The organism is Clostridium ragsdalei P11 (assembly GCF_001675165.1).
GTDB lineage: Bacteria > Bacillota > Clostridia > Clostridiales > Clostridiaceae > Clostridium_B > Clostridium_B ragsdalei.
This window is the reverse complement of the sequence record NZ_LROS01000002.1, coordinates 1-57,671: the sequence shown is the minus strand read 5'-3', so window position 1 is coordinate 57,671 and position 57,671 is coordinate 1. Positions and strand designations below refer to the sequence as shown.

Here is a 57,671-nt window from a genome sequence, read left to right as displayed (position 1 = left end):
AGCATCACACACCATTTCACTTTTCTTTCTTTTCAGAAGTATGATTGGTTTCTGATGCCCATCTAATACTTCTTTTTGAACTTTTGTAACTTCACATTCACGTTCTACAGTTTCCATATCCCGCATCATAACTGCAAAGGGCTTTGCAGGTCTTGTCTTTAATTTTCTAAGCCTCTTTACAGCTTCCTGATTTGTGGCATCACAACAAAGATGGAAACCTCCAATTCCCTTTATAGCTGCAATCCCTCCATCATGGATTACTTGTCTTGTATAAGTAATTGCAGCCCTGCCCCGCTCGCCTCTTCCAATTAAGTAAACCTCCGGGCCGCATTCATTGCAGCATACCGGCTGTGCATCATATCTTCGAGTTTCTGCATGAGTATATTCATATTCACACTCTGGGCACATTGGAAATTCGCCCATACTAGTACGTACACGGTCATAAGGCATGGAATCTAAAATAGTAAGTCTTGGTCCGCAGCACGTACAGTTTATAAAGGGATGAAGATATCGTCTGTTATTCTTATCAAAAAGTTCTCTTTTACACTCTGGACAGATGGCAATATCAGGAGATACAAAAATCTCACCTTGTACATGTTCACTTTCAATAATTTGAAAGTTCTGAAATTTTTCTGACTCTTCCTCTTTATGCACATCAATTTTTAATATTGATGAACGCTTTGGAGGATTGTGTTCCAAATCGTACAAAAAACCTTCTAATTCACTTTCACTGCCCTGAGCCCATATTTCCACATAAGGTCCTTTATTGCATACACTTCCACATATATGATTTTTATCTGCATGCCGGCTTACTGTAGGTCTAAATCCAACTCCCTGTACAATACCATAGACTCTAATTGACAAAGTTTTATAATCTTTCATATCATACACATCTTTCCTGAAACTGCAAAATGTGGTGTACCCACATACCTTCCCTTGAAGTTAGGTATTGCACGTTTCAATATATTATCACCTACAATTACATCGTAATTTTCTTGTTCTATAAGTTCTACAAACTGATCCTCTTCTGTAAGAGAAATATCCTTTGCTTCTTTAAGCTCGTCCTTTAGCATAAACCAGGAAGCAACTGTTACGTCTGAATTCACATTTTCGTTTATTTTATCTCTGATAGAATTTGCTATAACCTGCTGGTGTATTACTAAAACCTTCTTACCTTCAAAATATTTGAACTGTTCTTTTATATCATCCTTTAATATATCTCCTACCAGCGGATAATAAACTTCATAAGGTGTTCCAAATCTCTCTTTTAAATACTGTGCAGCTTTTAATCCAGCAGGTGATACTACTATATTTTTAAATACACTCCCTGCAGCCTCTACCTTTGACAAATCCGATTCCATACCATAACAGTAAACATTTTTGAAGTCCTCAGACTTTAGTGTCATTTCTATTTTATCTGCTGCCTTTAAATCACTTACATCAAGTGGGATTGTACCAATTACACCAATGCTTTCTTTATCTACTGTGAGGCCATCTTTTGCAAAAGTCTCAAACATTTTAAGATAAGCTTTTTCAGCCCCCACATCATATAATTCCATACCAGTAGTTTCTATGGTAATGACTGGCACATCAAGTTTCTTTTCTGACATTTTCTTTATTGCTTTGTAATCAGTAGCAATAACTGAGGGTACAGGAGTTCCGATAATTGCTGCAAATTTTGCTTCTACTTTTTTAGCAGCATCTGCAAGTTTTGCCACAAGCCTATCATCACGTCCCAGTATAGCATCCATATCACGAAGACCAGCACTGAAAATGGCACTTTTTTCTGCAGCCCATCTAGGCTCATCGAATCCACATACGTTACCAGCACATCCCCCTGCATCACAGATAACTATAATTCCTCCAAGCTTATAAAGAACAGATGCTGCACCAGACTGATCTGGTGCAAAAGGTGGTATATATTTTCTTAATCCTTTCATCTATGCCTCCTTACCAAAACAATCCAACGAATGTTTCAATTCCTCAAATAATTTTTTTACACCAGCATACCCAAAGGGCTGAATGTCCTCATTCCAAGGTACATTTACACAATCAGGATGGTAGTACTCTGCATCCTTGCCAATGGTTATATCAATCTCTTCTTCACTGCAGTCATAATAAATCATGGTAGGTTCAAGATTGGAATAAATCTTAGTCTTAGGACTCAATTTTGCAATTTTTCTGATATAAACAAAGTCTTCAACTGTAAGACTAGCATATATTTCAGCTACTTTAAATCCATATCTTAAAAGTGCCAAGGAAAGCTCAAAAGAATTAGCATTCATTGCTTCACCTACTGCAAAGGTTATATTAGGATAAGCTGCTTTCAATTCATCTATGGCCTTTTTTGCTTCATCATAGTATTTTTGATCATCAAAGCTTGTACCAAGAGCACTGGTAAAAATTTTGTATTGATTCTGTACTTTATCTATCTGGTACAGTCGTATAAGCTCTGCTGATGGAATATTCAGTCGTTTCATAATATCATCTGCTGCAAATCTTGCTTCTGGATTCAATACAAGATTAAAATTTGCCTCTCCCATATGCATATATTCATCAAAATCTTTACAGCGTGAGATCTCATTTATTTTCTTCATGCCAATATGGTGCAGCAAATCATATAGCTCTGAGTTTTCCATAAGTGGAGCAAAATATCCCAGTATATTAACTGTATCCAGCTTTTTTTCCATTGGTTTAAGAAGTGAATAAATGGACTGCCTTACATGTACCATAGGAGGCTTACGACCTTCTCTTGTTAATGCATACATATAACAGGGCAGAACAGGAATATTTACCTTATCCATAGCTTTTCTGCAAACACGCTCCATGTCTGTTCCGAGAAGTGCATCAACACATGTAATACAAATCATAACCACTGATGGCATACTTGGCGTACACTTACAAATTTCTTCAACTGCCTGTGGAATATTCTTCAAATGAGCTCCAGTAACAATATCAGTTTCATCCATTACCAAGTAGGACATTCTCTCACTGTATCCACCCTGTTCACTTAATGTTGTCGTATTCCTTCCGCAGCATCCTGGAGCTACTAAAAGCATAACTGACCCTGGTATTGCTAGTCCTGCACGCTTAACTCCAAACCCCTGCGCACCAGGTGAATTAAAAGAAAGAGTTGCTGGTGAACTGTAAATCAAATGAGTATTTGAAATAAGTTCTGCAGGAATATTATCTTTACCTACTGCGGCTAAGTTTTCTGCTGTAATATAATATGACTCTTTTTTCATTTCATTTCCTCACTTTTAATCAATAATTTGGCTAAATTGAAAAAGCACTTACTTATTGGAAGGTTAGGGTCTCCTTCAATAACTGTTTTACCCATCTCCTCAAAATGATTGATATTATTGTCTCTTGGGATATCACCTACAATAGGAAGATGTTCCTTGCTGGCAAAATCTTTTACTTTTTCTTCTTCATTTTCAATATTTCTATGATTGAATACGATACCAAACACCTTTGCATAACCCCTATCTGCAAAATTTTTAACTGCACTATTTATGTTATTTGCTGCATAGAGGGCCATTTTTTCACCAGAAGTAACAATAAGTACTTTTTCAGCATATCCTTCACGAATAGGTGCTGCAAATCCACCGCAAACTACATCACCTAAAACATCATAAAGTACAACATCTGGCTTGTACTCTTCAAAAAGATTTAAATCCTCTAATAAATTAAATGTAGTAATAATTCCTCTACCTGCACAACCAAGTCCTGGTGTAGGGCCGCCAGTCTCTATACACAGAACGCCGCCAAAACCTACTTTTGAAATATCTTCAATTTTTTCTGGATCTGCATCAAATTCTCTCATATAATTCATTACAGGCATTAATGTTTTTCCTGCAAGCAAATTACTATTGGAATCTGCTTTAGGATCACATCCTATCTGAATAACTTTTTTTCCGAGCTTGGCAAAGGCTGCTGACAAATTACTGGTAATTGTAGATTTCCCAATACCGCCTTTTCCGTATATAGCTATTTTCAGCATTTTTTAACCCCCTATAGTATTTCATTTTTATCTTCTTACGTAAAAAAACTCCTCCCGAGTTTGGGAAGAGCTTAAATGCGGTCATAATATATCAATTAATCTTACTTAGTGAAGTTTGTTTCTCCCACTAAGTTCAGATAAGCAACACATAATATACTAATTTTTTACTGCCCGCTCTTTATCTCAGGACACCTTCGCTTCAGAGTGACAAAAATATTAATTTTTAATTAAAATGTGAAACAAACGTTTTCTAAATTTTTTATATATTCAGTTTATCACCTAAAATTGGTACTGTCAAGAAATTACACCAAATTCTTCATAACAAAGCTATAAAAAATGAATTAAATTATACTATATCTTCATAGGCTTCTTCTTTTTCTTCTCTCTTGTCAACAATACAGCTATTTAAAATCATACCAACAACAATAAGCAGTATTCCAATTAAGTCCACTCCCGTTGGTATTTTATCATGAAACACAAACACTCCCCCTAAAAGAGTAAATATAACTTCACCTGATTGGGTACATTCCACTGCCGCCAACTTACGCGTATCACTGCTAACTATATCCGTTGCCTTAAAGAACAGTATCGTAGCAATAATTCCAGAACAAATAGCAACTACAAGAGACTGCACTGCCTGTCCCCTACTTGGCACTCCCACAGACATAAGACCACATATGGACAATATTATCCAAAAAGGCATACTGCACAAAGTCATACCAAATACTCTTTGAAATGTGGTAAATTTATTTTCACAAACTTCTATCATCTTTCGATTGCCTAAAGGATATGAAAAAGCTGCTATAATTACAGGAATAATTCCTATTAAAGGTTTTATACTGGATATTTCCTGTATCTGCTGAAACTGCATTAAAAATATTCCAAATAAAATTAGCAGCGAAATAGATAACACTTTTTTAGGAATTTTATTTCTTACTTTTAAAACTTTATTATTCTTTTTTACAGTTTTAAAAAATAAAGGAGAAAGAAGACCCCCTGCAATTATAGTTATTTGCCATGTTCCAGCAACTAACCATGAAGGACCATATATTGAAGCAAAACTTAAAGGTGCATAAAATAATCCAAATCCTACTGTACTCCAGACAATCCACTTCATAGGTTTTTTAATTATATCACTTACCACTTCAGATAACTCATTTTTAACAATCATGATAACAAATAAAATTGGAAGCGTGAAAATGTATCTTAATGAAGAACTCCATATCCAACTTCCACCATGAAAATTCATTTGTTGATTAAGTACAAAAGTAAACGCAAAAAAGAATGAAGCTATTATGCCAAGTATAATTGCTCTTTTCACTACTATTACTTCCCATCTATAATTTTTATATAATATATTATACATATGTATGTTATTTTGTACAATATGTTATTGATAATATTTTACTTAATTCAAAAATTATTATAGAATTATAGATGTTATAATGTAAAAATCGTTATATAAGGAGTTAAACTCATGAAAAATTTGAATTTAATTATAGGCACTAAGCTTAAAAATATACGCCTTAGGAGAAATTTGAGTTTAGATGATGTATCAAGGCTAACTGGGGTAAGCAAAGGAATGTTAGGTCAAATAGAAAGAGGTCTATCAAATCCAACCGTATCTACTTTGTGGAAAATCTCAACTGGATTAAAAGTATCTTTTTCATCCTTTATCAATGAAAAAGAAGATGACTTAAAAGTAATACATCAAGATGACATTGTTCCCTTATTAGAAGACAATAATAGAATGAAATTATATTCAATATTTCCATTTGATAATAATAAAGGATTTGAGATATTTACTATAGAATTAGAACCAGGATGTAACCATGCATCTACCCCACATAATGATGATGTGGAAGAATATATTATTGTTACAGAAGGTACAATGGAGTTAATCATAAATGACAATAGTTTTACACTGCAAAAAGGAAATTCTATTAAATTTATGGGAAATAAGCCCCACTCCTATAAAAATACAACTACTAAAAAAGCAGTATTCCAAAATATAATAATGTATTATAAGTAAATACAACCCAATTTTAAACTAAAAGCTATGAAATTTGAAGAAAATTGTACATTTTACATATTTATTTTGATCAATAAACTTCAAATTGAGCAAAATAAATTTGATGAACTTATAATTAAACAGTAGATTGGTAATAATTAAACGTTAATTGGAGGTAAATATTATGAGTAAAAAATCTTTATTAGTCATCGATTGTCAAAATGATTTTATAACTGGCAGTCTTGCATGTAAAAATTCAGAAAATGCTATACTGCATATTATAGATTTTATAAGTAAAAATCCTGATCTTAATGTATTCTATTCCTGTGACTCTCACGAAATGACAAATAAGTCATTTCAAAAAAATGGTGGAATGTGGCCCATTCACTGCGTAGAAGGTACTGAAGGAGCTTTACTTTCTGAAAAATTCACTCTTGGAATAAAGGATAAAAATAAATCTTCACAAAATCCTGAAGTTATCTTTAGAAAAGGTATGAACGATGATGTTGAAGAGTATTCAGCCTACAATGCAATAAATAATAAAAATAAAAGACTTCACGAGGTACTTGACAAAAACATTATAATATGTGGAATTGCCAGCGAGTACTGTGTTAAAGAAACAATACTTGATCTCGTGAAAAATGGATTCAACGTGACTATTCTTGCAAATGGTCTTGGATACGTAGATGAAACTGAACATATAAACACTCTAAATGAGTTTAAAGAAAAAGGCATGAGCATTATCTTCTAATTTTTCTTACTCTGAAGCTATTGCAATAACTTCAGAGTTATTTATCCGATCGCTACCATTGCTAATACCCCATCTTCTATCAAAGTTGGGGATAAGCACTGCTACGCGCCTGGATAACGATTTCTAAACATCAGGTGGAGTCAAAACTCAACCTGATGTCAAGAACTCTGTTTATTATCATGATCTTTCATACAGCCTTTCTTTCTAATAAATTCTAATTGTAAATAATATATCTATAAAGAAGTAAAATACGAAAGCATATTTAAAACACTTATAAAAATAGTCTTTTTTTATTGACCTTAAAATTACCAATACAAAAATAAATGCAGCTATAAAAAAAACATATACCTGCCATATTGGTACATTCAAAAATTTTGCAATCAAACCTTCGTCATTAATTGCAAACATATTATCAGGATTTATAATTATAAATAATAGATATGCAATTAACCTTGTAAGGCACATAGTTATAGCAAAATACACTCCTATGTACACTTTTTTCCTATTTTTAAGGATATAAACAATGATGCATCCAATTACTGCTAATATTAAATTAATCGCCGGTCCTCCAAGACATCCCCACAAGTTTTCCAAACCATTTTTAGGCTCTGTGTAACTAAAAACAAATTTCGCAGGTATTCCACTTAACTCAAAACCTATAAAATGTCCAAATTCATGAATTGGGGTAGCAACTAGCGTAATCATCAAAAAAATAAGCTTGCTTAATTTAGAGTCAATGTCCATATTAACCTCTTTAATATTCATATTATTTAACCCCTCACCATTTACAAATAATAAAGTTCAAATTTCAAATATTATTGATTTTCAGCTATTTCAACTCTATACTTTCCTCAACTATTAACTATTAATTTTATACCTATCACTTTTAACTTACCACTAATTAACTTCTTAATTCCTCATAGGTATTCTAAAAACCTCTTTTGTAAACACCGATGTATTTGCCATATATATGTTTCAATTCCTCATAGGTATTCTAAAAACCATCGAATATAGAATACATCAGCATTTATAAAAATGCAATATTTGAGAAAACTTTTGTAAAAATGATAAAAATCAATCTGAAACCGCTAATTACCTGGAAACATAAAAATCGTCGACCCCCGGAGTTTTTTGCACTATTCAGGGTCGACAACATAAAACTAACCAATACATTTTATAAAAATATATCCTGTTGATTTTTTGACACTCCAAGTACCTCTCTATTAGAATACCTGGTACTTTTAAAACTATATATTATTATCGAATCCTCACCTTTTACCATAATATCAGAAAGCTCACACTTTATCTTTTTTAAATTAGCTGCACTTATGTCCCCTTCAAAAACAGAATTTTGAACCCAGGTTAAATATTTTCTGCATTTTTTGAGAGCACGTCCAACACGTTTCTCTCCAAAATCATAAACAAGTATTACAAACAACGCCTACCACCTCGCAACAAAACCATCATACGGCTCATCTTCAGTTATACATTTTTGAAGTTTATACAATTCAAGCCTTATTATACGTTTGTAACTAACATTCGTTCCTATTTTAGGATGCTTTATTGTTCTTAAAAGTTTATTATTATATTCCTCTATAAACTTCTTTCTTCCTTTATCATTTAACATTATACCATTGAGATCAGATTCAAAATCCTTCTCTGTCAACTCATTTCTATTCAAAATAGTGAAAATAGTTCTATCCACTATTATAGGTTTAAATATTTCAGCTATGTCAAGATTAAGTGAAAATCGCCTCATATTTGTAGAATGAAGATATCCTATTCTTGGATCTAGTTGTGTTTGATATATTTCCCCTAAAACAGTTGTGTACATCATAGAGTTTCCAAAGCTGATCAATGCATTTATCTTATCCCTTGGAGGCCGCTTGCTTCTTACTTTAAATGCAAATTCAGGATTTTTTATTATTTTTGAAAAACATTCATAATACTCCTGTCTCATATTACCTTCAACTGCCATAAGTTCTTCTATGGTTTTACAACATTCCATAAGTTTTTTCTTCTCCACTATATCCTTAAGTTCTAATTCAGTATCTACTCCCCTGCCATTATAATATTTTAAAATTACAATTATATTTTCTGCTGCAGTTTCTATTATCATTTTAGCTATTTTAAGTCTCTTTTCATAATCGAGATAATTTTCTGCCTGCTTTAATATCACATAACCAGAGTTTAAGTGTTCTCTCGGGTAGAAGGTTCCTGTATAATATCCATAATAATTAAAAAAATGTATACATATTTCTTTTTGAGAAACAAAATCGAGAAATTTCTTATTCAAATTAATTTCACCAAACACCCAAATATTATTGAGTTCCTCTACAGGTAAATACTTTTTCTTGCCGCTACTTTCAAAATATACGGTATTATCTTTCCTTTTTAAATCTCCATCATTAAAAATATAAATATCCTTTTTCATCTCTGCCTCCTATGAATAACAATATTGCCTATAAGCACACTTTTTACAAAATGGTACCTTTTTAACAGAAGGGGGACGTTTAAGTGCACATATTTTTTCTATATCCAAACACATTCTTTGGAGCTTTTCCTGAGATTCATCAGTTAGCTCTATTTCTGTCCTCTTTTTTTCCTCTGGATAAAGTAAAACTCCTTTTGCATTTATACCTGCATCTTTCAACTGATTTAAATAATACATAAGCTGCCATTTTGAAGCTTCAGCATATTTTGAAGTCTTTTTCGTTTCTCCAATTGTTATCTGTTTTTTAGATTTAAAAATCACATCAAATTTAACATTTCCAAAACTGATTTCCTTATTATTCCTCTTGTATGTACGTTCATGTATAAAACGCCCTATATCCACATTTTCATCGTGCTGGTCAGGAACTATTGATCTTGACATAAGCCAGACTTCACGTTTGCATACATTGTAATACCAAAGCATTGTTCCATTGATATCCATAATACCACCCCTACATAACAAAAAAATCTTCTTCCTCTTCTCTCTTATAGCCTGTCATATCGTCATAATATACTTCACATGCACTTTTAGGTAAATTCAATATAATATCATTTTTGTCATTTACTCTATCAACATATTTAAGAGGAATAGATAAAGTGTATTCTCTAACTTTGTTTTTTATTTCAAGCATTTTTTCACTCTTAGCTTCAATTTCTTTAATACTTATAGCCTTTAAAAGCTTATTGTATATTTCTTCAGCTTCATCATTAATTCTAAAAAATACATCCACATAATTGTCATTTTCATTTATAAGCGAAAATTTATCTATACTATAGTCTTTATCACTAAAATACATTTTTATAATTGATTCTTTAAATTTTTCAGAAACCTCATGCGATTTATTTTTATCAACTTCAATAAAATACTTTCCGATAAGATCAAAATATTCTCTTTCCTCTATGCACTTTTTATCATATAAAATGCCTTTACTTATATCTATTAAGGTATGTCCGTAAACTCTGGTACCATAATATGAACCACTATTATCAATCATGGAATAAACAAACACATTTCCACCTTTCTTTTTCCCATTTCTGTTGCATCTACCTGCCGCTTGTATTATTGAATCAATAGGCGCTATGTCCCTTATTACAACGTCAAAATCAAAGTCAACTCCCGCTTCTACAACCTGGGTTGAAACAAGTATTATTTTTTCATTATTTTCCAGCATCTTTGTTACTTCATCTATCCTTTTCTTCCTATGACATGGCAAAATATTAGTTGACAAATACAAAACTTTTCTGCCGCTGTTTTTAAGTTCTTTATAAATTTTTAATGATTGTGCTATGGTATTGCATATTATAAGGTAGGATTTATCTTCCATGTTGTCGTAAAATTCTTCTATAAAATTTTCTATCTTAATTGGTTCAAGCCTTGGAATAATAGAAGTTCTATTAAACATATTAAAATATTTTTTATTATCACTTAAAAGTTCCGCTGCATCTGAAAGTATAAGTGGTTTAGTTGCAGTCATCATTATTATCCTACAATCAAGATATTTGCTGGCTGCAGTAAGAATAAATTCTACGAGCTTTAAATATTTTATATCTATAGCTTGTACCTCATCTAAAATAATTATTGATTTATATAGTGCATTGAATTTTTTAAGCATCCTGTTTTTATTGCCTATTAAAGTTTCAAGGAGCTGGACAAAAGTTGTAATTACTATTCCGCTGTTCCAATTTTCTATTAACATTTCAGCTTTGATTTTTGTATAATCCTCATGTTCACTACTGTATTCGATGTCTGCAAGGCTGTGATGTTTTATTATATACTCACTGCTTTCATTTTCAAAATTAGGTATATTCTTAAAAAGTGAATATATTGAAGAATAGTTTTGATTTATTATAGATGTAAACGGAAGCGAATATATTATTTTTCTGTCTTCTCCCAAAAGTTCTTTAAGTTTTAAAGCTGCAAAAAATCCGCAATAGGTTTTACCTGTCCCTGTAGGTGCTGTTATGGAAAATATTTTATTATTTTCGTAAACGCTTTTGATTTGCTCTTGAACTTCATCAAATATTTGGCTTCTAATTAAATTCATATCATTTCTAGAGTCATTTTTGAATTTTTTATTTTTAGTTTCATTTAGTATATTGAAATTTGCAAATTTTATTTCCGGGAGTTCTATATTTGAAGCGCTGATTTTGTCAGCTGCAATAAGTGAACTATATAACATCTGACTTATAAAATAATCTTCCCCACTTTCGTTGTAATATTCAAATTTATACTGGAGCTTTTTTAGCCTGTTTAAAATTTTTTCAATAGGTTTTTGAGATATAAATTCATCAAAATACTTATCATATCCAATTGTTTTATAATCACTTTTTATAAATTCTTTATTTTTTTCCATATCTTCTATTTGTTCATAGGCAATATCCACTTTTTCTCTAAGTTCAGGTTTATCTATTCTATGACTTCTAAAATTCTTAGGCAGATTCATATCGACATTTTTTATACTGCCATGATGATGGAGTATACAATTGTATATAAAAACGGGTATTGCATTGTCATCATAAAAATCGAGGGCAATAAATACCCCGAATAAAGCAGAAATAAAGCCATGGCTGTTCAAATCATTTTTAGTTTTATCTTTACTTAAAATGTATCTTTGAAAAAAAGTTGTATACTTGCCAAAATCATGGGTAAAACTCAATATTTCTTCTGCTTTTTTATATTTTTTATCACAATAAGCCCGGGATATTTTATTAACCTCCATAAGATGAGTTAGAATCAATTTATCTGGATGTGAATAAAATTTCATACTACCATCTCCTACATAAATACTATGTTTTCATCTTCGAGCTTTACAAATTCAGTGTTAAGTTTTAATTTCAGAGGATGTCCATTTTCGTCATAAATATAGGAAGCCATATCTCCTATTTCCCTATCCTTTAAAAATTCCACAGGCATTCTTTCTTTTAAAAGCTTAAGATTGTCATCTTCAAATATGTCTATGCTTCCAGGAGCAATGTATTTTGAATTTACAAGCGTGGATACCTGTACCGATTCATTGCTCTTTTCAAGTTGTACATCAAGTCTATTGCAAAATTCAAAACTGCAATTAAATGGTGCAGCTCCTAAATATGGAGAATAAACATATTTGTTATCCTTTACTCTACGTTCCAATTCATCCATCAAGCTTTTATCTTCACAGTTTATATAAATAGTATACTTGACTCCATCATCTCCAGTTAAAATTTCTACAGGAATCTGGGTATGATCTTTGGGACAAAATATATTCTTTGGACTTGTAGCTTTAATATAATTTACACTTTGCATTATCTTTCTTATGCAGCCATCTTTTTTTATGGATACATTAAAATTATTTTTAGAAAAAAGCTCATAATAGCTGTTCCTTTCATAACCTAGGACAGCTGCTATGAGACCTACCACAGTCGTCCTCGGAGGTACAGAATAGGAAAGTGAAGATGAATTGGTATAAAATTTTCTAAAGTGTGCAAATTTTCCTTTCAATTTTAATATCAATAAATCCATATTTTTCACCTTACTTTACTTCATTTAGTGGGAAACTACTAAATGCCTCCTTGAAATTAACCGTTTTTCCATTGAGTATAAGTTTTAATTTTTCATCTGCAAAATAATGCAGCTTGAAAATTCTATCTTTGTTTTTATTAAGAAATTCTACAAGTTCTGTTATATCCAAAGTTATTTCTTTTATATCCCTTACACTTTCATCTTCAGAAGAAAATTTTAAATAGTCTCTCAAGTCTCCAAGTATAGTTTCATTATCTTTATATTCAGCCCTCAGATAAAGTCTTGGATACTGTCCTATTTTACTCCTTGTAGCAAGTTCCGGTATGGCATACCTCATAGCCTTATCTAAAACTGCAACATCTTCTTCTTTTAATTTTGTATGCTCTGCCCTCTTTCCACTTATAACTCCACTAAAGGCAATGAATGAATATTTAACTCTATAGTCTTTTCCTATAGCACCCTGCTTATTCCCTTCTCCTGATGCAAAATGTGATGTTATACTTGCCTCCAGCACTTCTACTTTATTGAGTGAATACCCCCAATTGAATTGTACAGGTCCTATAAAATTTTTATTATCATTTTTTATAGGAATAGTTGCCCCGAAAAGCCTTACATCTATAAGTTTGTCCAATATTGTATCAACATCACTACTTCCAAGTTTATCTATCCTTACTTTTGCAGTTACTGCTTTATCATCAACTTTTGAAACAAACAACTCATAACCTTTATCCAGCAGGTAATCCCTTATGTACCTTTTAATTCTCAAATCAGAAACAAGATTTATATCCCTTTCATAATCCATACGTGGCCTATTTTCTTCATCAGGATCTCCATTTGGATTTGTAAGCTTTGCATCATATAGATATAATATTTCACTATTGTTCATTTTCTTTTCCTCCCTTATTTAACATTGCTTTTGTAGTATCATAACTATAACCAGATAATATATAAAACAAATTCTCATGTTTATTTAATTTCCATAAATTTTTGTTTGCATCCATGAGTCTTTTGCACTCTGAAAAAGTAACTTCATTGTATTTCCTTATTTTTTCCTGAATAAGTTTGTTGAAAACTTCATTGGTAAGTCTTATAACTTTGTTCTTATCAACTCCACCAAAATTAAGTTTATTCAAAATCGGCTTTCTGTCTTCCCCCATCCTTTTATACTGTGCATTTCCTATTTCACCTATAAGGCATCCAAGTAAAAACATGGCACTTTGCTGTTCATCATATCCCATATTTAAAATATAAACTTTCAAATCATCTTTAACCTTCAAATTAGAAATATCCATTTTTTCTCCTTCCTCTATACATCCCATATATTCTAAAAACTTTATACAAAAATTAGCTTTAAGTATAGTGTTATATATACCTGATTTTCCATTTACGTTGTAACCCTCTTCGTCAAAAAATTCAATTTTAGCACATGAAATAACTCCCCTTATAAATTCATCCAGTTTCAAACTCCTTTGTGTCAAAATAGCATCATACATCTGGAGAAGTTTTCTGTAATTCATAGGCTCAGAATTTTTGAGTCTGACAGGTGTCATAAAGTAAAACGTTTGCAAGTCTATGTTGAGTTTATAGTTTATTCCCATGATTTTTCTACCTAACTTAGCAACAGTATAATAATTATCCATGATTTTCTGAAATACTGACGGATTTACATCTTTAATCAGCTTTTGAATTTTTGTTGCCTGATTGGATTTTTTATAAAACATTATATTTATTAAAAAATACGTATCTCCATTTCTCATATCCACTATATTTTGAATTTCAGTTTTTAAATCATCTACTCCAGTTAAATTCTTTACCGTATTAAAAGAATACTGAATATTATCAGATACTTTATCCAAATCTTTTTTATTCATGGGACTTCCAACTATGAAATGAGGAATTAAATAAACTGTAAATCCTACAAGTCTTGTATTTAATTTATTTTTTATATAATTTTCTCCTGATGTGAGTTTATTGAGACAATTGCTACATAAAAGCATATTTTTATCATAACTTTTAAGTTCACTTGCAAATATGATCTGGTTTGTAGTGTAATATTTTATTTTCATCCTAGATAAGTCTGACGTTAAATTTTCACTGCTTCCACACATACTGCAGAAGCCTTTGATTTTCTTACTGCTTTTGTTTCCTTGTTTACTTTTTAAAATTGCTTGTCTATATTCTTTGAAATCACTCAATGGTGTGCCATCTACTAAAATAGTATAAAGACCTATTTCATCCTTTTTTATATCAAATTCAGTTTTAACATAATTTTCAAATTCCCTAGAATAAGCTTTTTTTAATGATGATGTTATATTTTTATACCTTTGTTTTTCATCTTTTTCAGTTTCTTCTTCTTCAACTTTATCTAATGTTTCCAAGACATCTTCCTCTCCAACTCCATACTTTTTGTAATTTAAAATATATCTATTTTTAGGTTTAAATCCATCTCCCAGGTCAACATAATAATTTTCAAATATAGCTTTTAATTTTTTATTTAATTCGTCTCCCAGATCCACTTTAGTCAAATTACTTAAAGTTTCAGTTATATGATACAAATATGAACTACTGGTTGCAAACCATTGGGGAGATGCAGGACCATCTGCAGAACCTATAAATGCATATTTTAAAGCTGTACCACTGTCAATTTCTTCTCTGGCATCTAATTTAAATTCGTCTTTTTGCGTATTAAAGCAAAATTTCAGCACATGCATTTGCTTTCCTTTTCTATTTTGGGATGGTACATCTTTGACTAGATTAGAAATCATATCTCCACCAGAAGAAAGCATGGAATTTCCTATTTGAATTATCCCTTCAAGCATTTACTTTCGCCTCCATATTTTTGCACTTTGCTATGCAGCCAAACCCCTGGGAATTTTTTGAGCCAAGTCCAGAATTGTATCCAATATTTATGAGTTCCTTTGAACCATTTAAAACAAATTCACCAACCCATCCCTTTATAACTGTATCTTTATAAATCACAACTTTTTCTTTTAATTTAGAATTTTTAATATAATTTATTTCAAAACTGTCATCTGCAGGATATTTATTATACATAGCTTCATATTTTTTTATAAGGTTTTCTCTTATAAGTTTTGAAAATTCGTTTTCAAAAGGACTATAATAATAAGTTTTCTTTTTATCTGAAATTTTAAAGGTACTATATACCGTAATAGGAGATTTAGTATATACCTTTGAGCCAGAATCTAAAATATAATTTATACATCTTATATTTTTTATATGTACAATATTATTGCCAATCTTGACATTATCTTTTATAATAACTCCATTTACAAGATAGTTTAAAAATTTATCATCCTGGGATGCAACTTCAAGTTTTGCTTCGTCATAATAGGTAATTGTTCCTTGACCAGGATCTATATGGAACCTTCCCTGAAGTCTCGAAAATGTATATAATTTATATCTTCTATTACCAACTTCATATCCAGTGTCATGGATAAATCTTTGATAATTTTCATCATTTAGCCAGTTAAGGAGTACAGCTTGTATTATGTGATTGTATTGTATGTTAAGCACAAGCGGTTTATTAAATTCAAAAGTTATTATTATTCTCATTTTTCCTCCAATATTTTTATATTTCTTTGTTAAATATTTCTGCAAAAGAAAGCAAAATCCTTTATTTTTATTTAAATTTCAATTTCTCATAGGTACTCTAAAAACGTAATATTTGAGAAAATTTCCGTAAAAATCGTAAAAATCAATCTCAAACCACTAATTTCCTGCAAACATAAAAATTGTCGACCCCCAGGGGATTTTTACACTCCCTGGGGTCGACGAAAAAAATTATACAACTTCTAAAAATATTTTTTCAAGTCCTCCACGCTTTCCATATCAAATATATCAGTTGCTATACATTCAAGTGTTTTATCTGGAAGAGACTTTATCCTGTAAATATACTCCTGAGGAACTTTTTTAAACTTTTTAACTAATGGTCTCATAATCATATCTGATTTTCTTTTAGTTTATTTCTATATTCTTTATTTTCGTCTCCGCAGGGGCAATTATTTTAGTATATATGTTAAAAAATTCACTGTGCTCTGCTCAAATATACCAAGTACTTTTTTAAGTACTGCGTCTTCAATTTTATTATAATCCACAGCAATCATCTCTTTCCACTAAAATATAAAATTTAGTATTAGTTTTGCCATGAATTACAATTCTATACAAACTTATGTTCTTTTCTATTGCATACAGAAATAAAATAAAAAGTACCCCAATCCATTGTAACTAATAGATTATGATACTTTAAAAATCTAATTCTTGACTATTTAAAAATAAATAACAAAGTTCAAAGTCTAAATATCAATTATTGTTTATTCTTCGTTATTTCAACTCTATACTTTCCTCAACTATTAATTTTTCACTATCAACTCTTAATTTTATACTTATCACTTTTAACTTACCACTAACTTCTTAATTCCTCATAGGTATTCTAAAAACTTGAAAATAGAATTCAAGCAGTCCAAGATAAAATAAAGTTTCAATTCCTTATAGGTACTCTAAAAACGGTTGCTTTAATTTCGAGTGAAACTTGCTCACCGATGTTTCAATTCCTCATAGGTACTCTAAAAACGTCTAAGTAAATTACTTCACCACATACAGTACATTTGGTTTCAATTCCTCATAGGTACTCTAAAAACCTTTACCATCTTTACTAAGTTCTGTGTCTTTTTCTCCGTTTCAATTCCTCATAGGTACTCTAAAAACTATAAATGTTAGCATTACTAATGCTACTATATTCATTGTTTCAATTCCTCATAGGTACTCTAAAAACTTTAGGTTATACCGTTGTTTTTGTTACTCAGTTTGAGTTTCAATTCCTCATAGGTACTCTAAAAACGGAATTCATCTGGATAGAGGAAATTATATTACTATTCGGTTTCAATTCCTCATAGGTACTCTAAAAACGATGAAAGAACCGTAACTATAGACACGTCAAATGAGTTTCAATTCCTCATAGGTACTCTAAAAACGTTTTTCTTGTTCTACTGCTTGATTTACCCATGATTGTTTCAATTCCTCATAGGTACTCTAAAAACTTGGACTTGTTGTGTTTTTGTTTTCTTATGTTTTGTGTTTCAATTCCTCATAGGTACTCTAAAAACATAAAGATATATCATAAAAACACTCCTTATTATTGTTTCAATTCCTCATAGGTACTCTAAAAACTATTTTAGGTGCTTTCATTGTTTGGAAGTATGGCGTGTTTCAATTCCTCATAGGTACTCTAAAAACATGCACAAGGTAGCACAACTACTTTAAAGTTTTATCAGTTTCAATTCCTCATAGGTACTCTAAAAACCTGGAGATTTTGGTGGTTTAGAGGGTTCTATATCTGGGTTTCAATTCCTCATAGGTACTCTAAAAACACAGCACAAAACTTAACAGATGGCTCTACAGATGCGTTTCAATTCCTCATAGGTACTCTAAAAACTCAGTTTGTTATGCGTTGGATAAAAGCTATTAAATAAGTTTCAATTCCTCATAGGTACTCTAAAAACTGCTATTTTTTTTCTTTTACTTACCCACAATAAAGGTTTCAATTCCTCATAGGTACTCTAAAAACTTGGGTCTTAGATATGCAGATAGTGAAGCTTCTATTAGTTTCAATTCCTCATAGGTACTCTAAAAACGCTTCTTCTATTAGGTCTAAGGTACAGGACTGGGTTAGGTTTCAATTCCTCATAGGTACTCTAAAAACGGCAAATATGCGTTTGAACAAACTTCTACTGGTGCTAGTTTCAATTCCTCATAGGTACTCTAAAAACGCATTAGAAACCAAAGTCATCATACTAACACCCTCCGGTTTCAATTCCTCATAGGTACTCTAAAAACTATACTATTCCAGATGCTATTGACAAGGCGGTTAAAAGTTTCAATTCCTCATAGGTACTCTAAAAACCCTAAATATTTTTATGATTTTGCTGTTGAAAATAATGGTTTCAATTCCTCATAGGTACTCTAAAAACTATTGAAGGTACTGGAGCTAAAACTATTGATGCTGTGTTTCAATTCCTCATAGGTACTCTAAAAACCAATTACACCTCCAGCTTCAATATCACCATTAGGAGGTTTCAATTCCTCATAGGTACTCTAAAAACTTAGATGGGGTATTTTAGTTTTGTTTACTATTGCTTGTTTCAATTCCTCATAGGTACTCTAAAAACTTTTGGTTGATTTGGTGCAAGGTCAGTATCCTAGATAGTTTCAATTCCTCATAGGTACTCTAAAAACCCATCGAATATAGAATACACCTACATTCTTCAAAAAGTCAATATATTCCACTTATTAGGGCAATTCCTGTCAAGCATTGATTTCACTCAAAAATAATTTGCGTCGACCTCCCGGGTTTTTTGCACTACTGGGGGTCGACGACATAAAATCTTATCAGTTTCAATTATTAAATCTCAATTGCTGCCTTCTTTAATTTTACTGCAAAACTTATATATTTAGATTAATTATAACAACTTCCATCTCCATTTAACATCATTTTTTATCATTCATATGTCTTACATCCACTTAAAATATATGTAGGGTTTCCAATTGAAATTTGAACTTATGTATAAAATGTAATGACAAAATTGAAAGCACCTTTAAAAACTTTTTTATAAGTCTTAGCGAAGTATTTTAGAAAATCTTCGGAGCTTAGATATGTTTGAGATACGAGTTTAGCTAAGGTTCTTAGATTTTCTAAATACCGAGCTTTAGACTTGTCAAAAGTTTTTATGGTGGTGAAATTTGTCATTACATGACTTGTATAAGTTAGTTTTTCATATAGAAACTCTATAATGATTTTTGTTTTGAAATAGTCCGTAACCAATACCTATAGCTAGCTATTAATAGCAAACTTAATCTATTTATCCAGAAACATCTATTTTGGATTTTGTATTTATATAAAATTCAATCTATAATACAACTTACAAGTTATGATGGAAAGAAGTAATCAAGTACGTTGCAAAGAGAGTCAGTGGTTGGTGTAAACTGTCTGATGTGCTTTATGAAATACATTCCTGAGCTGTAGGCTGAAATTTTTTAAAGTAAGCTGATCCGGGTAACTCTCGTTAAGAGTAAGAGATGAGCAATAAATTTATTTGTTCAAGTAGGGTGGTACCACGATTATTTCGTCCCTTAATCGCAGGTGCTTTTTTTTATTTTTCAAATTTATTTTGCTCAAGTAGGGTGGTACCGCGACTTTTTCGTCCCTTGTGTAGGGGCGTTTTTTTGTACAATTTTTAAGTAATTTCAATTAATATTTACCGCATCACTTTAGCACTAAATACTTTTACAGTGTACACTGTAATTCTGTACATTATTACTGTATAGAAAGCACTTGCAACTGGAACTTACTATTGAAACTTATAAACTATACAATGCGTGCATTATTCGATGTGAATTGTGAACTATGAATTAAATAAATAGGGGGTTTTAAAATGAATGTATCTTTAATAATCATTATCTGTTATATATCCATGTTATTTATAATAAGTTTTATTGCAAAGAAAAGAGCTCAAGGTGGCGGCGAAAGCTATACTTTAGCCAGCAGACAGCTTACAACTCCACTTGTAACCTGTTCACTTATAGGACTTGCTATTGGGGGTGCTTCAACTATAGGGGTAGCTGAACAAGCTTACGATGTAGGGCTTTCAGCAGGTTGGTACTGCACAGCCTGGGGAATTGCAGCTATAGTTATGGGACTTGCAGCTGCAAGTAAATATAGGGATTTCAATGTATCTACTGTTCCTGAATTGTTTTCAAAATTCTATGATGAAAAGGGTGTTACTGTCTGTGTAGCATGCCAAATAATTATTCTCATTGTAGTTGTGTCTCTTCAATACATTGCAGGTGGAGCTATTTTATCTTCACTATTGCCTGGCATATTCACTATAAAAACTGGTATGATAGTAAGCGCTTGTGTATTTGTTGGTATAACCTTTATAGGAGGAATGTGGTCTGCCGGATTATGTAATTCATTTAACGTTCCTTTAAAATATACAGGAATTATATTATGCACTATACTAGCTGTATCAAAAAGCGGAGGGATTCAGAACATAAAACTTCATCTACCTCAAAGTGTACCTTATTTCAGCCCGGTTAAAGGAGTTGGTACATGGGTAATTTTAGGTTGGATTCTTGTTATGACTACACAAGTTTTGTCTATGCAGGGTCCTGTACAATTAGCCTTTGCCGCTAAAGATGCAAAGACTGCAAAAAAGAGCTTTATACTTGCTGGTCTTCTTATGATTCCAATAGGTTTTTTATGTGCTCTTATAGGTATGGCTGCAAGAACTACTTTTCCTCATGTAAGTGCTACTATGGCACTTCCTAAAATGATTTTGTCATTAAACCCTGTAGCAGCAGGAATAACTTTAGCAGCACTCTGGGCAGCAGATGTTTCTACAGCCTGCAATTTACTTTTAGGTGCCTCTACCTTATTTACAAATGACATATACAAAAAATATATAAATCCTAAAGTAAATGACAAAAAGCTTTTAATAATGACTAAATCCTCTGTAGTTCTTTTAGGTATATTTACTTTTATACTTGCCCTTTCCATGTCAGGTATATTAAAAACTATATCCATGGGTTTAAGTCTTTCTACCGCATTTACACTTATATTTTTATTTACCATGTTTGCTCCTAAACTTTGCAAAAAAAGTTCTGCTTTTTTCACTACCCTAGCAGGAGTAGTAGCCCTATTTTTATGGCAGTTAATACCTTCTTTTAGAATATTTCCTCATGTAATATTCATGGAATGGCTTGTATGTCTTGTAACCTTCATGCTTACATCAGTACTTGATAAAAGATCAATTATGAATATAGATGCCATAGATGAAATAAATGAAATAGTGTAAAAAAGTAAGGAGGTTTGCCTCCTTACTTTTTTACACTCAATCAATTATAGTACCTGGATTTAAAATCTCATTTGGATCAAATACTTTTCGTATACCCTTCATAATTTCAAGCTCTCGTTTTGTAAACTGCAGAGACATGTGTTTCTTTCTTGTTTTTCCTGTACCATGTTCTGCTGTTATTGTACCACCATATTTTAATGCAGTTTTGTACATTTCCTCTTTTAACTCTTCATAATAGGAGGGGAGTTTACCGTTATCCCCCATAATAAAATTGTGTATATTTCCATCTGCTATATGTCCCAAAGACAAAATATGATTTCCATATTTCTCTCCAAGTGCCGTTATGTCATCAAAAAAATCCGGTACAGTTGAAGGTGGAACTGCTATGTCAAGTGCATCTGCTATATTGTCCTTATAAGGGCCATATGCATTGCTCCTTATTGCCAAAATATTTCTCTGTTCCTTTGTAGTCTCCGCTATTATACTATCCACTGCATTGTGTTCTTCGCATATTTCTACAATTTTTTCGCTGCTAGCATAAAGTGCATCTTCTGTAGGCTCATCAATCATGAAAATTAAATCTACAGATCCTTTATTTGCAGGCCACTTAGTTCCAAGCTGCTGTGCAGCATTTTGTGCAATGACTTTGTCCATATACTCCACAGCAAGTGGTGTAATTCCATCTTGAAGTATACAAGGTACTGCATCACAAGCTTCACGCCTTGTATCAAATGAAACCAAAAGTGTTCCATTATACTTATTTTGTGCATAAAGCTTTAATGTTACTTTTGTAATTATACCTAAAGTTCCTTCACTTCCAATCATCATATGTAAAAGGTCATAGCCCATATTGTTTTTTATAAGTTTTCCTCCTACATTCACTATTTCACCTGTGGGTAAAACTACTTCCAAAGCTTTAACATGATTTCTCATGATTCCATGTTTTACAGCTTTTGTGCCGCCAGCATTTGTTGCTACCATACCGCCAATTTGAGCTCCTTCATCACCAGGATGTATAGGAAAAAATAGTTTGTCCTGCTTATTTAGTTCTTCTAGTAAATCTGCCAGGGTAGCTCCTGCTTCAATTGTAATCATCAAGTTTTTTTCATCAAGTTCAACAATTTTATTTAATCTTTCAAGTGACAAAATTATGCTGGATTCTGTGGGAATGACTCCTCCAACTACGCCTGTACCACCGCCCCTTGCAACTACAGGTGTCAAAGTCTTATTTGAATATTTTAATATCTCCGATATCTCTTCTGCAGAACCAGGTTTAACTACTACACAGTCCTTGCATGCTTCTGGACGAAGCAGAGGTTCTGTTTCATCGTAGAGATATCTCTGCATCTTAGACAAATCATCTGTAATCCAATCTTCTCCCACAATACTTTTTAAACTTTCAATTATTTCACTCTTCAATGTTATTTCCCCCTTTTTATTTGACAAATTCTTTCATCTTGCCTTTTAGTCAATTAATTAAATCTTATAATATTTTACACTTACAGCGCCCCAATTGAATGAAATAAGTAAAAAAAATACATCAGCTTGTCTTTACTGATATATTTCAACGTACAAAAAAAACAGCTCTTTTCGCTGGGGCGAAAAGTCTGCCGCGGTACCACCCATTTTTTTTACTTAATTAACATAACGGTTAAACAACCGATTAGACCTACTAAACATTCAGCCTACAGCTCCAGGGTGAGTTTCAACATGTATATTTATGGGTTTTCACCTTACCCCACTCTCTGTAAAAAAATATTAACATACCTAATTAATCCTATCATAGCTTTTATCTTTAAAGATGAGTTTACTATAAGTTTTGGTTACTGTCAATAGCCTAAAAATAAAATTTTTTTATAGTAGTCAATCTCGCTTATAGTGTACTCTTAGCTATCCTCCATTTGCATACAAAATTCATATAAACTTGAGTTTTTGTATACATTAATGGTATAATAAAAAACATTAGTAAGTTTTCTTTAAACTTAATAATGTTTTAAGGGGGAAAATACATTGAATAAAAAAGCCTTATCTGTTATTATAACGTTTGCGTTAGTAGGTTCTACTTTCAGCAATGTTTTCGCTTCTTCAGCCAGTACGTCTGAAGAATTAACACAAACTCAAAATAACAAAAAGGAACTCCAGGTAAAAGTTGATACTTTAAATAAGCAGATTGATGGAGTAATCGGAAAAATTGAAAGCAATAAAAAAGATATGAATACTATTGCTAAGAACATTAAAAATACACAAATCAAATTGTCAAAAGCACAAGATGATTCAAAATCGCAAAATGATTTATTTAAAAAAAGAGTAAAAGCTATGTACACAACTGGTACAAACGGTTATCTCCAGGTACTTTTATCTTCAAACAACTTAGGTGATTTTATATCCAGAGTTGACTCAATCTCAAGAGTAATGAAATTCGATAATCAAGTTATTACAAAACTAAAAGGAAATGAACAAGCTATACAAAGTCAGCAAAAAGCTTTAAGTGCTGAAAATGCTAAGTTAGAATCTTTAAAAATAAGTAATGAATCTACTTTGTCAAAATTAAATACTGACATACAACAACAAAAAGAACTATTAAGTCAGGCTACCGCAAAGGAACAGCAGTTAATAGCTCTTCAGACTGCTCAGAAGGCTCCTCAAATACCTGAAATAAAAACTTCTTCACCTACCTTATCTCGTGGTGGATCAGGTTCACTTTCATATTCACAAGTACTTACTATGGAGGCAACTGCATACTGTGGAGATGGTGTCACAGCATCAGGTTCTGCAACTGTAAGGAATCCAAATGGATACAGCACTATAGCTGTTGATCCTCGAGTTATTCCACTGGGAACAAAAGTCTATGTAGAAGGATATGGATATGCCGTAGCTTGTGATATCGGTGGAGCTATAAAGGGAAATATCATAGATTTATTCGTAAATTCGGAGGCAGAAGCAGAAAACTGGGGCAGAAGATCTGTTACTGTATATATACTTAATTAATATGTACAGGTAGTATTGTGCTGCTATTTTACCTAAAAGGTAAACACTTGGGGAGATTTTCTCTCCCCTACCTTACGAGAAATACATATTTATCATCTTAACATATAATAAATCATATGCCTGTAAAGTTTAGGTATCACCTCAAAGGAATAAGGCACATTTAGTCTTTCAGTATATTTGTGCAAGTCTTTTCCCTGTCCACCAAAAATCACTACAGGAATATTTAACTTAGACAGTTCTTTTACTGGAAGTTTATATATTATGTCATATCCAACTATATTCGAAATCAATTCAGCAAGTGGTATATCTGAGTCAATTCCTGTATAACTTGCATCAGATATACCCATAAAATAATTAGTTTTTATAATGCTTTCCTGAAATTTTTCTCCTGCATACTTAATTGTACTATCTACAGCATTTATAAATTTGCTACCCTCACTATTTTCAGCTTTTAAATATTTATGCGGATAATAAGGAGGAATAAATGAAATTATAATCATAGGTCTTTTATTCTCATATAGTTCATAAGTTGCCTTTACTATATTTATAGCTATAGTTTGGTTATCCATTTTCTCATTTTTCCATTCTTTTACCTTTTCATCTATGTACTTTTCAAAATCCTTATGTGTACTTTTAACTTCACGTAACATCTCTTTATAAGTAATAACACAAGCTTCTATATTATCAAATTTCAATTTTTGTGAGGATTTCTTTGCAAATTTTTCTCTCTTTTTTGAAATATCCTTTAAAACATTCTCAAAGGCATTCTGAGCCAGTTCTTTTAAATTAGATAGTATTTCATCATAAGATACCTGAAGAGTCAATATATTATAATATGCGGTGGAATACAATGGGCTCTGTACGGAATACATCTCCTTTAAATCCATTTGCTTTAAACACATAGGCGGCGGAGTTACAGTATCATAAACGCTGTCTGAGAGATCTGGATTACATTCCATTAATTTGTTTATCTCTGAAACTAGCAAATTGGGATTCAATCCTCTCAAAGATTCCCCTACATGAGTTTCTTTTCCCACACAAAAAAATAAAGGCATAATTTTACCTACACTACCTATGTATAATCTCTTGCTTTCTTTTTCTCCTCTTTCAGGTATGCTTGGCTCTGATATTATCATACCACAGTAATTGTACTTCCTCTCTTCCTTTAATTTAAGAAGAAATGGAGCTGCAGCAATCATTCCTTCGGAGTTACTCTCTTCGCCAGGAACTACTAAAAGCAATAAGTTTCCCTTAAAGTTTCTCTCTTTACTGAATTCTCTTAAAAGTTCCATATTCAGGGCCACTCCAAATTTCATGTCTGCAGTTCCCCTTCCAAATATCCAATCTCCTGATTTAAAATCCTCCATGGCATCTTCATCCAAATTCAATTCTGAAATTCTTTTAGTACATTCATCTACATCAAAAGCCATAGATTTTAAATGTCCGAATTCTTCTACTCCAACTACATCCAAATGACCTGAAAGTATAAATGAATTTGATGAATTTTCCTTTCCATTTACTACTGCCCATACAAAGCTTCTTCCTAGAGGATCATCTTCAATTTGCTCTATGCCTAGATTTTCAGGATTATCCTTAAAATAAGGTATTTCCAAAATTTTTTCATATATTTTTTCTGCTGCCGCACACTCTTCTTTTGTACCAGATATGCTTGGCACAGATATTAGTTTCCTCATTGTGTCGTATACATTTTTCTTAAAGCTCATTTTTGTCCTCCCCAATATAATTGAAAACTTTCAATTACATCTAAGTATACCATTATTTTTATATAAATGTTAATTTACAACAAAAAAAAGTGAATTCAGCCACATAATTTGCTGAATTCACTTTTTTATCAATTCTATGAGTACTTTTTATAATAATGATTTATCAGGAGTTACAATTATTTTTACGTGTTTTTTCTTTTCAGGTCCTGTAAGTGTTTCAAATCCTTCCTTTACAATGTCCTCAAGTGCTATTCTCTTTGTAATATATCCGTCTGTCTTTATCCTTCCATCATTCATAAGTGCTATTGTAGAAGGAAATTCATGTCTGTAGGCAAGAGTACCAACTACCTTCTTTTCTGTAAATACAAGATCATTTGGATTGATTTCTGCATTTTTCTCCCATACGCTGGTTATTACCGCAGTACCTTCATATTTTAAAGCTTGAATTGCCGTATTAATCCCTACATTTGCACCTGTTGTTTCAAAAGATGTATCTACACCTACGCCGCCTGTAAGTTTTTTAATTTCTTCAATTACATCTACCTCATTTGGATCTAAAACTACATCTGCTCCAAATTTCTTAGCATATTCCTGTCTTACAGATTTTCTCTGAAATACAATTACAATTCTTGCCCCTGCTGCCTTTAAACACTGAATAGTTGCAAGTCCTATAGGTCCTGCACCTAAAACCAAAGCAGTATTTCCTGTAGTGAAGTTTCCAACTCTTAGAGAATGAAGGGCAACTGCCATAGGCTCAACAAGTGCAGCCTTCTCATAGTCCATAGTATCTGGTATCTTATGGACAAAATCTTCAGGAAATACTGTGTATTCAGCAAATCCACCGCCGCTTCCACAAAGTCCATGAAATCCCAAGGCTTCACATAAATTATATTTTCCTTCAAGACAAGCAGGGCACTTTCCACAGGCAACTATAGGTTCTACAATAACTCTATCTCCTGCCTTAAATTTTGTAACCTTGCTGCCTATTTCTACTACTTCTCCTGAAAACTCATGTCCTAAAACTACTGGTGCTGTACTCTTGCTTAAAGGATGTGGTGTACCTACTGGAATAAATATAGGTCCTCCTAAATATTCATGTAAGTCAGAACCACATATACCACACCATTTCACTTTAATTTTTACAGCATTTTCTTTTACCTTAGGTTCTTCAATTTCCTCTACTCTTACATCTTTTTTATCATACCACAATACAGCTTTCATAATTATCTCTCCTTTTTATAATAGTATGGCAATATTAAAATTTACATATACCTGTTAATATATTCACTATACTTTATAAGCAAAAGCCATACCAAAAGCAAAGAACTTGTTAAAAATACATTTAAAGGCACTATGTGTCATTATGGCACATATTTAGTGTCCTATTTTGAGAATTTCATTTTTTTCTGGTCATTTTGACACACTTTTTATTCCATACTTTTTCATTTTTCTGTACATGGTAGATCTACTGATGTTTAAAGATTTTGCGGCTTTTAATATATTTCCATTACACTTTTCAAGTGCATTTTCAATGTTTTCTTTTTCTAAAACATCCATTGGAAGTACACTAATATTTACTGGATCAGAGGAGACATTTTTTTCATAAATTTCTTTTTCTAAATAATCCAAAGGAACCATCTTATCCTCACTTAAATAGTAATCCCTCTCTATTACATTTCTAAGTTCTCTAACATTTCCTGGCCAATCGTAAGTTTTAATTTTTTCAATGTATGCCTTTTCCACTACTTTCTTCTTACATAAACTTTTAGAATTTAATTCTTCCATAAAATATTTAATTAAAAGCTCTATATCTTCTTTTCTTTCCCTAAGCGGTACAGTTTTTATATTCATTACGCTCAATCTATAGTAAAGGTCACTTCTAAAATTTTTCTTTTTAATTTCATCCTTGAGCACTCTGTTTGTAGCTCCTATTACCCTTACATTTAACTGTTTTTCATAAGTTCCTCCAACTCTTGTAATCTTATTATTATCAAGAACCCTTAAAAGCTTTGACTGTATATCAAGAGGAAGCTCTCCTACTTCATCTAAAAAAATAGTTCCTCCATCTGCTAATTCAAATTTTCCAGGCTTTCCTTGCTTTAAAGCCCCTGTAAAAGCTCCTTTTTCATAACCAAAAAGCTCACTTTCTACAAGTTCTCTAGGTATAGAACTACAATTTATAGCTACAAAAGGACCTTCACATCTTTCACTATAATTGTGAATAGATTGAGCTAAGAGTTCTTTTCCAGTACCACTTTCCCCCTCTATTAAAATATTACATTCACTTCTTGCTACTTTTTTAGCAAATTTTATTATTTCTTTCATTTTAGAATTAACAGTAACTATATTGTCAAAATTATAGGAAGCAGTATATCCCATAACTTTTTTAACAAGTTTGTGATAATATTTACATTCCCTAAAAGTTATAACTATTCCCATTATTTTATTTTTCACTTTCATTGCCAATACACTTATAAGGCATTTGATTCTACTACCTTCTACATAAAAATCACATTCTATATCATTACAATTATCTGCCCTGCCGTTTAGTATATTTTTAAAATCTACATTATGTATAATACTCGTAATATTTAATTTTATTGTTTTTTCACTCTTCATATCTAGAATATTTAATGCCTTATCATTTATCTTCTTTATATTTAATTTACTATCAAGTACAATCATACCTTCTGTTACCGAGTCAAAAGTGGTGTTCATAAGTTTATTTGAAATAGTAAGATCAAATTGGGTTTCTATTGCTTGAGCTGCTACTGTAACAATACCCAAAGTATGCAAATGTGCATCATAATAATTTCCTGACATATTAATACACCCTACTACATCCCCATCTTCATTATGAATAGGTGCTGCAGAACATGTCCATGAATGCTGTTTTACACCATAGTGTTCTGCTCCAATAGTTTGTATCGGCTTATCTAAATACAGAGCAGTGCCTATAGCATTAGTTCCTACTTCCCTTTCCGTCCAGAGAGAACCTACCACAAATTTCAATTCATCTGCGCTTTTCATTATATCCGTATCACCTAGTGCCTCTATAACATATCCCTCTTTATCTACTAGCATAATTACAAATCCAGAACCTGCTACAATATCACATAGACTTTTTACTACAGGTTTTGCAATAGAAATTAGATCTTCATTTTGTTCCAGTCGATAAGCAATGCTTCTGCCCGTAAGAATGCTATTTCCTCTACCATTTAAGGGATCTACCTCATAATTTTTGCACCTTTTCCAGGAGTCAGCAATTTCAGGCCGTACTGCACTATTTAAATATCCTTCTTCTATAAAATCTTTCCAGGCCTTAGCTATAAATTTTATATAGTTTTCCATAAGCATCACCTAATTAATTAAAAGTTTTTCCAGTAAAGTTTCATATATTGGTTTAGACTTTAATATATAAGCAGTTAAATAAGAAACTACTGAAATAATAGCAATAGGTAAAAGATTGCTAAAAGATCCTGTCATTTCTATAACAAGTATACTGCCACTCATAGGAGCCCTTATAACTGAAGAAAAATATCCTGCCATAGCAAGAATTATAAAGATTCCAATGTAAGAACTATTAATATGAAATAAGTAAGTAGCAGCACTTCCATATATAGCTCCTATTAAAGCTCCTACAGTAAATAATGGTAGAAATATACCTCCTGGAGTTCCTGAACCACAACATATCATTGAAAAAATAAATTTGCAAACAAGCAAAATCACAAGCATTTTTATTGCAATATTACCTTTTGCAAGAGACATTATAAGCATATTTCCTTCTCCTAAAATCTGAGGCAGCAAAAAACCTATAAAGATTGATATTCCTAAACAAAACATTGGTCTGAACTGTATAGGAATCCATTTTTGCATAGAAAATATATTTTGTGTTTTTACTAATGCTTTATTAAAGACAACTCCTAAAACACCTATAATAATTCCAAATACAATAATAAATAAATAACAATTTAATGGCAACCTGGGTACATTTCTAAAATCAAAAACAGGCTTAAACCCAAAAAGTTGATAAGAAATAAAATTTGAAGCCGCTGCAGCAGAAAATGCTGAAATCAAAATTGTAGGCGACAGTTTTTTTGAAATTTCCTCTAGTGCAAACATTGTTCCAGCCAGTGGAGCATTGAACGCAGCAGCAATTCCAGCACTAGTACCACTTATAATAAGATATTTTTCTTCTATTTTAATTTTTTTTAAAATTTTTGAAAAGCCTTGTCCAACTGCTGCACCCAATTGAACAGAAGGTCCTTCTATTCCAAGTGAAAGGCCTGTCCCAATAGCAAGAAAACTCCCTACAAATTTCCCCAATATTACTTTCCACCATGTCATATCAAGTTTTTCAAGTAATACACCTTCAACTTGTGGAATACCACTACCCCTAATTGCAGCATTCTTTTTTGCAATCAAGCCAATTATATAACCTATTATAATTAAAAATATAATCCAAATTGGAATTAACCAATGCTTTAAACTGATTGTTTTATAAGTATTCGCTAAAAGGTATCCTGATTTATCCACTAAAAATCTCAAAAAAGATATTATAACACCTGTTAACATTCCAACAATAATACTTTCAAGTATCCTTTTTAATTTAAAACTATTTTCATTAAATAACGCTTCATATTTATTTCTTTTATCACTCATTTCCATCTGATTTTTCATTTTCCTTTCTAACTAATTAAATATGTACATAATTTACTAATGCCATACTCCTGCATTTCATGTTCATTGTACCATAAAATGGAGCATATTTTATTCTCCTTTCCTAATAATATTTCTATTTCAATTATTGGAGTATCACCAACTATTATTTGATTTCAACCAAATACAGATTGACCTTCAATTGCTTTTAAGTAAATTATTAAATATAATACTAATATAACACTTTACTACAAGGTTTATAGCTTGAACATTGGCTTATGTGCAAACATATTTCTACAATAGAGTATAAGTTTAAATTTCAGTTGAAAACTCTATATCTTAAATATAATTGGAGGAAAGTTATGATTGAATTATTAGGGGTAAACAAAAGCTACAATTCATCTTCAAAGGCAGTAGACAATCTAAATCTAAGTATACCCGATGGAGAAATATTTGGATTTATAGGTCCAAATGGTGCTGGAAAAACTACCACCATAAAAATGATAACAGGAATAATAAAAGCAGACAGTGGAACTGTAAGAATAAACAACATAGATATAAATGAAAGACCAATAGAGGCCAAATATCAATTTGGTTTTGTACCTGACAGCCCAGATATGTTTTTAAGACTTAAAGGTATAGAATACTTAAATTTCATGGCAGATATATATGGAGTGAAATCTGAAGAAAGAACAGCTAAAATTAAAAATTTATCCAATAGGTTTGAGATATCAAATGCTTTAGGAGATCAGATTCAAAGTTATTCCCACGGCATGAGGCAAAAAATAATAATTATAGGTGCTCTAATCCACAATCCAAGTGTTTGGATATTAGACGAACCTATGACAGGACTTGATCCTAAATCCTCATATACATTAAAAGAAATGATGAAAGAACATGCAAGTGCAGGAAACACCGTATTTTTTTCAACTCATGTTTTAGAAGTGGCAGAGAAATTATGTGATAGACTTGCAGTTATAAATAAAGGCTCTCTCTCATTTTCCGGAACTTTTCAAGAGTTAAAAAATAAGTTCAATGAAAATGAAAGCTTAGAAAATATTTTCTTGGAGATGACTGGTAATGAATAATTATATAGTTTTAACTAAAGTATTGTTGAAAAACGGAAGTAATTCTGCAGGTATGAAAAAAAATAGTAATATTAAAAAAGCAGCCCTTTGGATAATCATTTTACTAGCTCTCTTACCTACTATAAAACTATTTTCTCTTTTTATATTCTCAGCTTATGACTATCTCTACAAAATAGGTCAGCAAGGCTTAATTTTATCTCTTGGTATATCTTTTACGAGTGTATTTATATTCTTCTTTGCCATATTTTATTCTATAAATGTACTGTATTTTTCAAAAGATATAGACCTTCTGCTGCCACTGCCCTTAAAGCCTTGGGAAATTCTACTTTCCAAATTCACTGTAATACTCATATATGAATACCTTACTGAAGTTTTTATACTACTTCCTGTTTTGCTAATCTATGGGTATAAAGGCAGTTCTAATCCGCTTTATTTTATATACAGTGCACTACTATTTTTAATAGTACCTATTATACCTATAGCTGCAGCTTCAATTTTAAATATGGTAATAATGAGTTTTACAAATATAGGTAAGCATCGTGATATCTTAAAAATTTTAGGTGGAATTTTTGCAATGTTATTTGCAATAGGTTTAAATATAGTACTTCAAAAAATGACTGTATCATCCCAAAATTATGAAAACATATTTAAGATGATAAATGAAGGAAATAATTCTTTAGTATCTCTTTCAAACAGATTTTTTCCAGGGAGTACATTGTCTGCAAGTTCTCTAGTATATAGTTCAAGCTTTAGGGGATTTGGAAACTTAATTTTATTTATAGTTTTAAATATTCTTGTAATTTTACTATTTTCAATACTTGGTGAACATTTATATTTTAAAGGTGCTCAAGGTGGCAGTGAAATTTCTGCAAAGAGAAGAGAACTGGATTATTCAAAATTAAATGAAACTTCCTCTACAAATTCCAAATTTAAAGCTCTACTGCTTCAAGAAATGAAATCTCTTTTCAGGACACCTGTATATTTTACGAATTGTATTTTAGTGAACATCATATTACCTATTGTACTTTTTATACCACTTTTAGTTCAACCGGAGTCTTTTCACAAATTAAATGTCCTAGTAAATATTAAGGTAACCTCAACTACTACAATGACTTGCATCGTAATATCTCTAGCTGCAGGATTAATTTTGGGAGCTTCTAATTCCATAACTTCCACAGGTATATCAAGAGAAGGAGGAAATATATTTGTAAAAAAATACTTACCCGTTTCCTACAGCACTCAAATTATGGCAAAAGTGATTTCTGGAGTTCTCGTTGCAATTACAAGCACATTTCTAATCTTAATAGGATTGACTTTATTTGTAAAACTACCTATATGTTTCTCAGTTATTTCACTTTTAGTTAGTTTTATAGGAATACTGCTTACCTCCATGACTGGAATTTTAATTGATTTGAGATTTCCAAAGCTGCACTGGGATAATGAAGTAAAAGCTGTAAAACAAAATTTCAATACCTTTATAAATAACATAATTAGCTTTATATTCACAGGCATATTAATATTTTCAATGATTAATTTTTACAGCTACATAAACGAAGTTGCTGTCTTGGGACTTTGCATAATAATATCATCAAACTTTATACTGTATAAAGTTATATGTTCAAAGGGAATCTCTATGTTTAAAAATATAGAAATATAATTAAAGGACTAACATACTAGTAAATTAGCATGTTAGTCCTTTTTTATTAATTAAGTACTTTAACTTTATCTCCGTCATTTAAGAACGTTTGTCCTGAAGTTATTATTCTATCTCCAGCTTCTATGTTAGAGGATGTTATTTCAGTAACTTTATCATTTGAAAGTCCTGTAGTTACAGCTACTTTCTTTACTTTATTGCTTCTTACTGCAAACAAATATGGAACTCCATTTTCAACTTTTACAGTTTCATTAGGTACTGTCATTACATTATTTTTAACCTGGTCAGGAAAAGACACTTTTGAATACATTCCTGATGTTAAGCTTGCATCTGAATTAGGTATTCTTACTTTAATCAGATATTGCTGAGTTTTGCTGTCTGCATTAGGTGTTATAGTATCTATAGTTCCTGTCAATTTTTTATCTGAAAGAGAAGGAATTGTTACAGGTATAGACTGTCCAACTTTAATTTTTGAAAGCATAGTGTCTGACACATTTACTTCAGCCATAATTGAACTTGAATCTACTATGGTTACGGATGCCTGAGCACCTGAAGTAATTTCTCCTTGGTGTATATTTACAGCAGATACAACACCAGAAATAGGTGATTTAATTACAGTATCATCAACCTGGCTTTGAATTGATTTAAGTCCAGCTTGTGCCTGATTTACTTGAGCCTGAGCTACTTCAACCGATTCAGGTCCAACTTTTTGCCTGGTTAAGTCTAAGTTTTGCTGTGCTGCAGAAAGTGAAGCTTCTGCATTCTCTAATTTTGTAGTAGCATTGTCTAAATCCTGTTTTGGCACAGCCCCAGCAGAATATAAGCTTTGCTCTCTATTATAACTATTTTTAGCATCATTATAATTTATCTGTGCCGTATTTAATGCTTGCTGCTGCTGCACAATCTGCTGTTCAACTCCAGAACTTTGAGTTTTATCTAGATTTGCTTTTGCAGATTGTATGCTTGCCTGCTGCTGCTGAAGCTGTGCTTGCAGCGAAGTTGAATCAAGAGTAAAAAGTATATCTCCAGCTTTTACAGTACTACCTACTTTTACGTTTAAAGCTTGAACTTTGCCTGGTGTTTTAGGAGATATAGATACATCTTTATCTGAATTTAACTTTCCCGAATAATCTACAGTTGTTGTCAAAGAATCTAGTTTTGCTTCAGCGACATTTACATTTTGAATTTTATTTTGTGACTCTACTTTTTTATTTTTAATTACGTTATGAGCTATAGCAGCTACCATTAAAACTACTAATAAAACAACTACTATCTTCACAATATTTTTTTTGGATTTTAAAACGTTAAATTTCATAAATTACACCTCCTGCATTTCTGGCTGTTTTTTTCTTTTTTTAAATATACGATTCTTCAAATTGTCCATCATCAAGTAAATTATAGGTAATATTATAGGAGTAAAAATAGTTGATGCAACCATTCCTCCAATAACTAAGACAGCCATACTTGATTTCAATTCACTACCTTCGCCTATAGATAAAGCTGCTGGCAGCATACCCACAATCATGGTTAAAGAAGTCATCATTATAGGTCTTAATCTTCTTTCACCAGATTCAATTAATGCTTCCCTTAAACTATATCCACGTTTTATGAGAGTATTAGTATAATCAATCAATAAAGTACCATTTTTAGAAGCTAATCCATCAAGCATAATAAGTCCTATTAGTGACATCATATTTAAAGTTTTACCCGTGATAGCAAGTATTCCAAAAGCTCCAACAAGTGCACAAGGCAGCGATAACATTCTTATAAATGGCGTTAAGAAGGATTCGTAAAGCACAACAAGTATCATGTAAATAAGTATTAATGATACTCCCAGTGCTTCTCCAAGAGAAGTAAAGCTATCTCCCATACTCTTCTGATCACCGCCAAATTTGATTTTATAACCTTCTGGTACAGATAGTGACTTTAATTTTTCACCTATCTGCTGACTTATAGTTCCAAGAGACCTTCCTTCAATATTTGCAGAAACTGTAGCTACATCCTGCCTATCCTTTCTAGATATAGATTGCGGACTATTAGTCCTCACTATAGATGCAACTTCACTTATTGGTATAGATTGTCCAGATTGATTTAGCACTTTTATTCCACTTATATCCGAAGGAGTTTTTATATCACCATCGTGAAATTTTACTTTTATATCATAATCGTCATCACTAGTACTATATGTTCCAGCAGAAGAGCCTTGAATTGCTGTCCTAAGTGTAGATGATATATCTGATATGGATACACCATACTGCGCTGCTGCTAACTTGTCTATTTTAACCCTAAGCTCGCTTTGACTTGCATTTGTAGAATTACCTACATCTGCAATTCCCGGAATGCCTTTTACTATTTGCTCTACCTTATTTGATATTTCAGTTACAGTATCCGTATTATCCCCTAATATTTCAATAGATATAGGCTTACTTGAACCTGACCCTCCAGCTTCGGATTCACTCACAGAAAAATCTGTTCCGGCTAAAGTTGCATTTCCCCATTTTCTAACTTGTTTTGCCACTTCAGTTTGAGATCTTTTTCTATCATTTTTAGGATAAAGAGTTACATACATAGTTGCAGAATTTGAAGAACTATCCATCATTACGCTGCCGCTGCTAGATCCTACCATGGAATAATATGTACTAATTTCAGGTACACTATGTAAATAGTTTTCTACTTGTTTAACTTTCTTATCCATTTCATTTAAACTGGTTCCAGAATCAAAACTCATACTTATACTAAAATTACTCTCATCTGTAGTTGGCATAAGTTCCGTACCTATAGCACCTATAGGTATCAATGCAATAGTTGCTACTAATACAACTGCACCGATGGCAAGTACCCTTTTTCTATGATCCAAGCACCATATAAGAAATCTTTTATAGTTAGCTGTTATACTATCCATAGAATTTGAAATTCCATTAAGTATTCTATAAAATATGCTTCGTTTAAATTTACTTTTTAACATTCTTGATTTTGCTTGTCTATTTTCTTCTGTTTTAAGAAGTCTTGATGCCAGCATAGGAGTTATAGTAAATGCTACAAATAAAGAAAATAACGAGGCAAAAACTATAGTAAGTCCGAACTCCCTAAAGTAAGTTCCTACCATACCTGTCATAAAGCAAACAGGAAGATATACAACTACATCACAAAGAGTTATGGCAATAGATGCAAGTCCTATTTCTTTACGTCCATCTATAGCTGCAGATTGTGGATCTTTTTTCATAGCCAGATGCCGCTGTATGTTATCTAATACAACAATTGAGTCATCTACAAGTGTACCTACACAAAGAGATAATCCCATAAGAGACATTATATTCATAGTAAATTTCATAGCATACATCATAAAAAAAGTTGCAATAAGAGATGTTGGTATAGCTACAAGTATTACAAGTGAAGATCTCCAGCTTTTTAAGAATATTAGTAAAACTAAAGCAGTTGTTATTACACCCTCTATTAAAGTATGCTTTATTTGAGAAATAGAAGAATTTATAAACGTAGTACTATCATATGCAGTGTCTAATCTAATATTAGATGGCATATCTTTTTTTAACCCGGCAATTTCCTTTTTAACATTGTTTACAACTTCAACTACATTTGCATCACTTTGCTTTTGTATACTTATTCCTATAGTATTTTTTCCATTCATTCTAATACGTTGATCTTGTTCAGGATATTCCAAATTTACATCTGCTATATCTCCTAGACGGACAGTACTGTTTCCTGAAGTAGGTATGAGCAAATTTTTTACTTCATCTACACTTTCAAATTTACTTATAACTCTCACAGATTGATTTAATTTGTCCTGCTTTATCTGGCCTGCAGGCATATTTATATTATCTGACTGCAGCTTAGAAGTTAAAGTATTTAAATTTATACCATAAAATTCTATGGCAGATTTATTTAATTTTATTATCAACTGCTTTTTTTGTATTCCTTCAAGAGATACATTTCCTACACCTTGAACTTTTTTTAGAGCCTCAGTTATATTATTTGCCTCATTGTAAAGTTCATCATAAGATAAGTTTCCAGATACAGATAACATTAAAGCAGACATAGCACCTGTATCTAACTTAAATAAAATAGGCTTATCTGCATTTTTAGGAAGTTTACCTTGTGCATTATCTACAGCTTTTTGTACATCTAGAAAGGCTGTATTCATATTTGCGCTGGATTTGAATATTATAGTAGTTTGTCCCATTCCTTCTCTAGCTGTAGAATTAATTCTATCGATGCCGCTTATGCCTGCAACCGCATCCTCCATAGGTTTTACGACATCCTTTCTTATATCTTCAGAACTGGCACCAGAATAACTAGTGGATATAGAAATTACTGGTATATCCATAGAAGGCATAAGATCTGCGCCAAGATGTGTATATCCAAATATACCAAGCCCTAGCAAAAACAATATAACCATGGTTATTGCAGCTGGCTTTTTTACAGATAGTTCAGTTAAATTCATTTTTCTCCTCCTTTATCAATGAATCTTACTTAGTGGGAAAAGCAGATATTCCAAATCTTTGATTTGGTATAGTCGCTTTCTCTTTAGAGTTTCTGTTTCTCCTACTAAGTTTAGATGAATTATCTAGGGGCGTAGCTACTGTTATCTCCCACTTTGATAGAAAAGCAGATATCCCAAATCTTCGATTTGGTGATAGTCGCTTTCACAGAGTGCGTTGGAGTGTTACAGTAGGTAGCCATCAGATAACAATATAGCAATCTATTATTTTCTATTTTTATACTTTTGGAGAGCATAATTCAATTTTAAAAAGCTTAAACTCATATTTTTTAAATCATCATTATTCAGCTCCGAAAGTGATTCTGCCAAAAATCTAGATTTTACTTCGCTCATTTTTTTTAGGAATTGTTTTCCTTTATCTGTCAAAGATATCATAACTACCCGCCTGTTGTCTTCTGGTCTAAATCTATTTATAAATTGGCTTTCAACTAATTTATTGCTTAAATTTGTAACAGCTGAAGGAGTTATTCCAAGTTTTTCAGCAAGTTCACTAACTTTGTAGGATTCACTTTCTTCAAGTAAATATAAAAGGAACAGCTGCGAAATAGAAAGTTTTTCTTCATAATTTATCTCATTCATTATAGATCTACTTATGATAACAAAATCATATAATCCTTTTTTTATATCTTCAATAAGCGATAATTTATCTTTTTCACAGTTCATTAAAATTCTCCTTTACTACCCTACATAATATTTAAAGTTTAAAGTTTAAACACTTTAAACCTTAAATATTTCATACATATATGAATACATAATGTAAATTATATATTTATATTTTATAAATATCAATAATTTATTAACAAATTTAATATAATATTAAGAAAAATACTCCAGGTATACTTTCTGGAGTATTTTTTCTAATATTACTATCTATATGAATTTTGCCTTAATATTCTCTCCTACAACTTAGGTTTAAATGTATGCAAAATATATTATATCAATATGATACCACCTAATGATTCTTTCTAATTCTTTAGTGCCTTAAGTACTGCCAGTTTTGCCATATTAAATATGGAATTTCTCTCCTCAACTATCGTTATTTCTTCTTCTATATATTTTCCATCTTCGCTTGATTTAAAAAGAGATGCTACATTTCTTTTAAAGGAATTATCCATTAAATTCTTTAATATGTGCTTTGTATCCTCTTTAGGATATAAATTTTCACACAATTTCTCTATTATATGATCAACCTTTAAAACATATTTGTCCTTTAGTATTTTCTTCTTCTTTATATTATTCAGTGCCAGGATAGACATCTCTAGAATATCATCTCTCACATTAAAATCAACCTGATCATAACTGTCACATATAAAAGTTGCAGCTTTATTTAATTGATTTGTATATATGTCTATGTTTTCCCTTCCTATTATAAATGCCAGCATTACCATGGAAGTAGTCTCTATTTTATCCTCTAAATTGCTATCTTCATAATCTACAAAAGCTCCATCTGCAAATTGATTTTTAGCTATTATTCGTATAAGCTTTTCTCTAGTATACTTTTTATCCAAATATAAATTGTCACTGTCATATTCTTTCTCTTCTTTATCATTTGTAAAACTTCTATATAAGAACCCACTTTCTAAGTTTTCATCTATTTTTTCACCTAAAGTGCTTTCATTTACTTTTATTGGAATTATATTTTTAAGCTGAATGCCAAGTACTGGTTCTTCTCTTAATTCCATCAATATAAAAGTAGTTTCAGGACTTATGAAGCCACTTTTTTTAGAAAGTTCTATTAACTTTCTTTTCATTTCTTCTTTCTCTTGTCCCCTCTGTGCTTTCATATTCATTTCTAAAGATTTCATCTTTTTTCTAGCCCAAACCTTTCTAAGTAAGCTGGCATTTTCCTCTGTTCTAAAATTGTCAATATCTATCCTTCTCAAATATTCTTTTCCATCCACATACCCTTTTAAAGTTATTCGTCCCTCTACTTCCCCAGTAACACTTGCAAATATAGAAAAAGGCTCTCTATCATACATATATTCAATAGTCCTTGGATAAGTAGAGTTAACTTGTAACCTTCCCCAATCTATATCTATACCATCTACCTGAGGACTTTGTATTCTATTAAACTGCCTTAAAATCACATCTTCAATTCTTTGACCTATATCTATAAATTCTGCTTTTCCATAACTTTCATGGGCTAACTTATTCAAAAAATAATTATTTGCACAAGAATCTATTCCAAAAGTAAATATTCTATTATCCCCAATATTTTCATTCACATAGGAAAGTATTTTTTCCTCATCCTCTACCGAATCATCTGTAAAAAGGAGTATAGTATTTTCAGATCCTTCATTTTCAAGGCTGTATTTTATCCCTCCAAATATATCCGCATCTTTTTCCGTTTTTAAACTATCTATCCACTTAGATGCTTCTCTTAGTGAATCTGCATTAAACTCTATCAGTCCATTTTGAGAAAAGCTAATTAGTTTATTCCCCAAGGCTATCATGTCAAAGGTATCTCCTTTTGATAGATTTCTTATACAAAGTTGAAGTGCATTTTTAGCTTGTTCTAACTTTTCACCTTTCATCGTATCTGAAATATCAATTAAAAATACATAATGTTCTGTAATATCTTCTTCATAGGGGTCAAGTTTAGGAATCATTCTCATATAAACTATCCCTTTTTCCTCATCATTTTCCTTATACTCATATATCATTCCATCTGCTTCTAAGGTTTCTCTTTCCCTCATAAACAATATAAAATCTTTCTCTGTTAAATAGTAGTTTTCTTCTAAGCTTATTTTAGCTACTGTATCACCTTCCCTCTCCACCTTTATATTATGGTAGGGACACCTAAAATCAACTTTACTCAAGGATTCCACTATTATGTTTACCTTAAATTCAAAGTTCTCTTCCTTAGTTTTTCTTATACCTAATTTATTTACCAGGTTATCCTTTAGTTCTTCAATTTTAGATCTGTTTCTTATTATCTTAGGTTGTGAAATTGCAGGTATTGTAAGTTTAAATGTACTATCTTTATAATCTAGTTCCTCTATGTAGGAAAGTTTTATTTTAACAGTTTCTCCGGAAATTATTTTTCCTATGCTTATTTTAAATAAGTGGGGACTGAATTCTTCTAAGGAAAAAGTGCTGTCTCCTCTAAGCTTTGCATTTTCATAAATCTGAAGTGCCTTATCTTTTTCTTCAACTACTGCCTTTAAAGTTCTTCCACCTATTTCTGCTTCAAAACCAGATATTATAGCTGCAGCTGGAAGCGGGAAAATGTAAACTCCTTCTATATTTTCATTGCTGCAATTTTGATAAATCTGATTTATAAATATCTCACCATACCCTGCACATAAATTTCCATTAATATTAACTTTTTTTAATAAAATTCCCTCATCAATTTTAGTATCTCTATTAGCATAAGATAACATATATCCTGACCTCCTTTTCAATTTCACTTTATCTACAAAAATACATATTAAATATTATTTTCCATTAAAAATAATTACTAACTATATATTTACCACATCTTAATAATATATTCATACTAAAAATATCTATTTTGTATTATTATATCATATATATGGTAAATTATTTTAAATAAAATTACCTCTGACCTTAGTTTTAATTCTAAAATCAGAGGTAATTACTTAAACTTTGCTATTTCTAATTATTTGTGCATTTTCAAGAGCTGCATAGTGGGTATATCCACTTATATGAAGAGGAGTATCGCCAAGTTCTGGATCTACATGCATATCTCCAAGACATGGATAACTGTGCCAAAATTTTGCCACAGATTTTTTTGCTTCCTCTCCTAACTTTTTTCCCAGAAGATGTCTTGCAATATTGTACCCATTTCCACAAGGTGCGGATATTATAACTTCTGCTTTTTCTATTACATCTTCATCATTTACATAAAGTCTAAATTGGGGCTTTCCTATTTTAAAGAAATCAATAAATTCATTTATGAGAGGAAATTTTCCATATTTCAATGTGCAAAAAGGTTTAGGAAAAGCATACTGTAGATTATATTTTTCACATTCCTCAATAAGTTTTTCCCTTGTCCATTTTGATACCCAGCTTCTACTTTCACAGGGAACTATTATAGCCTTTCCACCACTTTCGGCTATAATCTTTGGCAATTCAATTATTATATCTTCATGTACTCCTATAATTACAGCTGTATCATGCTTCTTAAATTTTTGTGGCAAATACTTTAATGGATTATCTTCAAATAATTCATATATATCTGGAAGTTCAATTACTTCACTTACACTCTTTTTAAAATTCAACTCATATTTTCCTCTACACCAAACACATTTCTTACCACATACAGTACAAGCTTCCTTGTAATTTTTTATATGTGGTATAAATTTTGTACCTGCAAATCTGCTGTCAGTTTTTGTGTAAAATTCATTTTCAGGCAACTTTCCACTCTTTTTTGAACAAACTATAAGTATTTTCAACCTTTTTCCCCCCTATATAAAAGATACAAATATAACTTACCCAATTAATATGATACATTACTCTATATAAATTATCTGTAACAGTTGTTACGCTTTTATATATTTTTTATTTGCAAAATATATATTGTAGGTAGTATAATAAAAATATATTATATTGTAGAAATCTATTTTATAGGTGATGGAGCTCACCTTTAATTGCTTATAGCTGATAGCCCCTACTTTAATCAAAAAGTAGGAGCATTTTTTGTAGTCAAATTCACAGGAGGTATTAAATTGAAAAAATATATTTACATAGGAATAGGTGGTTTTTTAGGTGCAATTTTAAGATTTGCATTGGAAAATGTAAAAGTAAGTACCTATTTAAGCTTAATTCCTATAAATACTTTATTTATAAATATAACAGGAGCCTTTATTCTAGCTTTCGTAACCACTGCTGCTGTTTATACTTCAGTTGTATCTTCAAATATAAAGTTAGGAATATGTACGGGATTTGCAGGGGCTTATACTACCTTTTCTACCTTATGTAAAGAAACTGTATCACTTATAAATTCAAACCACCTTATATTAGCTGTATGTTATATTTGTATTTCTTTAATTTTGGGACTTGCCTTTGCTTATCTTGGAGAATTTACTTCCATAAAGTTAGTTTCAAAATTGAACCTCAACTACTCTGTTGATTTAAATGAATTAGAGAATAATGATTGTAAAAATAAAGGAAATTCCATTTGAAATATAATATAACAGGAGGACGTAAAAATGAACTTTTTAATAGTTGGAATTGGCGGTATAATTGGAAGCTTAGCTAGATTTTGTCTTGGAAACTTGGTAAATAAAAAATTTAAGTCCCTATTTCCCCTGGGAACTTTTATCATAAATATAACAGGAGCCTTGCTGCTTGGAATACTTAGCAGTTCTCACATTTCTAGAAACTTCTATATTCTTTTGTGTGACGGATTCTTGGGAGCCTATACCACCTTTTCTTCCTTTATGTACGAGGATTTTAAACTTTTTCAATTAAAGTATAAATTACATGGATATACATATGTAATTATGACAACACTAATTGGACTAGCATTCTATGCCCTGGGAACTAGAATAACATACTATGCAGGATTTTAATTAAAAATCCTGAGTTATTGAGATAAAAAAAGCTACTATTGAAAGGTTACAACTTAAATTTCTTAACTATTTCATTAAGATTTTGAGTAAGTTCTGATTGCCATTTTGCAGTCAAAACCACCTGCTGTGTTATTGACTTCGTAGTTTTACTTATCTTTGTTTCCACTAGTTTTGCACTTTCTGATGATTTTTGTATTGTTTCTGACATACTTTGTACAGCTTCACCTACCTGTCCAGTTGTGGCTGTAAGTTCCTCTGACATAGACGCTAACTCTTCTGACATTCTACTTACAAAATCAGAGTCATTGTAGTATTGTTTTCCCATCTTTCCAAACTCCTCAAATTGTGGATCAACGCTTTCATTTATAAATTTTAATACATCACTGCCATTCTCAGAAAGATTTTTAAATGCATTTTGAACTTTTATAATAGTATCTTGTATATTTGTTACTGCTTCTGAAGATTGCTCTGCAAGTGCTCTTACTTCTTCTGCAACTATAGCAAAGCCTTTTCCATGTTCGCCTGCTCTAGCTGCTTCAATAGCTGCATTTAATGCAAGCAGATTTGTCTGCTCAGATATACTCGCTATAGTATCTGCCATAATTTTTATGTTGCCTACAATTTTACCTTCTTCAATTGATTTCAGCATATTCTTTCTCTTTTCTTTATATAAACTTCTTGCTTCTTCTATGCTCTTTGTCCCCTTTTTTTCAACTTGAAGAGCTTTTTCTTTAGATTTACTTGCATTATCACTCCCTTCTGCAGCTTTTTCAGACAGTTCGTTAATACTTGAATTTACTTCCTCAACGGATGCGGTTATTTCTGCAGATATAGCACTTCTTTCTTGAATTCCAGAAGTTATATCTTCCAATGAATCATTTATTGCTTCGGTTTCAAATGCAAGTTTCTCTGCCATTACAGAAAGTTTTTTACTGGATGTATTCAAGTTTTCTGAATTAGTCAATATTATTCTAATAAATTCTTTAATTTTATTCTTAGCTGTAATCAATGCACTCAGTGTTCTACCAAATTCATCTTTTCTGCTAGTTTCATAATCGTTTGAGAAATCAAATTTAGCCATGTTTTCTGCAGTTTTCAGCATATTCATTAATGGAGTATTTATGCTATTTATCATAATCACTCCAACTATAATTGAAATTACTACTCCTAAAAAAAGCAGTAACACCATAACATTATTTTCCCTTATATATATAGAATGGTTGTTCAAATTTGTTGTCTCTGCATCTTTAATATTTGCAGCTATAAGTTTATCAAGATTATCCGTCACTGAATTTTTTAAATCAGTTATTTGCTTTAATTGATTAATTGCCTCATCAAATTTTCCTGAATCAATAGATTTTGTTATATCTTCCCTTAAAATACTATATTCCTGAAGCTGATTTTTTAATGTTAGCCACTGCTGCTTTTCTTCATCACTCATAGATAATCTTTCATAAGATCCTATATATTTTTCATAGGCATTAGCATTATTTTTAATACTCTTTTCCAAATCAGGTTCCTGTAGGGAATTTCTTACATAAACCAAATCTGTAATATCCCCTTCTATTTCTGTCAATACATATTTCATATCAGTCAAAATATAAACACTTTGTAAGTTATTGCTGTACATTTGCTGGGAATTTTTATCTATAGTTTTTGAAGATGTTATATTAACGATACCAGTTAAGCTAATTAGTACAACAATAATGGCAAAGAATAGGGTTAATTTTGTTTTAACCTTTACGTTTTTCAAAAAATTCATTATAACTCCCTCCCTTTTTTCTATTAATTATATTTTTAATCTGGTATAATATAAAGTACCAGTTTTAATATATTTTATGGTATCAGTTATTGGAGGACGTAAATAAATGATTGAAATCATGCCCATTTGGGATTATTCAAAAAACACTCCACTTTATGTGCAATTATATGAATATATCAAAAATGAAATACAAATTGGAACAATTAAACCAGAAACAAAATTACCATCAAAAAGAAAATTAGCAACTTATCTAGGAATTAGCCAAAACACTATTAAAACTGCTTATGAGCAACTATGTGCAGAAGGATATACAGAAAGCAAACCTCGTGTAGGTGTATTTGTAACAAAAATAGAAGATAACTTACTATGCAATCTGCCACTTATTGATAAACATGATAAAAATACAAAGTTTAAGGATAACAACGATAACTTTAAATGCCTAATTGACTTTCGTTCAGGAAATGTTGATTTAAACAATTTTCCATATTCCACATGGAGAAAATTGACAAACAAATGTTTATATTCGGAGCAAAGCAACCTCTTATTAGTAGGTGAACCTCAAGGGGAAAGGTCTCTTCGTAGAGAGATATCTAAATATCTTTTTCAATCAAGAAGTGTTAGATGCACTCCAGAACAAATTATTATTGGAGCAGGTACTCAATATTTAATTATATTGCTATGTATGCTGCTAGGCAAAGATTATCCATATGCAATTGAAAACCCTGGATACAATAGGGTAAGAACCGTTTTTAAAGACCAGGGCATAGATATTCATCCTATCTCAATAGATAAAGATGGTATTTGCATAAACGATTTAAAGAAAAGTTCTGCTAGAGTGGTTTATGTTACACCTTCTCATCAATTTCCCTATGGAATGATTATGCCAATTTCTCGAAGATTAGAATTATTGAAATGGTGTGAAGAAAAAAACGGTTATATAATTGAAGATGATTATGATAGTGAATTTAGATATAAAGGGAAACCAGTTCCTTCTTTACAGGGACTAGACAGAAGTGAAAATGTTATTTATATGGGTACATTTTCAAAATCTCTAATTCCTTCAATTAGAATCAGTTATTTAGTTTTACCCCCCAAATTAATTCGAAAATATCAAGAACATTTTAAAATATACAAACAAACAGTCTCTAGGCTTCATCAAAATACACTCTATATATTTATGAAAGAAGGATATTTATCAAGGCACATAAATAAGATGAGAACATTATATCGTAAGAAACATGAAATACTTCTTTCTGCAATTGACAAGTATATGAAAGGAAAAGTCGAAATTATTGGATCAGAATCAGGACTCCATATTTTATTAAAAGTTAAAAATGGAATGACAGAACATGAATTAATTCAATCTGCTCATAAAATGAAAGTAAAAGTCTATCCAACTTCAATTCATTATGACCAATGTGTATCAAATGAATTTCCTATGATTTTACTCGGTTTTGGTGGTTTGACCGAAATACAAATTGAAGAAGGCATTCAGATATTAAAAAAAGCTTGGCTTATTTAATATCTAATTTACTTCTAGCTGCCATTTCTTAATTTATCGATATGGGTTTTATAGTTTAAAAATTACTTTACTCGCAGAAATATTTTTACAACAATGAGGCACATTTAAGTATTTAACATTTCAAAATTGTAATAAATGTCCAGAGGATAAAGTAATTTTTAACTTGCGAACTCTAATGTAAACTGTCTATAACTCCTCCACCAACAAGGATATCTCCATCATAAAATACTACAGACTGTCCTTTTGTAATAGCTCTTTGGTTTTCATCAAACTCAACCTTAACCCTGTCTTCGTCTATAGCACTTATAAGTGCATCAGCAGGCCTAGCTGAATATCTTATCTTTGCCTGTATCCTCATAGGTTTATCCAATTTTTCAAAAGGCATAAAATTTAGATCCTTTGCAATTAATTTGTTTTTAAAAATATCTTTTTCTCCACCAAGAACAACTTCATTTTTTAGTGGATTTATATCTATGACATACATTGGAATTCCAAATGCTATTCCAAGTCCTTTTCTCTGTCCTATTGTATAGTAAGTAATTCCTCTATGCTTTCCAAGGACTTTACCATGTTTATCTACAAAGTTTCCTTGTTTTACCTTATTGGGAGCAACTCTTTTTATATAGGAACCATGGTCATTATCTGGAATAAAGCATATTTCCTCACTGTCCTTTTTATTGTGAACTGCTAGACCTATCTTCTTGGCTATTTCTCTTATTTGTTCCTTTTTATAAATTCCACAGGGCATCAAAGTATGTTCTAGTTGAAACTGGGTTAAATTATATAATGCATAGGTCTGATCTTTTTTACTGTCCTTTGACTTTTTAAGTACATATCTATCATTTACTTTTTCCACTGTAGCATAATGTCCTGTAGCCACATAATCTGCCCCTAAATCCATAGCTCTTTTTAAAAGTTCATCAAATTTTATGTATTTATTACAAGCTACACAGGGATTTGGAGTTCTTCCCTTTATATATTCATCTATAAAATAATCTATTACACACTTTTTGAACTCATTTCTAAAATTCATAACATAATATGGAATGCCTAGGTTATACGCTACAAGTCTTGCATCATCTACAGCACTTAAAGAACAGCACCCACCTTCCATTCCTTCATAATATTTATCATCCTGCCATACCTGCATTGTAACTCCTATAACTTCATACCCTTGCTCTTTTAAAAGGTATGCTGCAACAGAACTATCAACTCCACCGCTCATACCTACTACTACTTTCTTCTTCATTTTATCACCTATTCTAATCAAAGTATTTTTAATCAATCTTTTATTTGCTGCCATTTTTTATTATTTTCTCTTAATTTTAAAACCGTATTACCTATTTCATTTACAACAAAGTTCACTTCATCTTCTGTAGTATTTGCTCCTATAGTAAGTCTCAATGAACCCTTTGCTGCATCTCTTGATAATCCTATAGCTGTAAGTACATGAGATGGTTCTATTGCCCCTGCTGAGCAGGCGCTTCCGGTAGACACGCATATTCCAGCTCCATCTAAAGCCATGGCCAAAATCTCACCCTCTATAGAATCAAAGGTTATGTTTACGTTGCCTGGCAATCTATTGTTTTTATCACCGTTTAGTTTAGAGCCAGGTATTTTTAAAAGTCCTTCAATTAACTTATCTCTTAAATAACTCAGCCTATTACTTTCACTATCCATATTTTTTACAGCAATTTCAATAGCTTTTCCCATTCCAACTATTCCTGCAATATTTTCCGTTCCTGCTCTTCTTCCCCTTTCCTGTGCTCCACCGTGAATTAAACTATCTATCTTAACTCCTTTTCTTATATAAAGAGCTCCCATACCTTTAGGTCCATAAAATTTATGGGACGCCATAGACAATAAATCTATATTCATAGCTTTAACATCAATTGGTACATTTCCCACTGCTTGAACTGCATCCGTGTGAAACAATATTCCCTTTTTTCTACAAAGACTTCCTATTTCTTTTATAGGTTCTATTGTACCTATTTCATTATTTGCAAACATAGCAGATATAAGTATAGTATTATCTGTTATACTTTTTTCAATTTCACCTAAATTAACTATTCCATATTCATTTACAGGAAGAAAAGTTACTTTAAAGCCATGCTTCTCTAAATACTTACAGGTATTTATAACTGCATGATGTTCTATACCTGTAGTTATTATATGATTGCCTTTACCTGAATTTGCAGATACAATTCCCTTTATAGCCCAGTTGTCAGATTCAGAACCTCCATTTGTAAAAAATATTTCATCTCTATTTGCATTTATGGCATCTGCTATCTTTCCTCTAGCTTCAGTTATAGCCATTTTATTTTTTCTAGATATGTGATAAATAGAGGATGGATTGCCAAAATACTCGGTAAAATATGGACGCATTTCTGCTGCTACTTCTGGTTTTACAAAAGTTGTAGCTGCATAATCCATATAGATTTCTCTTTTCATTATTACCTCTCCTATCAAAGTGTACTTTTTCTGTAGAAATCATAGTGATATACTATAATATACTATATCATATTTTTAAATATTGCTTTTGTCAACCATAGTTAACTGTATAAAAATCTTAAATTATGATATTATAATTTTTATCCGATGACTACCTGCTCTAATACTCCCACTTCTCCAAGTTTACGTTGCGAGCAGCTACGTCCCTGGATAACGATTTTTCCTAAAGGATAACGCCTTCTAAGTGCTAAAGCACTAAGAAGCCTGTTAATAAGCATCAGATGGAGTCAAAACTCCACCTGATGCCAAGAACTCTGTTTATCAAGTATATATATAGGAGGGAATTTAAACTATGGGTTCAAAAATTAAAATTAATATATATGGAAATAAGGATGCAATAATAACTGGTGATCGCTGCAATAACAAACACAGTTCTTGTTCTGGAAAATGTGCAGGTTGTAAATCTACTAATGACAGCAAAACAATACAGGTAAAAACTTTAGACTTATATTACAATCTAGTAAATTTTCTAACTATAAATCATATGAAAGAAAATGTAGATATCCATTTTATAGAATTAGGCACAAGTAATCCTGTAAATAAAGAATCTATAAAAGTAGAGGATACCATAAAAAAAGGATTTGAACCACCTATAACAGTAATCGATGGAATAATAAGATATTATGCTGGTATATCCAATGTCTTAGTCTATAGAGATGTATTGGATTTAATTGAATAAAAGTAATATTTTGAAAAGTTAGAAATTATACAAAATATGTAGACAATAATGGAATTATTTTGTATAATTAAGACAAAGGTAGCAGAGTAAATATTATGCGTAAAGTGTTAGAGAATGGGAGGTTGTCTCTAAACGAAAAGCTTAAATAATTTTACTTTATAATTTAAAGCTTACGATATGATATTGCTTCCGCTGTTACATTAAAGAGATTTTGTACTTACCTCTTTTCTCTTTAATGTGACTACATTAAAGAGAAAAGAGGTGTTTCTATGTAGATTTTTTGCTCTGTGTAAATTAATTTAATATTATAACACTGGGGGTAAAAAGTATGAAAAGTAGAATGAATACAAAATTTCTTGTTACTACCGCTGTTTTTGTTGCAGTTGCAGTTGTTTTGAGATCGTTTTCTATAGCAATAGCTGCAGGTGGCATACTCACTATGAGAATAAGTTTTGATGCCATATGCTATATAATGCCCGGTATCTTATTTGGTCCATTATATGGAGGAATTTCAGGTGGATTAATCGATATTCTTGGCTATATAATAAGACCTATGGGTGGATACATCCCTTTGTTTACTATAACTAATATAGCAGCTGGTATTTTGCCTGCACTTATATGGAGATATATTAAAAATACTAAAGAATATAAAGTAAGAAATTGTTATATTGCTTTCTTTGGATTGCTCTTGGTAGTAGGTTTTTTTAATTTTATCATAATGAAGTTTGCATATCATACTACTTTAGGACAACTACTATCATCTTTAGGTAAAAAGTCCCAATACCTTAGTACCGGGCTTATGTTAATAGGTGCCATAGGCGTTATTATATTCATAATAAATGTATTTATTAAGAAAAGCATGGTAAAATCCTATGATTTTGTAAATAACAATTATTTTAAATTAATAATTGCAATTGGTATATCTGGAGTTTTAATATGCACTATAAATACTTATATATTGCTCATATTTACTCCTGCTCTCATGGCCAAAGGCTTTATGTTCTTATGGGTACCTAGAATAATTGAAGCTCTTCTTATGACTATAGTAAATTCCTATATAACCTGTATGATTATGTACTGTTATAGTTTATTTCAAGGTAGAGTAGTAAAAAAAGCTTAAAATATAAAAGAAATGGGGTCAAGCAAATGACCCCATTTTCTATTTCTCTGTTTACTCTTCTACTAGATCCTCTATAGCTGCTCCTGGAGGTACAATAGGAAATACCTTTTCTTTCCTATCTATATCACATTCTATAATTACAGGTTCGTTTAAGTCAAGAGCTTCCTTTAAACATTTCTCTACCTGGCTATTGTCTTCTATCTTAAAAGTCTTTATACCATACGCTTCTCCAAGTTTCATGAAATCAACATCTGGTCCAAGTTCTGTATTTGAAAACCTCTTACCATAGAACATATCCTGCCATTGATATACCATGCCTAATGCACGATTATTTAAAAGCAATTGTACAATAGGAAGTTTATATTTGGCAACAGTAGCAAGCTCTGTAGAATTCATTTTAAAACTTCCATCCCCTGCTACATTTATTACCTTTTTTCCTGGATTACCCATAGATGCTCCTATAGAAGCTCCAAGTCCGAAACCCATAGTTCCAAGTCCCCCTGAAGATACAAATGTTCTTGGCTTCAAAAATTTAAAATATTGTGCAGTCCAAATTTGATTTTGGCCAACTTCTGTAGTAACTATACAGTCCCCTCCTGTAAGATTATACAAGGTATCCATTATAAACTTAGGACTTAATTTACATTCTTTAAAAGGTTCACGCTGTTCACTTTTCCACTGTTTTATTTTATCCATCCAATCTCTGTGATCAGTCTTTTTTAACTTGCAATTAAGTTTTTGAAGTACCTCTTTCACATCTCCTTTTATTGCCACATCTATATCCACATTTTTACCAAATTCTTTAGGATCAATGTCTATGTGTATTATTCTTGCTTTTGGAGCAAAAGCACTTACCTTGCTTATAACCCTATCGCTAAACCTAGCTCCTATAGCTATTAATAAATCACAATTACTTACTGCATAATTTGAACAGCGGCTTCCATGCATTCCAACCATACCCATATAATATTCATTGTCTCCAGGGAAAGCTCCTATTCCCATAAGTGAACACGTAATTGGTGAATCTATCTTTTCTACAAGTTCCATCAATTCATTTTGAGCCCCTGATGTGACAGTTCCTCCACCTGAATAAATTACAGGTCTCTCACTCCTATTTATCATATCTATTGCTTTATTAAAATTGTCTCCATACTCATCTAAACTAAAATATTTCTTCTCTTTAATTTCATAAAGTTTGCTTCTGGAAGGCTCATATTCAACTTCAGCTGATTGTATGTCTTTAGGTATATCTACTACTACAGGTCCTGGCCTTCCGCTAGCTGCAATTTGAAATGCCTCTCTTACAGTATCAGCTAAATCCTCTACCTTTTCTACAATGCAACTTTTCTTAGTTATGGATGCAGTAATATCTTTAATATTTACTTCTTGAAAAGAATCCTTTCCAAGAAGACTTCTCGCAACCTGTCCTGTAAATACTACAATAGGTACGGAATCCATATAAGCTGTAGCAATTGCTGTAACCGTATTAGTAGCTCCCGGCCCTGATGTTGCAATTACAACTCCTACCTTTCCTGTAGATCTTGCATATCCATCTGCAGCATGAGCAGCCCCTTGTTCATGTGAAGTTGATATGTGAGTTATTTTCCCCTTAGCAGCATATAGTGCATCATAAATAGGTAAAACAGCTCCTCCTGGATATCCGAATACAGTATCTACACCTTGCTCCATCATACATTTTAATAGTACTTCAGCTCCCTTTATTTTCATATCTAAGTCCCCCTTTTATTTATATATTAATCAATTATTTTATCAAATAATATAATAATTTATACTTATTTAGACTAAAAAATAAATTGTTTGTTATTTTTTTCACATACTTATTTATTCTTTTTTTACACTTATTTACTTGTTTAAGTTAAAATCACACTTTTTATATTATATTTATATAATATAAAAAGACCAAACTTCTGCCCTCTGGGGCGAGAAGTTTGGTCCGCGGTACCACCCAATTTTTTACTTAATTCAATTAACGGCTCTACCGGTATAACTTACTTATATTTCAGTTAAACAACTCCAGGGTGATTTTCACTAGCTAATAATTTATGAGCTTTCACCTAACCTCATTCTCTTTGAAATCTTTCACTAATTACTCTTCCCTATCCTAATTTTTACTATCTAATTTTCAATTTAATTACACTTTCACATTTACTATATGTTTTAATAATACTATCTTATTTTTTAAATGTCAATAACTTTTTTAAATTTTTAGAAAATAAATTCAAAAATATATATGAATCCCTAAGCTGCTAAGAAATTAGGCCATGCTATATAAACATGACCTAATAAGCAGAAATTATTTTGCTGCATCTTGTGTACTTGCCAAATCTTCATCGTTCATAACACTGTGATTATTTCCATATGCAAAGTATATTACAAGTCCAATAACAAGCCATACTGCAAATCTTACCAAAGTTACCTTTTGCAGATTGATTATTAAGAAAGCACAAGCTATCATAGCAAAAATAGGTGTAACTGGTGAAAACGGAACTTTAAATGATCTAGGTCTGTCTGGCTCTCTTTTTCTTAAAACTATAACTGATGCAGATACTATTATAAATGCTGCTAGTGTACCTATATTAGTCAATTCAGAAACAACACTTATTGGTGTAAATCCAGCTATTATCATAGTTATAATACCAACAAGTAAAGTACTTTTTACAGGTGTATGGAACCTTTGATTAACCTGTCCAAATACTCTAGGTAAAAGTCCATCCCTTGACATTGCAAACAATACACGAGTTTGACCAAATAACATAACAATTAAAACTGAAGTTAGTCCACAAATTGCACCAACTGAAACTAAAGCTGATCCCCAATTTATTCCTACCTGCTGAAGTGCAAAAGCTACTGGAGCTGCTGTATCTTTAAATTTCAGATATGGAACCATTCCTGTTAATATAGCTGATACTGCAATATATAATACAGTACAAATTATCAAAGATGCTATAATTCCTCTAGGTAAATCCTTCTTTGGATCTTTTACTTCTTCTGCTGCAGTGGAAACTGCATCAAACCCTATATAAGCAAAGAATATTACTGATGCTCCTGAGAAAACTCCCTTCCATCCATAAGGCATAAATGGATGCCAGTTTGCAGGATGAACATGTCTAACGCCTAATACTATAAATAAAAGTACTACTGCTAACTTTATAGCAACTATTATATTATTTGTAGTTGCACTTTGTTTTACACCTGCTACCAATATACCTGTTATTACTACAAGTATAGCTACTGCAGGTAAATTTACTAGTCCGCCTTCAAAAGGTGCTTTTGTAATAATATTTGGAAGTTTTATACCCAAATCCCCTAAAATACTAACAAAATATCCACTCCATCCAATTGCGACTGTACCAACCGAAAAAGCATACTCAAGAATTAAATCCCATCCTATAATCCATGCCCAAAATTCTCCAAGTGCCGCATAACCATAAGTGTATGCACTTCCTGCTACCGGAACCATAGCTGCTATCTCTGCATAACAAAGTGCTGCAAATCCACAAGCAAGCCCTGCTATAATAAATGAAATTACAAGTGCTGGTCCAGAATATTTTGCTGCTGCTATTCCTGTCAGTACAAATATCCCTGTACCTACTATTGCCCCTATACCTAACATAGTAAGTTCGAAAGCTCCCAATGATTTCTCTAAGGAATTCTTTCCCTTAGTTTCTGCCAAAAGACTTTCGATGGGTTTTGTTCTAAAAATATTTTTCATACGTCAATTGCCCCCCTAAATTTAACTAAAAAACAATGCTGTCATTATTATAATGCTATGCCAGTATCATTTCTAAAAATGAATTTATTATTAATAATACCACCATTTTTTATACAATTCAATATGATTTTATGATTTTTACATATATTTTTTTAATGTTTAATAATTTTAGCGGGTGTATATTTATAATTATTTAATATGCATCTATACATTGAAATGTATACTTTTTGTTTATTCAATTATGCAAAATGCATGGATTATACAATTTATTTATGAATTATATTTATCTGAATATTTAAAAAATAAATTTATTTTATACTCTTCTATACAGTTTGTGAATTTTTTATATTCTTTATTAGTTGTATATTGTTTGTATAACAACAGCAAAAACTAGGTATAGTAAATTTACCATACCTAGTTTTTTAGGTGGAGCTAAACTCCACCTAGTATTAAATTTTATACATTTCTTTATATAGCACTTTCATCGACTGAATTATCTCCATTTACAGTGCTGTGTTTATACCCATATGCAAAGTATAATACAAGTCCTATAACAAGCCACACTGCAAATCTTACCAAAGTTATCTTTTGCAGATTGAGTATTAAGAAAGCACAAGCTGCCATAGAAAGAATAGGTGTAACCGGTGAAAAAGGGACTTTGAATGTTCTAGGTCTATCCGGTTCCTTTTTTCTTAAAACTATAACTGATGCAGATACTATTATAAATGCTGCTAGTGTACCTACGTTAGTCAATTCAGAAACAACACCTATTGGTGTAAATCCAGCTACAATCATAGTTATAATACCAACAAGTAAAGTACTTTTTACAGGTGTATGGAACCTTTGATCAACGTGTCCAAATACTCTAGGCAAAAGTCCATCCCTTGACATTGCAAACAATATACGAGTTTGACCAAACATCATAACAATTAGAACTGAAGTCAATCCACAAATTGCACCAACTGAAACTAAAGCTGATCCCCAATTTATTCCTACCTGCTGAAGTGCAAAAGCTACTGGAGCTGCTGTTTCTTTAAATTTCAGATACGGAACCATTCCTGTTAATATAGCTGATACTACAATATATAATACAGTACAAATTATCAAAGATGCTATAATTCCTCTAGGTAAATCCTTCTGCGGATTTCTTACTTCTTCTGCTGCAGTGGAAACTGCATCAAATCCTATATAAGCAAAGAATATTACTGATGCTCCTGAGAAAACTCCTTTCCATCCATAAGGCATAAATGGATGCCAATTTGCTGTATTAACATGGCTAACACCTAATACTATGAATAAAAGTACTACTGCTAACTTTATAGCAACTATTATATTATTTGTAGTTGCGCTTTGTTTTACGCCTGCTACCAATATACCTGTTATTACTACAAGTATAGCTACTGCAGGTAAGTTTATTAGTCCGCCTTCAAAAGGTGCTTTTGTAATAGCTGTCGGAAGTTTTAGGCCCAAATCAGCTACAATACTAGTAAAATAGCCGCTCCATCCAATTGCAACTGTACCAATTGCAAAAGCATATTCAAGAATTAAGTCCCATCCTATAATCCACGCCCAAAATTCTCCAAGTGCCGCATAACCATAAGTGTATGCACTTCCTGCTACCGGAACCATAGCTGCTATCTCTGCATAGCAAAGTGCTGCAAATCCACAAGCAAGTCCTGCTATAATAAATGAGATTACAAGTGCTGGCCCAGAATAATTTGCTGCTGCTATTCCTGTTAATACAAATATACCCGTACCTATAATTGCGCCTATGCCTAGCATAGTAAGTTCAAAAGAGCCTAATACTTTGGATAAACCATCCTTTCCTTTAGTCTCTGCTAAAAGACTTTCAATGGGTTTGGTTCTAAAAATATTTTTCATACAGTATCTCCCCCTTATAAATAAAATAAATAATAAATTATTCTTAAAATGAATATTTTATTAATCATATCATCATTTTTTGTATAATTCAATATTATTGAATAAAATTATTATAAAAAATAATAGGTATTTTTTATAACATTATAAAATAATCCTTGTTATTTTATGCTTATTAGAAAATGTGCTTATATTTTTTGAATTGTAATTTTTTACTTTATTCAATAATTTCTCTGGCATCTATTATATAATTCCTCATTTTAATTCAACTTATACATGAAAATCTCTTAACTATTAATTCATAAAGTGTGCTAAAAATTAATAGTTATAGATGATTTTCCTCCGTTAAAATTATAGGACTTAACTTTCACAATTTGATTAGTTGAGAATTGAGTATGGAAAGTGGAGAGTTAATGTGGATTTTTTCCGTTATACTATAAAAAATCTTTAATTAAATTTTTGAAGACTCGTTTCACTAAAGTGAAACATTGCTGGCTCATATAAGTTTAAAGATTTTTTGCGATAGCTAAAAATCAACCTTCACTCTCGGATTGGCCCCCGCAAATGGGAATAATTCATTCAAATACTAGCTAATTCTTAAAATTTCATTTTTGATATGGTGCTGATTTTCAGTACCATATCAATTATTATAATCTCACAACTAAGCTATCTT

The 57,671-nt window shown here is 31.4% G+C and carries 42 protein-coding genes, 1 CRISPR repeat array, 2 riboswitches and 3 other annotated features (1 of these 48 running past the window's edge); of the genes, 11 read left to right on the top strand and 31 right to left on the bottom strand.

Annotation, left to right across the window (positions count from 1 at the left end; translation table 11 throughout):
- The 5 genes from hypF to CLRAG_RS00820 form a co-directional block, all read right to left on the bottom strand.
- A protein-coding gene (hypF, locus tag CLRAG_RS00840) for a carbamoyltransferase HypF (protein WP_065076628.1) crosses the window boundary here: on the bottom strand, positions 1-882 show its beginning. It extends 1,518 nt beyond the left edge of the window; only the first 882 of its 2,400 coding nucleotides appear in the window; its start codon is at positions 880-882; its stop codon lies beyond the left edge, outside the window.
- Positions 879-1,940, bottom strand: coding sequence for a nitrogenase component 1 (locus tag CLRAG_RS00835; protein WP_065076627.1), 1,062 nt, complete (start codon positions 1,938-1,940; stop codon positions 879-881). Before CLRAG_RS00835 ends, hypF begins: the two co-directional genes overlap by 4 nt.
- Complete coding sequence (locus CLRAG_RS00830; protein WP_065076626.1) at positions 1,941-3,245, bottom strand: nitrogenase component 1; 1,305 nt, start codon at positions 3,243-3,245, stop codon at positions 1,941-1,943. It lies immediately after the preceding gene.
- Positions 3,242-4,003: a nucleotide-binding protein gene (locus tag CLRAG_RS00825; protein ID WP_065076625.1), complete on the bottom strand. Its 762-nt coding sequence runs from the start codon at positions 4,001-4,003 to the stop codon at positions 3,242-3,244. Before CLRAG_RS00825 ends, CLRAG_RS00830 begins: the two co-directional genes overlap by 4 nt.
- Positions 4,004-4,349: 346 nt before the next feature.
- On the bottom strand, positions 4,350-5,324 hold the full coding sequence (locus CLRAG_RS00820) for a DMT family transporter (RefSeq protein ID WP_065076624.1): 975 nt from the start codon (positions 5,322-5,324) through the stop codon (positions 4,350-4,352).
- 156 nt (positions 5,325-5,480) lie between these two features.
- Between CLRAG_RS00820 and CLRAG_RS00815 the strand changes: the two genes are divergently transcribed.
- Positions 5,481-6,035: a helix-turn-helix domain-containing protein gene (locus CLRAG_RS00815; RefSeq protein WP_063601865.1), complete on the top strand. Its 555-nt coding sequence runs from the start codon at positions 5,481-5,483 to the stop codon at positions 6,033-6,035.
- 163 nt (positions 6,036-6,198) lie between these two features.
- Positions 6,199-6,765: an isochorismatase family protein gene (locus CLRAG_RS00810; protein ID WP_065076623.1), complete on the top strand. Its 567-nt coding sequence runs from the start codon at positions 6,199-6,201 to the stop codon at positions 6,763-6,765.
- A 204-nt stretch (positions 6,766-6,969) separates the two neighbouring features.
- Here the strand turns inward: CLRAG_RS00810 and CLRAG_RS00805 are convergent, their stop codons facing one another.
- From CLRAG_RS00805 to CLRAG_RS20055, 10 genes are all read right to left on the bottom strand, one after another.
- Positions 6,970-7,530 carry a hypothetical protein gene (locus CLRAG_RS00805; RefSeq protein ID WP_065076622.1) on the bottom strand — a complete coding sequence of 187 codons (561 nt, stop codon included), beginning with the start codon at positions 7,528-7,530 and terminating at the stop codon, positions 6,970-6,972.
- A 409-nt stretch (positions 7,531-7,939) separates the two neighbouring features.
- Positions 7,940-8,203 carry a CRISPR-associated endonuclease Cas2 gene (cas2, locus tag CLRAG_RS00800; protein ID WP_065076621.1) on the bottom strand — a complete coding sequence of 88 codons (264 nt, stop codon included), beginning with the start codon at positions 8,201-8,203 and terminating at the stop codon, positions 7,940-7,942.
- 3 nt (positions 8,204-8,206) lie between these two features.
- Positions 8,207-9,199, bottom strand: coding sequence for a type I-B CRISPR-associated endonuclease Cas1b (gene cas1b, locus CLRAG_RS00795; RefSeq protein WP_065076620.1), 993 nt, complete (start codon positions 9,197-9,199; stop codon positions 8,207-8,209).
- A gap of 9 nt (positions 9,200-9,208) precedes the next feature.
- Positions 9,209-9,700 (bottom strand): CRISPR-associated protein Cas4, encoded by a 492-nt coding sequence (gene cas4, locus CLRAG_RS00790; protein ID WP_065076673.1) that lies wholly within the window; start codon positions 9,698-9,700, stop codon positions 9,209-9,211.
- Positions 9,701-9,710: 10 nt separating this feature from the next.
- Positions 9,711-12,023, bottom strand: a complete 2,313-nt coding sequence (locus CLRAG_RS00785) for a CRISPR-associated helicase/endonuclease Cas3 (RefSeq protein ID WP_065076619.1) — start codon at positions 12,021-12,023, stop codon at positions 9,711-9,713.
- 11 nt (positions 12,024-12,034) lie between these two features.
- On the bottom strand, positions 12,035-12,757 hold the full coding sequence (cas5b, locus tag CLRAG_RS00780; protein ID WP_065076618.1) for a type I-B CRISPR-associated protein Cas5b: 723 nt from the start codon (positions 12,755-12,757) through the stop codon (positions 12,035-12,037).
- Positions 12,758-12,767: 10 nt separating this feature from the next.
- Complete coding sequence (cas7b, locus tag CLRAG_RS00775; protein ID WP_065076617.1) at positions 12,768-13,643, bottom strand: type I-B CRISPR-associated protein Cas7/Csh2; 876 nt, start codon at positions 13,641-13,643, stop codon at positions 12,768-12,770.
- On the bottom strand, positions 13,633-15,576 hold the full coding sequence (locus CLRAG_RS00770; RefSeq protein WP_065076616.1) for a TIGR02556 family CRISPR-associated protein: 1,944 nt from the start codon (positions 15,574-15,576) through the stop codon (positions 13,633-13,635). The genes cas7b and CLRAG_RS00770 overlap by 11 nt, the downstream gene beginning before the upstream one ends.
- Complete coding sequence (gene cas6 / locus CLRAG_RS00765; RefSeq protein WP_065076615.1) at positions 15,569-16,330, bottom strand: CRISPR-associated endoribonuclease Cas6; 762 nt, start codon at positions 16,328-16,330, stop codon at positions 15,569-15,571. Before cas6 ends, CLRAG_RS00770 begins: the two co-directional genes overlap by 8 nt.
- Before the next feature lie 239 nt (positions 16,331-16,569).
- Positions 16,570-16,719: a DUF4351 domain-containing protein gene (locus CLRAG_RS20055; RefSeq protein ID WP_083985477.1), complete on the bottom strand. Its 150-nt coding sequence runs from the start codon at positions 16,717-16,719 to the stop codon at positions 16,570-16,572.
- A 466-nt stretch (positions 16,720-17,185) separates the two neighbouring features.
- A CRISPR array of direct repeats spans positions 17,186-19,009; the repeat unit is 30 nt; unit sequence GTTTCAATTCCTCATAGGTACTCTAAAAAC.
- A 683-nt stretch (positions 19,010-19,692) separates the two neighbouring features.
- Positions 19,693-19,907, top strand: a binding site (T-box leader).
- A gap of 298 nt (positions 19,908-20,205) precedes the next feature.
- On the opposite strand from CLRAG_RS20055, the gene CLRAG_RS00760 reads away from it, so the two are divergent.
- Positions 20,206-21,627: a sodium:solute symporter family protein gene (locus CLRAG_RS00760; protein WP_065076614.1), complete on the top strand. Its 1,422-nt coding sequence runs from the start codon at positions 20,206-20,208 to the stop codon at positions 21,625-21,627.
- Between the two features lie 36 nt (positions 21,628-21,663).
- Here CLRAG_RS00760 and CLRAG_RS00755 read toward each other — a convergent pair whose 3' ends face one another.
- On the bottom strand, positions 21,664-23,046 hold the full coding sequence (locus CLRAG_RS00755) for an FAD-binding oxidoreductase (protein ID WP_065076613.1): 1,383 nt from the start codon (positions 23,044-23,046) through the stop codon (positions 21,664-21,666).
- A 172-nt stretch (positions 23,047-23,218) separates the two neighbouring features.
- Positions 23,219-23,420, bottom strand: a binding site (T-box leader).
- A 217-nt stretch (positions 23,421-23,637) separates the two neighbouring features.
- Here CLRAG_RS00755 and CLRAG_RS00750 point away from each other — a divergent pair.
- Positions 23,638-24,615, top strand: coding sequence for a 3D domain-containing protein (locus CLRAG_RS00750; protein WP_065076612.1), 978 nt, complete (start codon positions 23,638-23,640; stop codon positions 24,613-24,615).
- Positions 24,616-24,707: 92 nt separating this feature from the next.
- Here the strand turns inward: CLRAG_RS00750 and CLRAG_RS00745 are convergent, their stop codons facing one another.
- The 4 genes from CLRAG_RS00745 to CLRAG_RS00730 form a co-directional block, all read right to left on the bottom strand.
- Positions 24,708-26,339: a M20/M25/M40 family metallo-hydrolase gene (locus tag CLRAG_RS00745; protein WP_065076611.1), complete on the bottom strand. Its 1,632-nt coding sequence runs from the start codon at positions 26,337-26,339 to the stop codon at positions 24,708-24,710.
- Positions 26,340-26,486: 147 nt separating this feature from the next.
- On the bottom strand, positions 26,487-27,560 hold the full coding sequence (locus CLRAG_RS00740; RefSeq protein ID WP_065076610.1) for a 2,3-butanediol dehydrogenase: 1,074 nt from the start codon (positions 27,558-27,560) through the stop codon (positions 26,487-26,489).
- Positions 27,561-27,749: 189 nt separating this feature from the next.
- The gene (locus CLRAG_RS00735; RefSeq protein WP_065076609.1) at positions 27,750-29,690 is read right to left on the bottom strand and encodes a sigma-54-dependent Fis family transcriptional regulator; all 1,941 of its coding nucleotides are present in this window, start codon (positions 29,688-29,690) and stop codon (positions 27,750-27,752) included.
- A 9-nt stretch (positions 29,691-29,699) separates the two neighbouring features.
- Positions 29,700-31,019, bottom strand: a complete 1,320-nt coding sequence (locus CLRAG_RS00730; protein WP_242872067.1) for a ClC family H(+)/Cl(-) exchange transporter — start codon at positions 31,017-31,019, stop codon at positions 29,700-29,702.
- A gap of 341 nt (positions 31,020-31,360) precedes the next feature.
- Between CLRAG_RS00730 and CLRAG_RS00725 the strand changes: the two genes are divergently transcribed.
- Together CLRAG_RS00725 and CLRAG_RS00720 are read left to right on the top strand one after the other, a co-directional pair.
- Positions 31,361-32,086 (top strand): ABC transporter ATP-binding protein, encoded by a 726-nt coding sequence (locus CLRAG_RS00725; RefSeq protein WP_065076608.1) that lies wholly within the window; start codon positions 31,361-31,363, stop codon positions 32,084-32,086.
- A complete protein-coding gene (locus tag CLRAG_RS00720) occupies positions 32,079-33,743 on the top strand; it encodes a putative ABC transporter permease subunit (protein ID WP_065076607.1) in 1,665 nt (554 codons plus the stop codon). Before CLRAG_RS00725 ends, CLRAG_RS00720 begins: the two co-directional genes overlap by 8 nt.
- A gap of 46 nt (positions 33,744-33,789) precedes the next feature.
- Here the strand turns inward: CLRAG_RS00720 and CLRAG_RS00715 are convergent, their stop codons facing one another.
- The 5 genes from CLRAG_RS00715 to CLRAG_RS00695 form a co-directional block, all read right to left on the bottom strand.
- Positions 33,790-35,055: an efflux RND transporter periplasmic adaptor subunit gene (locus CLRAG_RS00715; RefSeq protein WP_065076606.1), complete on the bottom strand. Its 1,266-nt coding sequence runs from the start codon at positions 35,053-35,055 to the stop codon at positions 33,790-33,792.
- Between the two features lie 3 nt (positions 35,056-35,058).
- Positions 35,059-38,199, bottom strand: a complete 3,141-nt coding sequence (locus CLRAG_RS00710) for an efflux RND transporter permease subunit (protein WP_065076605.1) — start codon at positions 38,197-38,199, stop codon at positions 35,059-35,061.
- A 261-nt stretch (positions 38,200-38,460) separates the two neighbouring features.
- Positions 38,461-38,919: a MarR family transcriptional regulator gene (locus CLRAG_RS00705; protein ID WP_065076604.1), complete on the bottom strand. Its 459-nt coding sequence runs from the start codon at positions 38,917-38,919 to the stop codon at positions 38,461-38,463.
- A 302-nt stretch (positions 38,920-39,221) separates the two neighbouring features.
- Positions 39,222-41,639 (bottom strand): VIT and vWA domain-containing protein, encoded by a 2,418-nt coding sequence (locus CLRAG_RS00700; protein ID WP_065076603.1) that lies wholly within the window; start codon positions 41,637-41,639, stop codon positions 39,222-39,224.
- Positions 41,640-41,858: 219 nt separating this feature from the next.
- Positions 41,859-42,674, bottom strand: a complete 816-nt coding sequence (locus CLRAG_RS00695) for a DUF166 domain-containing protein (RefSeq protein ID WP_065076602.1) — start codon at positions 42,672-42,674, stop codon at positions 41,859-41,861.
- Between the two features lie 165 nt (positions 42,675-42,839).
- Positions 42,840-42,899, top strand: a riboswitch (Fluoride riboswitch).
- A 48-nt stretch (positions 42,900-42,947) separates the two neighbouring features.
- Between CLRAG_RS00695 and crcB (CLRAG_RS00690) the strand changes: the two genes are divergently transcribed.
- Together crcB (CLRAG_RS00690) and crcB (CLRAG_RS00685) are read left to right on the top strand one after the other, a co-directional pair.
- Positions 42,948-43,403, top strand: a complete 456-nt coding sequence (gene crcB, locus CLRAG_RS00690) for a fluoride efflux transporter CrcB (RefSeq protein ID WP_065076601.1) — start codon at positions 42,948-42,950, stop codon at positions 43,401-43,403.
- A gap of 27 nt (positions 43,404-43,430) precedes the next feature.
- Positions 43,431-43,793, top strand: a complete 363-nt coding sequence (gene crcB / locus CLRAG_RS00685) for a fluoride efflux transporter CrcB (protein WP_063602394.1) — start codon at positions 43,431-43,433, stop codon at positions 43,791-43,793.
- Positions 43,794-43,839: 46 nt separating this feature from the next.
- On the opposite strand, the gene CLRAG_RS00680 is transcribed toward crcB (CLRAG_RS00685), so the two are convergent.
- On the bottom strand, positions 43,840-45,555 hold the full coding sequence (locus CLRAG_RS00680; protein WP_065076600.1) for a methyl-accepting chemotaxis protein: 1,716 nt from the start codon (positions 45,553-45,555) through the stop codon (positions 43,840-43,842).
- 106 nt (positions 45,556-45,661) lie between these two features.
- Between CLRAG_RS00680 and pdxR the strand changes: the two genes are divergently transcribed.
- A complete protein-coding gene (gene pdxR / locus CLRAG_RS00675; RefSeq protein WP_065076599.1) occupies positions 45,662-47,077 on the top strand; it encodes a MocR-like pyridoxine biosynthesis transcription factor PdxR in 1,416 nt (471 codons plus the stop codon).
- A gap of 172 nt (positions 47,078-47,249) precedes the next feature.
- Here pdxR and mnmA read toward each other — a convergent pair whose 3' ends face one another.
- Positions 47,250-48,326 carry a tRNA 2-thiouridine(34) synthase MnmA gene (mnmA, locus tag CLRAG_RS00670; protein WP_065076671.1) on the bottom strand — a complete coding sequence of 359 codons (1,077 nt, stop codon included), beginning with the start codon at positions 48,324-48,326 and terminating at the stop codon, positions 47,250-47,252.
- A gap of 32 nt (positions 48,327-48,358) precedes the next feature.
- Positions 48,359-49,528 (bottom strand): cysteine desulfurase NifS, encoded by a 1,170-nt coding sequence (nifS, locus tag CLRAG_RS00665; RefSeq protein WP_065076598.1) that lies wholly within the window; start codon positions 49,526-49,528, stop codon positions 48,359-48,361.
- Between the two features lie 352 nt (positions 49,529-49,880).
- Here nifS and CLRAG_RS00660 point away from each other — a divergent pair, with 352 nt between their 5' ends.
- A complete protein-coding gene (locus CLRAG_RS00660; RefSeq protein ID WP_065076597.1) occupies positions 49,881-50,267 on the top strand; it encodes a hypothetical protein in 387 nt (128 codons plus the stop codon).
- A gap of 80 nt (positions 50,268-50,347) precedes the next feature.
- Positions 50,348-50,464, top strand: a riboswitch (THF riboswitch).
- Between the two features lie 131 nt (positions 50,465-50,595).
- Positions 50,596-51,387, top strand: a complete 792-nt coding sequence (locus CLRAG_RS00655) for an ECF transporter S component (RefSeq protein ID WP_065076596.1) — start codon at positions 50,596-50,598, stop codon at positions 51,385-51,387.
- A 51-nt stretch (positions 51,388-51,438) separates the two neighbouring features.
- On the opposite strand, the gene ilvB is transcribed toward CLRAG_RS00655, so the two are convergent.
- From ilvB to CLRAG_RS00640, 3 genes are all read right to left on the bottom strand, one after another.
- Positions 51,439-53,115: a biosynthetic-type acetolactate synthase large subunit gene (gene ilvB, locus CLRAG_RS00650; RefSeq protein ID WP_065076595.1), complete on the bottom strand. Its 1,677-nt coding sequence runs from the start codon at positions 53,113-53,115 to the stop codon at positions 51,439-51,441.
- 205 nt (positions 53,116-53,320) lie between these two features.
- Positions 53,321-53,520 (bottom strand) — a binding site (T-box leader).
- A 181-nt stretch (positions 53,521-53,701) separates the two neighbouring features.
- Positions 53,702-55,120 (bottom strand): branched-chain amino acid transporter BcaP, encoded by a 1,419-nt coding sequence (locus CLRAG_RS00645; protein WP_065076594.1) that lies wholly within the window; start codon positions 55,118-55,120, stop codon positions 53,702-53,704.
- Between the two features lie 468 nt (positions 55,121-55,588).
- A complete protein-coding gene (locus CLRAG_RS00640) occupies positions 55,589-57,001 on the bottom strand; it encodes a branched-chain amino acid transporter BcaP (RefSeq protein ID WP_065076593.1) in 1,413 nt (470 codons plus the stop codon).
- Positions 57,002-57,671: the final 670 nt, after the last annotated feature.

Excerpts from the sequence above, each read along its gene's own strand:
- CLRAG_RS00805 (WP_065076622.1), bottom strand. The coding sequence starts at position 7,530 with ATGAATATTAAAGAGGTTAATATGGACATTGACTCTAAATTAAGCAAG.
- ilvB (WP_065076595.1), bottom strand. The coding sequence starts at position 53,115 with ATGAAAATAAAGGGAGCTGAAGTACTATTAAAATGTATGATGGAGCAA.
- CLRAG_RS00785 (WP_065076619.1), bottom strand. The coding sequence starts at position 12,023 with ATGAAATTTTATTCACATCCAGATAAATTGATTCTAACTCATCTTATG.
- CLRAG_RS00720 (WP_065076607.1), top strand. The coding sequence starts at position 32,079 with ATGAATAATTATATAGTTTTAACTAAAGTATTGTTGAAAAACGGAAGT.
- CLRAG_RS00735 (WP_065076609.1), bottom strand. The coding sequence starts at position 29,690 with ATGGAAAACTATATAAAATTTATAGCTAAGGCCTGGAAAGATTTTATA.
- mnmA (WP_065076671.1), bottom strand. The coding sequence starts at position 48,326 with ATGAAGAAGAAAGTAGTAGTAGGTATGAGCGGTGGAGTTGATAGTTCT.
- CLRAG_RS00760 (WP_065076614.1), top strand. The coding sequence starts at position 20,206 with ATGAATGTATCTTTAATAATCATTATCTGTTATATATCCATGTTATTT.
- CLRAG_RS00810 (WP_065076623.1), top strand. The coding sequence starts at position 6,199 with ATGAGTAAAAAATCTTTATTAGTCATCGATTGTCAAAATGATTTTATA.
- CLRAG_RS00835 (WP_065076627.1), bottom strand. The coding sequence starts at position 1,940 with ATGAAAGGATTAAGAAAATATATACCACCTTTTGCACCAGATCAGTCT.
- CLRAG_RS20055 (WP_083985477.1), bottom strand. The coding sequence starts at position 16,719 with ATGATTATGAGACCATTAGTTAAAAAGTTTAAAAAAGTTCCTCAGGAG.
- CLRAG_RS00745 (WP_065076611.1), bottom strand. The coding sequence starts at position 26,339 with ATGAGCTTTAAGAAAAATGTATACGACACAATGAGGAAACTAATATCT.
- CLRAG_RS00705 (WP_065076604.1), bottom strand. The coding sequence starts at position 38,919 with ATGAACTGTGAAAAAGATAAATTATCGCTTATTGAAGATATAAAAAAA.
- CLRAG_RS00730 (WP_242872067.1), bottom strand. The coding sequence starts at position 31,019 with ATGAAAAATCAGATGGAAATGAGTGATAAAAGAAATAAATATGAAGCG.
- CLRAG_RS00645 (WP_065076594.1), bottom strand. The coding sequence starts at position 55,120 with ATGAAAAATATTTTTAGAACAAAACCCATCGAAAGTCTTTTGGCAGAA.
- nifS (WP_065076598.1), bottom strand. The coding sequence starts at position 49,528 with ATGAAAAGAGAAATCTATATGGATTATGCAGCTACAACTTTTGTAAAA.
- cas1b (WP_065076620.1), bottom strand. The coding sequence starts at position 9,199 with ATGAAAAAGGATATTTATATTTTTAATGATGGAGATTTAAAAAGGAAA.
- CLRAG_RS00680 (WP_065076600.1), bottom strand. The coding sequence starts at position 45,555 with ATGAATTTTTTGAAAAACGTAAAGGTTAAAACAAAATTAACCCTATTC.
- CLRAG_RS00660 (WP_065076597.1), top strand. The coding sequence starts at position 49,881 with ATGGGTTCAAAAATTAAAATTAATATATATGGAAATAAGGATGCAATA.
- cas6 (WP_065076615.1), bottom strand. The coding sequence starts at position 16,330 with ATGAGAATAATAATAACTTTTGAATTTAATAAACCGCTTGTGCTTAAC.
- CLRAG_RS00825 (WP_065076625.1), bottom strand. The coding sequence starts at position 4,003 with ATGCTGAAAATAGCTATATACGGAAAAGGCGGTATTGGGAAATCTACA.
- cas4 (WP_065076673.1), bottom strand. The coding sequence starts at position 9,700 with ATGGATATCAATGGAACAATGCTTTGGTATTACAATGTATGCAAACGT.
- CLRAG_RS00715 (WP_065076606.1), bottom strand. The coding sequence starts at position 35,055 with ATGAAATTTAACGTTTTAAAATCCAAAAAAAATATTGTGAAGATAGTA.
- crcB (WP_063602394.1), top strand. The coding sequence starts at position 43,431 with ATGAACTTTTTAATAGTTGGAATTGGCGGTATAATTGGAAGCTTAGCT.
- CLRAG_RS00655 (WP_065076596.1), top strand. The coding sequence starts at position 50,596 with ATGAAAAGTAGAATGAATACAAAATTTCTTGTTACTACCGCTGTTTTT.
- CLRAG_RS00725 (WP_065076608.1), top strand. The coding sequence starts at position 31,361 with ATGATTGAATTATTAGGGGTAAACAAAAGCTACAATTCATCTTCAAAG.
- CLRAG_RS00700 (WP_065076603.1), bottom strand. The coding sequence starts at position 41,639 with ATGTTATCTTATGCTAATAGAGATACTAAAATTGATGAGGGAATTTTA.
- CLRAG_RS00830 (WP_065076626.1), bottom strand. The coding sequence starts at position 3,245 with ATGAAAAAAGAGTCATATTATATTACAGCAGAAAACTTAGCCGCAGTA.
- CLRAG_RS00710 (WP_065076605.1), bottom strand. The coding sequence starts at position 38,199 with ATGAATTTAACTGAACTATCTGTAAAAAAGCCAGCTGCAATAACCATG.
- CLRAG_RS00640 (WP_065076593.1), bottom strand. The coding sequence starts at position 57,001 with ATGAAAAATATTTTTAGAACCAAACCCATTGAAAGTCTTTTAGCAGAG.
- CLRAG_RS00815 (WP_063601865.1), top strand. The coding sequence starts at position 5,481 with ATGAAAAATTTGAATTTAATTATAGGCACTAAGCTTAAAAATATACGC.
- CLRAG_RS00770 (WP_065076616.1), bottom strand. The coding sequence starts at position 15,576 with ATGCTTGAAGGGATAATTCAAATAGGAAATTCCATGCTTTCTTCTGGT.
- pdxR (WP_065076599.1), top strand. The coding sequence starts at position 45,662 with ATGATTGAAATCATGCCCATTTGGGATTATTCAAAAAACACTCCACTT.
- CLRAG_RS00740 (WP_065076610.1), bottom strand. The coding sequence starts at position 27,560 with ATGAAAGCTGTATTGTGGTATGATAAAAAAGATGTAAGAGTAGAGGAA.
- cas5b (WP_065076618.1), bottom strand. The coding sequence starts at position 12,757 with ATGGATTTATTGATATTAAAATTGAAAGGAAAATTTGCACACTTTAGA.
- cas7b (WP_065076617.1), bottom strand. The coding sequence starts at position 13,643 with ATGAACAATAGTGAAATATTATATCTATATGATGCAAAGCTTACAAAT.